The following is a 57671-nucleotide window of genomic DNA, read 5'->3' as shown; positions in this document are numbered from 1 at the left end:
ACTCGATCAATGGCAACGGAGGGACGCCTCCCGCCCGCTCCGGCGTAAACGGTGATATTTCCATGCGGTTGGAGCTATCGACAAGGCGACCGTTTACAAGAGCAGCAATCGAAAACCCGGCCCCAAGATGTGCCACGACGGTCTTCAAACTTGTGAAGGGTTTATCTATCTCGGATGAAAGCCGACGTCCGCAAGCGCGGATGTTGAGGGCATGGACGAAGCTGAAACGCGGTAGCTCGGCCACGCCCGAGACCCGAGCCTCGGGCATTAGCTCATCCACACTGACTGGATCAACCACGAAAGCAGGTACACCGTAGCCTTGCGCAATACGATAGGCCAGCGGCGCCCCCAGGTTGCTTGCGTGATGATAAACTGGGGTGTGGAGCGCAAAGTCGACAAGCGCATCGTTCACCTCGATCACACCCGACGGCACAGGTGTAAGCATGCCGCCGCGGCCGGCACATGCGATCAAACGGTAATGACCAAGATGTTCGCTCAGGAACTCCGAAACGTGTTCTGCGCGAAATTCAAGCTGGGCCGCGATAGAGGCAAACTCCGCCATGACTGCTTCGTCATGCTCGAGTGTCTTCTCAATGATTGGCGAAATTGCCGAAGCACCTGCATGAAACAATGCGCATCGCGTTGTCGTTGTGCCTGGATTAATCGAGAAGATGGCTGGTTCGGTCATGCTGTCACCCTGCAAACACGTATGACGTTTTGACCGACGTGTAGAACTCAACGGCGTAGCGGCCCTGTTCGCGTGATCCGTAGGAAGATCCTTTGCGCCCACCGAACGGAACGTGATAGTCAACTCCTGCGGTTGGCAGGTTGATCATGACCATCCCTGCCTGTGACCGTTTCTTGAATTCACGCGCAGATTTCAGGTTTGTCGTACAAATACCGGACGACAAACCGAATTCTGTGTCGTTGGCCAGTGCAACAGCTTCGTCAAAGTTGCCCGCACGGATGACGCTGGCACACGGGCCGAAGATCTCCTCCCGGCTGCTCCGCATGTCATTGGTCGCATCGGCAAAAATTGCTGGACGTTGAAAAAACCCCTCGGCGTCACCGTCAAACCTGCCTCCCCCGATGACCTCTGCTCCCTCTGAGCGGGCAAGGTCCACGTAGGAAAGATTGCTGAGCAATTGGCTTTCGGATGCAACCGGACCCATTTGCGTATCCGACTTGAGCGGATCTCCAACCTTTATGGTGTTTGCAGCGCTTGCCAGCTTCTCTACAAATTCATCGTAGACCCCGGCCTCAACAATCAGCCGCGATGATCCAGTACATCGCTGGCCGGTTGAAAAGAAAGCGCCATTCAGACAAGCTGAAACTGCCACTTCCAAATCCGCGTCGTTCATTACAACCATCGGGTTCTTACCACCCATTTCCAACTGAACTTTCTTCAAGCCCCCAGCGGCCTTGACGGCCAAGGCCCGTCCAACCGGCACCGACCCTGTAAAAGAAACCGCATCGACCTCAGGATGACCAACGATGGCGTCACCTACGACGGAACCACGTCCCATCGTCAGGTTGAAAACGCCTTCCGGGACGCCAACCTCGTGAATAATTTGAGCAAGTATATGTGCGCTGCCGGGCGTTAGATCAGCAGGTTTGAACACCACAGTGTTTCCGTAGGCCAGCGCCGGAGCAATCTTCCATGCGGGTATTGCGATTGGGAAGTTCCAAGGCGTTATCAAACCAACGACACCAACTGGTTCGCGCGTCACCTCGACATCGACATCGGCGCGCACAGAGGCAATCGCATCGCCAGCAACACGAACAGCTTCGGCTGCAAAGAACCGGAAGATCTGCGCGGCGCGAACCGTCTCGCCTAGGGCTTCGGCAAGGGTTTTGCCCTCTTCGCGCGCCAGAATCATTCCGATTTCGTCGCGCTTTTCCAGAATCTTCGCCCCTACGGCATCAAGCAGATCTGCGCGCACCTGCGGAGACGCATTTGCCCATCCGGCCAGGGCGTTCTTTGCGGCATCTACTGCCAACGCAACTTGTTCTGTGTCGGCTTGGGCGTAGCTCCCGATCAGGTCATCCAGATTCGCGGGACTACGATTCTCCGACAATCCGGCGCTAGCAACCCACGCACCGCCAATCAGGTTTTTGTTTTGATCCAAACTCATTCGAGCCTCCTGAATAGGAAAGGCACCTCCCGGGATTTCCGACAGCTAGCGCCAATTGTTGTTTATTGACCTTGGTTTAGAAGAACGCCTGTAAACCTGTCTGAGCACGGCCCAGAATGAGTGCATGCACATCGTGCGCGCCCTCATATGTGTTCACGGTTTCCAGATTGCACATGTGTCGCATGACCTGGAACTCTTCAGAAATCCCGTTGCCGCCATGCATGTCGCGCGCTATCCGGGCGATATCCAGAGACTTGCCGCAGTTGTTGCGCTTGATCAGGCTGATCATTTCGGGCGCAGCGTTGCCCTCATCCATCAAGCGCCCGACACGAAGACAGGCCTGCAAACCCAAGGTGATTTCGGTTTGCATATTTGCCAGCTTCAATTGGTGCAATTGGGTTTGGGCTAGGGGTCGTCCAAACTGATTTCGATCCAGCCCATATTGGCGGGATGCCTGCCAGCAAAACTCGGCGGCTCCCATCACTCCCCAGGCAATTCCATACCTAGCGCGGTTGAGACAGCCAAACGGCCCTGTCAGGCCCTCAACATCGGGAAGTAGTGCGTCTTCGCCAACCTCAACATCCTGTAGAACGATTTCACCTGTAATCGAGGCTCGAAGGCTGAGCTTACCTTCGATTTTTGGGGCTGAAAGCCCCTTCGTTCCTTTATCAAGCACAAACCCACGGATCTTACCCCCATGCGCCTCTGACTTGGCCCAAACGATGAAAACATCGGCGATGGGACTGTTGGATATCCACATCTTGGCGCCATTCAGTACATAGCCGCCCTCGGATTTTCGCGCGATGGTCTTCATCCCGCCAGGGTCCGATCCGGCATCAGGCTCGGTGAGCCCGAAACAGCCAATCCACTCACCGCTTGCCAGCATGGGCAGGTATTTTTTTCGCTGCTCCTCGGATCCGTATGCATAGATCGGGTACATCACGAGGCTGGATTGTACCGACATCATCGATCGGTATCCGCTATCGACCCGTTCTATTTCTCTTGCAACCAACCCGTACGCGACGTAGCCCGCCTCGATCCCGCCGTAGGCTTCCGGGATAGTGACACCGAGCAATCCCATTTCTCCCATTTCTCGAAAGATGTCAGGATCAGTGGATTCATTGCGATAAGCCTCGATCACACGTGGTTGGAGCTTTTCCTGTGCGTATGCATTCGAAGCATCCCGCAACATCCGCTCTTCTTCGGTCAACTGGGTGTCCAGAAGGAACGGATCGTCCCAGTTGAAACTGGACAGACCAGGCTTGCTCTGCGGGCTAAGGTTCTTTTCCATGCTCAATTCCTCAAACTGTGTTGGCTGTCTTGGAAACAGCGACTTCGATCGAGGCTTCCAGAATTTCGAGTGCTTCATCCACCTGGTCGATTGGGGTGGTCAGAGGCGGTAGGAGGCGAACGACATTGCTGCGTGTGCCGCAAGGAAGAATGATCAAGCCACGCGACTCGGCCTCAGCCACAATCGCTTGCGTCAGCGCAGAATCGGGAGCACGGCTTTGACGGTCGGTAACCAGCTCGAAAGCAATCATTGCGCCGAGCCCTCGGACATCGCCAATGACTTCCATACCCTGCCGATCAGCAATCGCCGTCAAGCGTTCCTTGATGCGGTTTCCAACTTCATCCGCACGAGTGCAGAGATCCTCATCTTCAATGACATCAAGCATTGCATTTGCAGCAGCAACCGCCAATGGATTGCCAGCATATGTGCCACCAATGCCGCCAACTGGAGCCGCATCGACTATTTCCGCACGCCCCGTCACAGCGGATAGCGGGAAACCGCCAGCCAAACCCTTAGCCATTGTTACGAGGTCGGCGGCTACGCCAGCATGTTCAAAAGCGAAAAGCTTGCCGGTACGCGCCATCCCCGCCTGCACCTCGTCAGCGATCAGGACAATTCCGTGTTTGTCAGCGATTTTCCGCAGTTGTTTCAGGAAATCGAACTCGGCAACGTTGAAACCACCCTCACCTTGAACCGGTTCGATGATCAGAGCGGCGACGCGTTCCGGATCAACGCTGGATACGAATAGGTTATCGAGCTGAGCAAGGCTCATCTCTGGTGTGATCCCGTGATAGGCATTTGGGAATGGGACGTGGAAGACCTCGGGCGGCATGGCTCCAAACCCTTTTTTGTAAGGCGCTACCTTGCCGCAAAGCGCCATGCCCATTAGCGTCCGACCATGAAATCCACCCGAAAACGCAATCACGCCGGACCGGCCTGTATAGGCCCGCGCCATTTTGACCGCATTTTCGACTGCTTCAGCGCCCGTCGTGACCAACATGGTCTTTTTTTCGAATTCGCCGGGCGTCGCTGCATTCAGACGCTCGGCAAGCCGAATGTAGTCCTCATACGGAGCAACGTGAAAGCATGTGTGGGTGAAGGCCTCAGCCTGACGTGCGACTGCCGCCATCAACTTCGGATGACGATGACCTGCATTGTTCACCGCAATCCCAGCAGCGAAGTCGATATAGCGCTTTCCGTCCGCATCCCAAAGCTCAGAGTTCTGGGCGCGCTTTGCGTAGATTGAGCGCGTCGCTACGCCTTTGGCGACAGCACGATCGCGCCGCGCTTTCAATTCTTCAGTTTTCTGCATGTGGCAGCCTCATTATTCCGGAAATTGCCCGCACCGATGACCACGACAACCTTTCGCGTCTGGCAGGGCAGGATAGTGGATGGCGGCACCCCGGACGGGACGCCGCCCGATTGATCACTGCAACAACACGTCCAGCGGAACAGGTTCGCTGATTGTGAAACTGCCAATAACACCGGGAACGCCATTCGTGATTTCAACAATCTGCATTTCAGCCGTGTTCTGATGGTGAATCTGGTCCGAGAAGCTACGCGGCCCAAAGGCTGTGGGCTCGCCATCCATCTTCTCAAGTTCGGCAGTAACGGCAGAAGCCTCTACAGCGCCAGCCCGCTCAACCGCCTTGGCCCAGAGGTCAATCAGAAGATAGCCGGGATAGACATATGTGCTGGAGGGACCCGCGCCAGTTGCGGCCTCATAGGCATCGCGGAATTCATTCACGGCCGGACGAGTGTCATCGCCATAGATCGAGCCTTGAACCGGAACAATGAAATTCGACAAATCAGGCGTTGCGTCCAACCAATAGGACCCATCAACAGCAGAACCGTTCAGGATGGTCGAGTTGATCCCTGCGGCGCGGATTTGGCGCACGGCAGAAGCCGCACCTGGAATATAGGAGCAGAGCATGATGACATCCGGCTCTTCTGTGAGGCCCTTGATACGTGTAATCTGGCTGGCAATCGATGCATCACCATTCAGGAACGTGTCACGGCCCACAATCTCGCCGCCCGCTTGGGGGAACATCCAGTCAAAGCCGGTGCAGATGCCCTTGTTGTACTCGATTGTCGTGTCAAGCAGAACATAGCCGGTCTTGGCTTCGCGCTCGTTGATGGACCATTCGGCTACTGTCGCGCCCTGAACCGCTGCGAGAACCGACGCGGAGAAGCTGTTTGGGCCAACTCCCTGAATGCCCGCCTTGATATCTTCGGCACACAGGAAGAACGAGTTCAGCCCTGCCCCTTCCGCCGCCAACGCCGCAGGGGCGCCAAAGTCGTAGTCACAGGACACGATCAGCATGTCCGCGCCCTCGTCTACCAGTTGGAGACCGGCGCTTGCGGACTGGGCCTGATCGCTCTTGGTGTCGGCTTCGATCCATGTGATCTGTCTGCCCAACAGGCCGCCGGCAGCGTTGATTTCATCGATGCGGATACGGGCGGCTTCCACCGCCGGTGCGTCGTAGGCTTGCAACCAGCCGGATTTCGCAATGGCGAATCCGATCGTGATATCATCGGCCATCGCTGCTGAGCTAAGACTCATAGCGAGTGTTGTAGCTGTCAAAAGGTGTTTCATTGATTGTCTCCTCTGATGAATTTTTTTTTGGGTTTTTCGGTCACCGCCTGCCGATGTGCAGGCGTAATTCACGCCCGCCAGACAGGCCGGCCGGACGTAGAATGAGAACGAGGATCATGACGATCCCGATGATGATTTCCTGCGCACCCGTTGGCAGTGCCAGTGTGGTTTCACCAATCTCCACACCGCGTTCCATACGCACCAGGCCTTCGATCATGATCGAAAGGACCAGCACGCCAGCCACCGCGCCAGTAAGGCTACCGATGCCACCGACGACCAGCATGGCTAATGTGATGAAGGTGACACCAAGGTAGAAACTGTTAGGGTTCAGTACACCCAAAGAGTGACCAAAGAGCGCGCCCGCAACCCCCGCGAAGAACGCAGAAAGAACCAGTGAGATAAGCCTGTGACGGTACATATTGATGCCACTAGCAGAGGCCGCGACTTCATCTTCGCGCGTTGCGCGCAGGGCCAAGCCAGAAGCAGAATTCGCATACCAGGCCGCAGCCAAAACGGCGATCGAAGCCCAACCGAATGTCACCCATTGATCTGAGTAGCGCGCAAGACCGACAACCGACGAGGTTGCCCCGGTCACCCCTTCCCAACTGGAATACACGGTGTAAATGATCGCGAGAAAAGCGAAAGTCGCGATCGAGGCTGCAATCCCTGTTAGGCGCAAGATGGCCGCTCCGGATATGAGCGCCACAATTGACGCGAGCAGGCCAGAGGCAATCGCCGCCGGAAAGACGTGCCATTCGGCATTTGCCAGGAATGGCCACAAATCAGGCAGGAAAAGCCCCTTCATCTGCGGTTTCAGCGTGAGCCAAGCCGAGCAATAGGCACCGATCGCCATGTATCCGGCATGCCCGAAGCTCACCACGCCCGAGTTGCCAACGAAGATCCAAAGACCCACCACAAAGGTGACTCGGATCAGGGTCTGGGCTGCCATGCGCGCAAGCGATTTGTCGCCCAGCACCGAAATCAGCAACGTAAACACCAGCAAGACGAGGATCAGTAGAACTGGCGTGGACCAGGCGCTCAGGCGCTTTTGTTTATGCGTTTGTGCCATTGGTTAAACCCTCGGTTTTGCCGAACGCGGCACGAACAGGCCTTGCGGCCGTAACAACAGGCTGAAAATCACAAGCGTGTAGAGGAACGCATCCCGGAAGGGACGAGCTTCAAGCGGCAGAAATCCCTGCAGGATCACCGATGCCGCACCGATCAAGAATCCAGCGGCGACAGCTCCCGGCAAGCTACCCAGACCGCCAATGACGGTTGCAATGAAGGCGACCAGCATAATCTGCCCGCCCATGCGAATGTCAGCGACGCCGGTTTGGGTGGCCATAATCATCGCCACAGCTGCAGCTAACGCACCAGAAAGGGCAAAGGCGCCAGTTATCACAACATTGGCCCGCACACCCAAAAGACGCGCCATCGTGAAATTCTCAGCCGCCGCCCTCATTTCCAGACCGATCTTGGTCTTCTTCAAGAGCAGCGCCAGCGCCACCACCACGACGAGCGTCGCGAGGATTACGATGATCTGCAACAGGGGTACGGAAGCCCCAATCACCGTGACCGGCGTGTTCAACTCCGGCCAAAGGCTGATCGCCTTGGGGCGGCTGCCGTATATGGCCAGCAGCGAATTCTGGATGACGAAACCCAAAGCAAAGGATGAGATCATCATCGCCACCGGCGTTGCGTTTCGCATGTGCCTGAAGACGAAGAACTCGGACGCGACCGCTACGGCTGCACCAATCGTCAGAAGCATTGGGATCAGCAGGAATGCGGGTGCCTTGCCTAGAAACATGACCGCTACGGCGTCGGTCGAAGGCACAATCAAAGCGAACACACAAAAGGCAATGTATTCACCGTGGGCGAAATTCACCAGATTCATCACACCGAAGATCAGCGCGATGCCCAAAGCAGCCATGGCGTATATGCCGCCAAGGCTCATCGCATCAAAAAAGAGCTGTGGGATTGCGTTCATGAGTTGCTCTCTTTCTTGTCTTGCCCAAAGTAGGCGTCCTTGAGCAGATCGCTTTCCGCGAACTCGGCGGCGTCCCCGTCACCGACGACAGAACCGCCCCGCAACAGCACCATGCGGCCGCCCACACGCGCTGCACGCGCCGAGCTTTGCTCAACTATGATCAGGGTAAGTCCGCGCTCATTTTGCAGGTTTACAAGCGTCTCGTAGACCTGATCGACGATGTTGGGTGCGAGACCGAGCGAAGGTTCATCAACCAGCATCAACTTTGGGTTGGTCATAAGACCGCGCCCAATCGCCAGCATCTGTTGCTGCCCACCTGACAGCGCACCCGCATTGGCATGGCGCCGCTCGCCCAGGATCGGGAAGTTCTGATAGACCTCTTCAATGTCGCTCTCGACGGCAGTCCTGTCCCGGCGAAGGCCGGTGCCAACCCGTAGGTTTTCCTCGACCGTCAAGGTGCCAAAGACCTCACGGCCCTCGGGCACCATGGTCAGACCGAAACGGGCAATTGCCTCTGGCGAACGCCCGGTCAGAAGATCGCCGTCTGCTTCGATCCGGCCGTGAGTGGTAGCAACCGCTCCACATATGGCATTTAGAAGCGACGACTTTCCAGCGCCATTCGGCCCTGAAATGAACACCCGCTCGCCTTCCTCGATTTGAAGCGTCACATCCGTAAGGGCCGGCACTTTGCCATAGCGCACGGAAACGTCGAAAACACCCAGTTTGGACATCACGCATCCTCCGTGTGTTCTGCGCCAAGATAGGCTTCGCGCACGGCTTGGCTGCCAAGGATGACGTCTTTGTCTCCCTCTTCGATTATCTGACCCGCATCCAGCACGTAGACATGGTGAGAGACGGACAAAACCAGCCCGACATTGTGTTCGATCAACAGGACCCCGCAACCGAGCTCGGCAGCGACGCGATGGATAATTGCCGAGAGGTCTTCTGCTTCGACCTCAGACATTCCGGCTGCGGGTTCGTCCAGCAGCAGAAAATCCGGTTCGAACATCAGCGCCCGTGCAATACCGACACGGCGTTCGTCAGTATACGGAAGACCTGCCGCGGGCAGTTCAGCAAGCTGCGGTGCGCCCATCCAGTCAAGCAGGCGCAAAGCCTCGGTTTCGGCACTGCGGCGGGAATGCCCCAGGCCCACGCCTGTCACCGCCAGGTTGTCCAGCACGTCAAGCCCAGTGAATAGCCGCCCTGCCTGAAAAGTGCGCGCGACGCCGCTGCGTCTCAGCGCATGGGGCGTCCCGTCTCCAACACTTTTTCCTTGCAGTTGAACGCTCCCGGTCGTGGGGGCCTGATATCCGGTCAGCACGTTGACCATCGTGGTCTTGCCCGCGCCATTCGGCCCGATCAGCCCATGTACGGCACCGGGTGTGACGTTGAGCGACACATCGGTCAGAGCTTTGAACCCGCCGAATGCCACCGTCACCCCGGACGCCGTCAGGGAGGTTGCCTTATGATCTGGAGCGAAGTTCACCGATCAGGCCTCGACCAGCTTCCTGGCTTTCTCAACCACACCTTCACCCGCTGCATCAGCGGTCAGCACATAGACACCGCTGTCATGCAGGGTCACGGTCCAACCGGGTTCGACAACGATGGTGGTCGTGACCTCTTCGATCACTGCGGGCCCGTGCAATTCGTCACCGGCCCCCATGGCAGACCCGTCATAGACAGGCGTGTCACGCGCGATGCCATCGTTGGAAAACACCATGGGCCGGGTACCTTTGAGCGCCGCGTCAGAGCCCTTGCCGGCACCAATGGTCATGCGGTCCGGCTTGTCGACATGGCCCGCGATCGTGCTTTCGACATTCACCACTTCGACGGGGCTGTGCGGCTCGTCGTAGGTGTAAAGTTCCTTGTGGCGGGCGTGGAATGCTGCCTTGATGTCGTCCAACCGGTCTTCGGTGACGTCGAACGGATCGATCTCGACCGTGCATTCATGGACCTGACCGACATAACGCATATCAAGGCTGCGCCGGATCGAGATCTTTTCTTCGGCGAACCCGTCACCGGCAAGGTCGTCACGCCCTTTTGACTCCAGGCCCTTGAATAGGCTGTCCAGCTTCGCCGCGGCCTCTGTACCTTCCACCCGGATCGGTGCAGGCGCCATGTAGTTGTATTTGACGTCGGAGATGATCTGACCGTATGCGCAGAGCCCTGACGCCAGTTTCGAAATCAGGACCTTGTTGACCCCCATTTCACGTGCGAGTGCGGTGATGTGGGCTCCTGTCGCCCCGCCAGCACCCATCAGTACGAAATCACGCGGATCATAGCCGCGCTCAACCGAGACGCGGCGAATGGCGTTGACCATGTTGTTGTTAACGATGGTGAACATACCGTAGGCGGCTTTTTCGACCGAAATACCCAATGGGTCGGCCAGTTTGGTCGCAATCGCGGCACGAGCCTTCTCCAGATCCAGCGGCAGCCGTCCACCAACAAGCCCGTCAGCATTGAGATAGCCCAGGACTAGGTTAGCATCCGTCGTGGTCGGGTTTTCACCGCCCTGACCATAGCAGGCGGGACCAGGTTCTGATCCGGCCGACTGCGGCCCCATCTGCATCAGGCCCATCGAGTCGATCCAGCCGATCGAACCACCACCGGCCCCCAGAGTTTCGACTTGGATCATTGGAATACCGATACGATAACGGAGGAAGTCGATGTTCTTGTTCACATTCGCCTGCCCGTCGCGGGTCAGCGTAATGTCGAAACTGGTGCCGCCCATGTCGCAGGTGATGATGTTCTTGTCGCCCCAGGGCGCGGCAACGTCGAGCGCCGCCTGCGGTGCCGAAGCCGGGCCGGAGTTGATCGCATAGACGGATTGGTCGGTGACGACCTTGCCAAGCGCTAGGCCACCATTGGACTGAAAATATCGCACCGGGTGCTGGCTGCCCAATTCGCGGAAATAGGCGTCGATTGCTTCAACATAGCGCTGCAGGATCGGCGCGAGGTAGGCATTCACAATCGCTGTCGATGTACGGGTGTATTCGCGCACCTGCGGGTAGAGGACGGACCCCACGGTCAGGCGCACATTGGGCATCATTTCACGCACGATCTCAGCGGCGCGCAATTCGTGATCCTGGTGCAGAACCGACCAGACAAAGCTGATGGCGACACTTTCGACGCCTTCCGCGATGAAGTAACGGCAGGCCTCGCGCACGTCTTCTTCGACCATGGTCGATTTGACTTCACCCGTCGAAATCACCCGTTCCGTTACCGGGCGCCGCAGGTGGCGCGGCACCAGCATGGTTGCGGGGGGATAGTCGGGGTCGTAGCGATAGCCGTCTTCCTTGTGTCCCAGACGGATTTCAATCGAATCCTGATGACCGCGCGTGGCGATCAGGCCGGTTTTCGCACCGGTATGGGTGATCAGCGCGTTCAGACCAACGGTAGTGCCGTTGATGCACAGGTCTGAATTTGAAACGATTTCCTCGGCAGACAGGCCGGTTTCTTCGGTGATCAGCGCGAGCCCGTTTTTGATGGCCTTGGTTGGCTCGGTCGGGGTCGAGAGCACCTTGAAAATCTGCAGCCCACCGGATTTGTCGGCCAGAATAAAGTCGGTGAATGTTCCGCCGGCATCAATGCCCAAACGATATTGAGTACGCATGTTTTAGTCCTTTCTATCGGGGGCTCAGGCCGCGCGGGCCTTGGCTGTGGCGGCCTCGTCGACAGCCAATGTTTCAGGATCAGAGATGACCACGCCGTAGTCGAGCCGCGCCCCTTCGACGCTCACCAGCCCATTGCGGACGTCTTCGACAACCTTCAGCGGGTCGCGTTCGAAAGGATCGCCGAAGCCACCGCCGCCGGGGTTCATGTTGGCGGCAATCTCGCCGGGTTTGATGGTTTCGATCACATTTTTTGTGATGACTTCTGTATCGCCATTGCGGGTGATCTCCAGCCGGCCGACTTTTTTGTCGATCATTGCGGATTTCGCTCCGGCAGCGCCCATAGCTGGGATGCGCCGACCTTCACCAAAGGTGACCATGGTCATGTCCGTATCCAGCGGCTCAACCGCCCAACGGGTGCCGGACCCGCCGCGGAATTTCCCAGCACCCCCGCTGTCTTCCATCAGCCCGTATTCGTGGATGATGATAGGGTAGGAATGCTCGAGCATTTCGATGTCGCCAGAGGTCAGCGCGCCAAAGCAGCACTCGGGCCCGCAGGCATGCCAGCCGTCCTGGCTATTCGTCGCACCCGCCCCCGAAATGATCGAGGCCAACACCATGGTGACGTATTCTTCATCGTGGCGGTTGTCCCATCCCGCGATGTTGCAACCGTTGGCATGCCCCCAAGAGGCTGAAACCTTATCGGGTGCGGCCTGCTCAAACGCGAGGCGCACAGCATCGGTCAAAGTTTCCATAGGCGTCGTGGTGCAGTTGGCATGGGGTGCCGGGCTTTGCGCGTTGCACAGCGAGCCCTTCTTACCCATGTCGACAGTCACGTTGCGATAAAGCCCCTCGTTGTAGGGCGGCGGCAATTGCGCAAACATCATCAGGCCGAGATAGACGCCGGAATAGGAATTGCCCTCGTAGGAATTGATGAAATAGGGAATCTGCGGTGGGCTCTCGATCTCGATATGGCAGCTATCGCCATTGATCGTGACGGTCGCAGTGATGTCAAAATCACCAAAGCCGTGGCCTGCATCTTCAAGGACAGCGGTACCGGAATACGTCCCGTCCGGCACATCGGCAATGAGGCTATTCATATGCTTGTTGGCCATGACAAGCAGCTCTTCGATACAAGCCTGCACCGTGTCCTTGCCATACTTGTCCATTAGCGCTGTCAGATTTCGGGCACCAACCTGGCAAGCCCCGATCAGCGCGTTGAAGTCGCCTTCCTGATCCCGGCGCGCGCGCATATTGGTCAGCAACATGTTAAGAATGTCGTCGCGCGGCACGCCTTTGTCCCACAACTTGATCGGCGGGATACGCAGGCCCTCGGCATAGATTTCTTTGGCATCCGGATTGTACCCGGCAGGCACCGGGCCACCGATATCGGTCAAGTGGCCCTTGCAGACAGTCCAAAACACCAGTTCGCCTTCGTAGAACACCGGGTAGTACATGCAGGTGTCGATGATGTGGCTGCCTCCATAGGCCGGATCGTTGTGCAGGATCAGATCGCCTTCGTTGATATCCCCATCAAAAAACCCGGCAACGGTCTTCATCGCCGGGATCAGCGAACCGAGGTGAATAGGAATATCCTGCCCCTGCAAAATCATCTCGGGCGTGTGGTTGAACAACGCCGTAGAGTAATCATGCGCCAGGTTGAACACCGAACTGCGTGCAGTTTGCTCCAGCGCCAATGTCATTTCGCGCTGCGTGGTCTCCAACACTCCACGCACTACTGAAAGCGTGATCGGGTCAACCTCTATCTTGGCCATTTTTAGTCCTCATTATTTGGGCGAACGTGCGATCATGATTCGGTTTCCGAGCTTGACAGCCGTCGCCGAACCGAGCGCAATTTCTCCAGATTGAATGTCTGGACCTGATAATTCATGCCACTCAGCCCGCAGTCTTGACGCTGAGTGCAGAACCATTTGACCTTCCGCGCAGGAAAGCGCCTTCCATTTGTTTATTGGTTGAAATGGTCTAATCTGCGGAGGCTAGTCCTTTTGGAGGAGGGATGCGGTGAACAGGCCAATACGATTCTCAACAGACCATCTGCCGCCTCAAGACCGGGCGGCGGGGTGGACATCTGTCATCGCAGAAGCCTATTTCCCGCTTCAGCTTCACTTCCGGGCGCCATTGGAATTCAACGGGCGGCTGATGCGCAAGGATATGGGCCATGTCAGTCTGTCGCGACTGACTTCGTCACCTGCAAACTATGAACGCAGGCAACGCCACATCCGCGAGGCTCGTGAAGAAGAATACCTGATCACCATTCCGAAAAGCACAGCCGTTGAATTTCGGCAACTGGGGCGTGACGTGCGTTGTGAACCCGGTGGTTTCATTATTGAACGCGGTGATGAGCCCTATCGGTTTATCTATGAACGCCCTAACGATTTGTTTGTCGCCAAGGTATCAAAAGCAGCACTATCCGAACGTGTGCGCCAGCCCGACCGTTTCTGTGCGCAGGTATTCGACGCAACGTCAGGCACTGCCAATCTGTTCGTCAACATGTTGCAGCAGAGCCATTCTCAGCTGAGCGGAGTGAACTCGTCGGCAAGCGAGATTGTGGGGCGGCAAATGCTGGAGCTGCTAGGCCTCGCTCTTGAGGACGAGAATGGTATCGCGGCCTCGAGCGCCTCATCGGTGCGGGCGGCACATCTACAAAGAGTTGATCAATTCATCCGTTCGAACCTGAAGAACCCGGATCTGTCACCTGACCTAATCGCGGAAGGTTGCGGCATTTCGAAACGCTACCTGCACGATCTGTTCAAGGACGTGAACGGCACAGTCAGCCAACAAATACGCGATCAACGACTTGTTGCCGCGCGTGACCGCCTAGGTAATTCCGGCGAAATCACTCTTGCCGAAGTGGCTTATCGCTTCGGTTTTGCCGATCAGGCGCAGTTCTCGCGACTGTTCAAGTCACGATTCGGCATGCCCCCGTCGGAATACCGCGCCAGTAAGGTCTGCTGATCCGACCCCTTCATTGCCGGTAATCCGGATAACCTCAAAGCGCGCACACTTAAGAGGTGCTGGTTGCGACGAGATTGCGGCTTCTCAAAGCTGCCGCTGGTGTAAATGCAGCGAAAGTCAGGAAAGTCTGCAGAGCTGCCGTTAGCCTCGTCGCCAAGCATCAAAAAGTTCACCAAACGTTCCCCCTGTTTTGTTAAGCTCACCGAATGTGCGGACGACTCGGCAGACCCGAAATGACATGGGCAGAGCTTTATGCTCTGCAGAACTGGATCGTGAACGGCGTTCCTATCCCAACTGAGCGCGATCCAAACGCCAAAGACCTGTCCATGAGCTGGAACGTTAAGCCAACTCAGATGTTGGATATGGCGTTCATCCATGACGACCGACTTATTAGCTCTACGGCGCGCTGGTGGCTTGTACCGCACTGGTTCAAGGAAGACGTGAAGCAGTGGAAGCCCACCACTTTCAATGCAAAGATAGAAACGGCACATAAACTGGGTTCGTTCCGGGGCGCATGGAAAAGCAGCAGGTGCATTATCCCGGCCAGTTTCTACTATGAATGGACAGGCCCTAAGGGGGCCAAACAGCCTTGGGTTATCAAGACAGATACCAATGACCCCTGCATGTATTTTGCAGGCCTCTACTCGCGCCTCTCATCGGGTTTGAACACCTGTACAATCCTCACCCGCCCTGCGTTGCATCAAATCGAACACATACATGCACGGTCACCTGTAATTCTAACGAACGAGAACCTGGTGCCGTGGATGTCAGGTGAGATTGACCATGACGAAGCGCAGAACTTGGGCACGGAATGGGATGGACGGATGCGCTATCACAAGGTCGCGCCGATTGGCCGCGATGATGACGGACCGGAGTTAATCGACGTTATCGACGCATAATGGCCACGCGTAGTAGATCCCCAAAGAAAGCAGCGGATGAGAAGTACTTTCCAATTAGAGTGCGGATTCAAGTTCCCGAAGAAGGGTTCGGCTACAAGCTTGGTGAGATACATTGCTGGCTAAATACTCATGCCGGACGGGGACGCTGGGGTTGGAATGCTGACAAAGTGCTTTCTCGCGGCGCTCGGGATGCGGTGTCTTTCTATCTTTTGGATGCGCGATTAATTGCGCCGTTCATTGAGGCGTTCGGCCTGGAACTTGCGCGAGGTGAAGCGAACCTATGCGGTGAAGGATCGTTCAAGCACACAAATTCCGTTGAGCTGATAACCCCGGCATAAAGGCGTCCTGTGTGTATTAGGCAGTATTACAAGTTGGGAGTGCCAATGTCCAAAATCGAGCGAGCACTATCAAGATAGAGCTTTTCTCTTTCTCATGACAAACAGCCCACCAAGACCCGCCAACAACATGAGTATGGCCGGAGGCAGCGGAATTGGCGCGATACCAAATGCATCCACCCCGCTCAAACCTTTGCCCTTCCATGAGAAAGTGTTGTCTTGAGAATTGCTCCTAATAAGGATGTAACGTGGGTCACCACTGCTCCATGCAAGATAGTACTGAGCCGATCCAGTCCAACCGCCCATTTCACCAAGCGTATTGTCCAGAATGTCGACGCCAAAGTTGTCACTTGATGCCGTTTGAAGGGTAAACGATGTATCTAGCACATTATTAACAAATTTCAATCTGTTAGCATTGCTATTGGAGTTGCCAATCCCGCCATATGCCCTATACAACCAATCACCTGCGGAGGAATTGAAACCATCTTCTGGCAACAATCCGACATCCCAAAAGTCACACGACCCGGAACAAGTGATGTCGACACTCTTTGATGCTGCGGAGATAGTTACTGCCGAAACAGGAGAAGCGATTACTGCAGATGTTAAAGCCGCTACAATGAACTTCTTCACGGTACCCTCACTGGGCGAGATTTGCCTAAACTAGTCACATACAAGGAGTATTATTAATCGGATTGATCGATTCTGTCAAAATACCGGATAGACATTAGGATTGATCGGTATACGACGGATGGGGCACGCCTTGAGGGGCGTTGGTTGCTCGACTTTTATAGTCAAGCAAGCTTGTGTATCAGATTCCGCGTTTCGTTATAGACAATCGGTACTTGAATAAGGTTCACCTACAATACTTGACCCGTCTGAGCCGTGATTTAGCCGCTGGTGTCTCTAGGTGCCTATAACGGCCGTCAGGGGTATTAACAGGCTTCGGGCGCTCGCGCAGGCTGTGGTTTGTTCCGACGCATTGGGTGTTGCCGCCAGCCAAGGCCCGAAAGTATCGCAACCGCGCTTAACATCATCAGTAAGGGCATCGGAACAGGTATGGGTGCAGGCGGCGTAACAGCGTACGAACCCGATTTCGTCACTGTGCCCGCAGATCCCATGACAAACGGGAATACAGCAAACTGCGGTGGGATGACGCCAGGGTCCACCGAGTCCTCCAATGACAAGATGCACTCCATTGCCATGCATCCCGGAGCAGCGGCTGAGTTGAAGATGAAGCCTTCCGTGCCTGGGTTTCCGCGAATGTCATTGCTAGCGGCGTTATAGACAGGTGCGGCGTTTCCTACGCCTAATGTGTCGAAGGTGACACCATCCAGCGTGATTGCGAAACTGGTAAGCAGGCCCCCAGTATCAGGGGCATCGAAAGTACCAATATTGCCGCTGATAGCAATCTCATAGGTCACAATTGCAGCGTTAGTTGAAGAAGTCGCGAAAATAGTAGTGGCAGTCGCTGCCAGGAGCGCATTTGCCATCCTTTTAATTGGGGCCGTAAACATTGGCTTTCCCCTACAATAATTAAATACAATACCAACAAAATACCAGAATTCCGCCTGCCTGTCGAATTCGAAGGGTGCTGTGGAGCGGCTAGGCAAGAAATTCGATGGGACGCATTCTCGCCAGCAAAACACCTCTCATGTGGATGCGACATTTACATTTTGAGACGTTAAGAGAGCGATTAGGGGCTTTGCGACAGTACTGTCTGACAGCCAAAGCAAAGAGGGCGCGCCTACCACAAACGCGCCCACCAACAGGGAGAAGAAATAAACTCGCGCTCTCAACACAACATGAGCGCCAACTCGTTAACTGCACTCAGATTGCATCATTCTAAGCAGGTGGTCAGTGAAGTGGGTTACACAGGTTGTGCAAAAAGAACCCAACCCAATGCGGGCCGGGCAAGTCTCCGAGGTAATTGGTCTAACTAGTCTGCTAATCTTTGAAATACAGTTTATCCATAGGCCGCGTATCCACAATGTTTGTAGTCAATTTGTTGGAGATCCAATGCTCAGATTTGCAGTAATTACGGCGTTCGCCGTCTTAGCCTTCATTATAACACCGCACGAACTAGAAGCGGAATCCATCACACGCGCAGTCAAGAGCGGACAGGCTCCAAAAGAAGTGGTTGGAAAAGGGTTCCGTAATTTGGTTCGCGAGAAGTGGACGCCAGCGAGGGCATACGGTGCTCAAATTGTTGCCAGTCCTCCGGGTAACTTCAATGGAAAAGCCGTCCGAATGGAACTTCGCTATGGGGACTGTGGACGTGAAAGAAAGTGGGACGATTGCTCTAAAAATAACGAAAGGGTCGAGTTTGCGAAGTACAGTGCATTCAAGAACGGGCAGCGAAAAAAATATGAGTGGTACGTTTATTTTGCTCCTGGATTTACCGACAGAGGTGCTCAGCAGATAATCGTAACCCAGTTTTCTATGATGGGCGCAAACTCACATCCGTTTCAGTTCGCCGTGCGTGGCAACAAACTCATTGCGCTAAAGCGTGTCGAAAGTACTGATTGGAACTACGAAAGCCTTGTTCGAACCATGATTCCAGCTGCGAGCCTAACAGGTCGCTGGCACAAGATAAACGTTGACGCAAAGTGGTCCACATCAGACGACGGGCACTTTATTGTATGGGTCAACGACGCTGTAGTTTACCAATGGAAAGGTCGCACACTCGGGACTGGCACCGTCGGTAAAATCAAGCTTGGTATGTACCGCCAGAAAGTAGGTCCAAGTGCACCACCCGCCATACTTTATCTCTCAGGCATCAAAGAGAAATAAGAGGTATCGGCGGTTGAGGGACGGAACTCTATAAAATCCATAGGGCAGTGACCACCCGCACCCGCAGCGGTTACTATTCAGAAGCCGCCCTCATGTCTTCTGAGGTGCCGAATTCATCTCTTTGTCGTAGAAAGAGGATCTCGTGTTTTGAGCTTCTCGGCCCAGATGTCAGCATGTTCCTGCAAAAGCTCTGAGCGCCTATCATAAAGCGCCGTGAGTTGACAGCCGGCCCACATTGCCATGCTCTTTTCCTGGTCATTGGCGGCCAGTTCGTACGCATGGACAACGACTGATTGGGCGGTTGCGGGGATAAACTTCATGTGGAGAACACCTTGTCACTCATTCACTGCACTCAAACACCATAGCTGTCCGCAGTAAGTGAAATTGGGCACTCAAGAGACGTTCTAGCGGCAAAATTATAAATTACGCCTGCGCCGGTTAGCAGGTTTAGCGGTTATAGTAGAAGTCAGGTCCAAATCTGAGTTTCTAGTTGTCCTTTCCCTACGGCACGTTCCAAAGCAACGTCGGTACCGTAACAGAGCTTTATCTTTTCTCCATAAGGTTGCATTCTTATATTTGAGCTATTGATTAGGTTGTATATCGAGGGATAGCGCTTTGGCTTTCATTACGATTCTTGAAATTGACAATGATCCGTTAAGCTTCACAGACGTCACCGTGCTTAACTCTTATCAGGTAGAGATTATTGATAATGATGATGCGCTTGAAGATCCTGATGCAGATGGAAGCCAGCAGCTCGACGTCTCGGGGGTACCTAGTTTCTTAGGTGACTCTACAAACTTTCAAACGTTTGAAACCTATAGCGGTGACATAGGTGGGCAACCTGTAACATTCACATTGGTTCAGTTTTCCAACCCCCAGTACATCATTGTTACATCTGGCGATGTGGATGTCGGTGACACGATAGAAAACACAAACAACAGCATCGTTACTGCACCTCCTTCAGATTACGACACTTTGCCATCCTTCGTATGCTTCACACTGGGGTCGATGGTTTTGACACCTCTGGGCTCACAACCAATTGAGACCTTGCAACCCGGCGACCTAGTGACAGTTTTCGATGGAACAGCAAAGCCTGTTCGCTGGATCGGAAAACGACGCCTCACCGTTGGCGACTTACAGCAAAGTCCGCAGCTCTGCCCGGTTCGTTTTCGTGCGGGTAGTTTCTCACGCAAATGCCCGACACGGGATCTGACGGTTTCGCCACAACATCGGATTGCTGTTACCTCGCCAGACATGCAGCTGTGTTTCGGCGAAAGCTTGATGCTAGCGCCTGCCAAGGGCTTACTGGATGGTGAAATGGTTTTCCAACTCCCACCCGACCAAGAAGTTCATTACATCCACGTTCTCTTTGACCAACATGAGCTAATTTGTGTTGAAGGCGTGTGGTCCGAGTCCTTTTTCCCCGGCGATACTTCTCTAGACGCGATGGACCGCGCAACTCTGCGCGAGGTTTTCGAATTATTTCCCGAGCTGCGTCAGAGAAGAGGACGATTTGCCGAAACCATCCTGCCCACACTGAAACCATTTGAGGCAATTTTACTGCGCGAAGGTCTCTATTCGCCCAATGAGATGCCATGCACTGTCAGACCTGAGAACAGGGGTCACCAGTTTAATCTATGAATACCAGGAAAAAAATGTTTCTGAACAGCGTGTGCTAGTTAGAATTCTGGTTGTTTAGTACTTCCTTTGAAATTGGTTTATCCAACCAAGCCGGGACGTCGTCAATGAACTCCAGGTGTTCTTTTCATCAGTCACATTTATTGACCAAAACCACTCCAACCCCATTGGCCGTATCACCTGCACCCAGGAATTGGATGCCTTGGGCTTCGTACCATGCTTTAAGCGCAGCAATTGTCGCGGCATTTGGTCCACGCGCGCTTTGAGGCGTCTGTGCTTCGGTTCGTGAACGCCGTGTAATGTGGGCCTTAGACTTGCCACAGGATTCAGCGCTAGGTAGCGCTCAACGTTTCGGCATATATCTTGTAAGTGATGCTATCGAACTATGAGATTTGTCCCCCAGCAACATTGACCGTTACAAGGTGAACAAGGTGGATGAAAGGGTGGATCAAAGAGCTACATGAACATGCAAATAATTGATAATATTAATTTTTCATACATTATATGGTGCCTCAAGAGGGACTCGAACCCCCGACCTTGTCCTTACGAAGGACCTGCTCTACCAGCTGAGCTATTGAGGCGATGCGGAAGCTCGTTTAACGGCAGCGCGCGGGTCATGCAAGCGTGGATTGCCGGGCCGTTGCGCGGTTGACCACTACGCATTCATCCCGCATCCTGACGCCAACATGATCCGCCCGGCGGGTTACGGTGGTTTATCAGATATTTGGCAAGGTCATTTGGATGTCCGGGAATTCGCAGAAGTCTTATGTTCTAGACACCCACCGGCTGCGCGACCCGGAAGAGACCCTGGCCATCGTCAAACCATTCCTCAAGCAGATGGGCATAACCCGGATCGCCAACCTGACGGGACTGGACCGGGTTGGATTGCCGACAGTGATGGTGACGCGGCCAAACTCGCGCTCGGTCGCGGTGTCGCTGGGCAAGGGGCTGTCGCTGAACGCAGCCCGGGCTTCGGGCGTGATGGAAGCGATTGAATCCTGGCACGCAGAGCGGATCGAACTGCCGCTACGGCTGTCCAGCTTTGCTGATCTGGCGGTGGAGTATGTGGTCGATGCCGACCGTCTGCCCAGCGTCACCGGCGGGCAGTTCGACCCTCATCAGGCGATACTGTGGGTGCTGGGGCGCGATCTGCCCTCGGGCCAGCCCTGCTGGGTGCCGTATGAGATGGTGGACACCGATTATACCACCTCGCCCGTGGCTGGGCAGCGGGCGTTTCCGCGAACGACAAACGGGCTGGCGTCCGGCAACAACCTGACCGAAGCCAGTTGCCACGCGATCTGCGAGTTGATCGAGCGTGACGCCACAACGCTGTGGCACCATCAGGGCGCAACCCCGCGTGTTAATCCCCGTACAGTGGACGACCCGCGTTGCCTTGAGGCGATGGAACAGATTTCTGCGGCGGGGCTTGATTTGGGAATCTGGGACACGACCTCGGACATAGGCATCGCCAGCTTTCGCTGCGCGATATGTGAGGGCGGAGGCACGACGGGCCATATCGGCATCGGCGACGGCTGCCACCCGGATCGCGCCATTGCCCTGCTGCGGGCGCTGACCGAGGCGGCGCAAACACGGTTGACCTATATCTCGGGCGCGCGGGATGATCTGGACCCGGAAGAGTTCTCGGACACTGCCCGGAACTGGCGCAGCGGATACATCCGCGAACTGATCGATGGCTCGGCGCCCATCGGTGATTTCACCGAATGCCCAACCTACGTGACCGGATCGTTCACGGATGACCTGTCTTTGTTGCTGGCGCGCCTGTCCGAGGCAGGCATTGATCAGGTGGTCACTGTTGATCTGTCGCGACCCGAAATTGACATCGCAGTGGTGCGCGCGGTGATACCGGGCTTGGAAGCGCCCCATGACGATCCCGACTTTGTCGCAGGCCCCCGTGCGCGAGCGGTGATGTCATGAGTGTGTTTGTTTTTGTCGGGCCGACGCTACGGGCCGAAGCCGTACGCGAACATCTGAACGCCACTATTCTACCCCCGGTTCAGCAGGGCGATGTGTATCGGGCAGTGCGGGAAAAGCCGCGTGCGATCGGGATTATAGACGGGTATTTCGACGGGGTGCCCTCGGTCTGGCACAAGGAAATCCTGTGGGCCTTGGAGCAAGGTATACCGGTCTTTGGCAGTGCCAGCATGGGTGCGCTGCGCGCGGCAGAGCTGGCGGATTTCGGGATGATCGGGATCGGCCAGATTTTTGAGGGTTACCTGAATGGTGCCATCGAAGATGATGACGAGGTGGCGGTGCTGCACGGCCCTGCCGAGCTTGGCTTTCCACCGCTGAGCGAGCCTATGGTCTCGATCCGCGCCACCATTGCGCAAGCCAAGACAGCGGGTGTGTTGTCGTCAGAGACGGGCGACGCGTTGCAGCAAAAGGCGAAAGACCTGCACTACCGTGACCGGGTTTGGGATCGCATCCTTGAGGGCGCTTCGGACCCGCAACCCTTTCAACGATGGTTGCCCGAGGGGCAGGTGGATGCGAAAGGGGATGACGCCCGCACGATGCTGGCTGAGATGGCCCGCTTTCTGAATGCTGGAACGAATGTGTCAGACGCACATCGCACCGAACGGACGCTGGTCTGGCGTGACCTCTGCGCCCGTGTGGATGGGGAAGCCGCACAACAGGATAGCGAGGCGCGGGCGCTAGTGGATGAGCTGCGGCTTGATCCGGTTCTCTACGCGCATCTACGTGATCGCGCAGCGTTAGGCTTGCTGTCCAAGGACGAGACCCGCCGACAGGGTTTGGAGCCGGATAAAAACGCCGTGGTCAAGCAAATGACCGAACATCGGCTGGAGGCCAGACTGCCCCGCCACGCGGATTTGCTTGAATGGCTGGAAGAAAATGACCTGACCCTTGTGCAGTACGAGGCGATGCTGGCCGACAAATCCCGTGTCGATATCGCAATCCAAACGCTGGCCGAGACAATGGATGCCGCTTTGCTGGCCGAGCTTCGACGCTCGGGCGACTACAGCGCGTTGCGCGACCGGGCCCAGCGCAAAGCGGCGTTGCCGCCGGACCAAAGCAACGCTGCAATTCGAACGCGCGCCTTGATCTGGTATTTTGAAACACGTCTTGACCAGAGGGTGCCGGATGATCTTGACTCCTACGCGATCGGGCTTGGCCTTGAGGGGCGCGATGCCTTGGTTGATTTGATTGCCGCCGAGTTCATGTTTTGCCAAGCTGGTGGCGATCCGGTTGACCAAGAGGCCGGATTGGCAGCCGGTCTGCACGCCGGCGGATAACGGGAGGGAAAATTGGCAATCTGGCCCGACTATTCAGAGAATGACCCCCCCGGCACGCGGTTCTTACTATATCCGCAATCGCCCTTTTTAGAGCCGAATTCCAAGCCCGAACTGGTCGAAATATCGGCCCCGCAAGGGACCATAGGCCCAGGCCCATCGGGCCCCCGCATGTATGCGATGTACCCGGTCGACAAAACGACCCCCTATGGCGCGATGATCGAGGGTGAAGACGGCCCCGAGATGTATCTGCCCGCCTGGGACGGCTATATCCTGCCGCCGCCCGAGCCCGATGAGTTTGGCAATTTCATCCATATCGATCCCGAGGACCCGGCCTTTGAAGCCGCCCATCTGTTCGGAGCGGCCCATTTCACCATGGATGTGTGGGAGGGCTATTTTAATCGCCCGATCCCCTGGCATTTCGCGCGTGATTTCGAGCGGCTTGAGCTATCGTTGCTGCCAAGTCTAGATAACGCGCATATCGGTTGGGGATTTCTGGAAACCGGTGGCACCCGCGATATCGGTGACGAATACCGCCCCTACAGCCTGAACTTCGATGTGGTCGCGCATGAGATCGGCCATGCCATCATCTACAGCGTGGTCGGCATGCCATCCGAAGAGGATGCGACCGGCGAATATTATGGGTTCCATGAATCGGCGGCCGATATGGTGGCGCTGTTGGCGTCGCTGCATTTCGGCTCGGTCGTGGATGAATTGCTGAAAAACACACGCGGCAACCTTTATACTTATAACCGGCTGAGCCGCTTTGCCGAGCTGTCGCAGAACTCGCAAATCCGGATCGCCGCCAATGACCGGACGCTTTCTGAATTCTCGCATGGATGGTCCAGCGAACACGCCCTGTCGGAACCACTGACCGGGGCGATGTTCGATATTCTGGTCGATATCTACCACGAACGACTGGTAGCACATGACGTGATCGACCCGGAGATGGAGGAGCTCTCGGACGAGTTGGAAGGGACCGACGAATACAATGCGATCATGCAGGACCTGTTCGACGAACATTACGCAGCCGACCCCGAAGGCTTTCGGGTTGCCCTGATCGAAGCGCGTGATTTGCTGGGGTCCTATCTTGCAGATGCGTGGGAGAAATTGGACCCCGATATGCTGAGCTACTTCGGCGTTGAACGCGCCTTGGTCATGGTCGATCACGAGGTCACCGGCGGCGCATTCCGGCAGATTATCGAAGGCAATTTCCGCATGCGCCACATCGGTTTGACAGCGCCCGGCCCCCGTTTGACCAAGCCCGACGGCACGAGCCATGCCGCGTCGGTTCGTACGCTGTCACCCGAGGTGAATGAACCTTAAAGTCTTTGTTTTTCCCCCGCTATTGTGGCAGGTTACGCGCACGGGGTGATAATAGTGACATTCAACGCGCACTGAATGCGCAAACCGGGACAGGCGAGGCAATCGGCAGCGTCGACCCCCGATAGGGAGAAAGTGATATGTCTGAGTCCTTACTCAGTTTTTCCGAGGTATTACTGTTTGGGCGAGAGTTAAGTGATTTAAAACTGAAACAACGCTCGGTCCGGTTGGCCGAAGAGGTTGAGGAAGACTACGACTTCAGTAAGAAATTCACCAAAATCGACGGCGTACATGTTCGGGAAGACGATCGTGTTCTGGTCCAGGTCGGGGATGCGGCAAACGAAAAGTCCGGCATCTACAAGGTCATCAAGGACGGCGACAAGTTCAAGTTCGACAAGCGGAAGAAGGTTCCGCACGACTCGTTTGTCTACATCCGTCGCGGACGTCAGTTCAAACATACCCACTGGCAGCAGATCGCGAACCGGCACTCGGAACAGCTGTTCATCGAACAGGATGGCCGCCGGAGGGGTCGCGGCGTCAATAATTTCATCGGGGACCAGTTCGGAGGCGATGCACGACTGGCCCGGATTTACGGCTTCGCCTATGACGGCACCTATTACGAGATGCCAGAACCCACGATCTTTCTGGTGCATGGCGAAGGCGAGAGCGCGACGGGTGGCAACCTGCCCCATGGCTTCAAGCTGCAGACCAGCAATGACGCTAACGCGCCGGACACCACACAACAGGCCGCACGCGCGCCGATGAACCCCTCGGTTTCGGGCGTCGCGGCAGCGGATTACCAGATGGCCAATGATATTCGCGTCTGGAACTACGATCAGGCCGATTACACCATCCGCATGGATATCGCAGCCGGTCAGATCGAAGACGTGCTGCTGGACGTCTATTTTGAGTATGACGCACCGATGATGTCCGGAGCCAAGGTCTCGGGCGCCAAGGTGAGCGGGGCCAAGGTCTCGGGCGCGAAGGTCAGCGGGGCCAAGGTGTCCGGTGCTAAGGTGTCAGGTGCCAAAGTCAGCGGCGCAAAGGCACGTGGTGAATAGGAAGGCTGAAATCATCCTGACCGATTGACGTTTGGTTTTATTCCAACGTCTGCTTTGGGTTGGCGGGCCATTTATGCCTGACCCGCCATCCCTTTCGAAGATCAGAACTTGCCGTTTTCGTGCGCCATTTCGGCTGGCGTAGGCGAAACGACGTCCCAATGTTCAACGATATTTCCATCTTCGACTCGCCATAGGTCGAAGAAGGCCCAAGGGTTCCCGCTGACGGTGGCATCTGAGGCGACAAAGACAAAGTTGCCTTCGGCCACCACAATCTGCGGCTCGAATTTGGTGATCACATTCCCCTGCTCTGCCCAGGCTTTGGTGCCCTCGATCAGGCCATCGATCCCATCGGCAAGCATTGGATTGTGCTGCATATAGACCTCGGAATACATCGGAGCTTTCTCGGGCGCGGCACCGCCCAGAACGTCACGCACAAACCCCAGAACCAGCGCCTTGTTTTCTTCTGTTTTCTCAAGATCGGTGATCTCGGTCGGCCCATCTGTCATGCCACGGCCCGACACTGTTGTTTCGGGAACGGGCTGCAAATTGTCCCAATGTTCAGCAACTTTGCCATTCTCGACGCGGAATATGTCAAAGGCGGCGAGGGTCGGTGCACCAAAAGCGTCCGCGTTGTCGAACGTGCTGTGCAATACAACCATATCGCCCTCGGTGATGACCCGGTGGGTAGTTGCAGTCATCCCGGATTGTTCGACCAAAGGGATCAGGCCGGCCAGGCCTTCGGCTCCGGTCGGGACTTGCGGGTTGTGCTGAATATAGTCCGGGGTAACGAGCTGTAGCGCTGCCTCCGGATCATGTTCAGCAAAGGCAGCCGTAAAAAGTGCGATTACAAGTTCTTTGGGGGACATGTTGATTTCCTGTGATTCGTATCTACTGGATACGTGGTAGCAAATCCATACTACATTTCAATTACGTACTTTAAAATGACCTGGTATGCTTGAGGCTACTGCCTGAATTTTCAGGGAGTTGTACCGAAGCTAAGGTGACGCTATTGTGCGATTAAGTTTCGAAACAATACCAGAGACTGAGATGCTACCAATTGGTGTTGCCAACAAGGCAGAAGCTTCCAACTGCTCAATCCGTTCCGTACTGTCCAATGTGACGGGCAAATGGCGGATGATCATCATCCTTGCGCTGGAGGATGAGCCGAAACGCTTTGGCGATCTCAAGCGCTGTATCGGAGACATCACACAAAGTGTGTTGACCGAAAACCTGCGCGGGTTGCAACGCGATGGTTATTTGACCCGCACCGTCGATCCCGGACCGCCAGTGGCAGTGTCTTATGAATTGACACCTTTGGGCAGAAGCTTGCTTGAAATGCTGAAACCGCTTGTCTTCTGGTCGCATGAGCAGATGGATGAAGTCAGGCGACTACGCATGCAGTTCGACCGCGAACAGGCGAGTTGATTTTTATAGGCAAGATCGGGCAGCAGCTCAGAACCCGGCCTTTTTGAGCCCCTCGACAAAATGCTGCGTGTCGTCGGACAGGCGGTCTGGCTGAACCTTGGCCCAGCGCGACAATGAGAAATTGGGATGCGCTGCGCGGTGTTTGTCTGCGATTTGGCGGGCCATTTCCAGCTCGCCCTTATGGGCATAGCTGGCAGCCAGCACGCGCTGCCCCTCGGTCGGGTTGTTCATCTTGTTCACGCATGAGATCACGTCGTCATAGCGTTTGAGATTGTAATAGGCCCCGCCCAGATGCCACAGGTACTGATCGGGGAAATAGGGGTTCAGGCGCATCGCCTGCTGCAGATGTTTGATGGCGGTTTCGTTGTCGCCCCAATGGGCCAGCGCATCGGCGTAGTCCGAATGCATGTCCGCATCGTTGGGGTTAAGCTGCAGGGCGCGTTTGTAGGATTCGATCGCCGAGTCATGCTCTTTACGATAAAGCTGCACATAGCCCAGCTCTCCAAACCCGCGCGCGTCTGTGGGGTCAAGCTCCACCGCGCGCTGAGCCAGCGACAGGGCCTTGTCCAGCGCGCTGTTTGGGTCTTCGGTCCATGAATAGCGCCAATCGATGTTGAGCGTGCGTGACAGCGCCGCCGCGGCCCGTGCATACCCGCCGTCGCGCTCAAGCGCGGATTCGTAGCAATGCTGCGCCTTGCGGTTGTCGTTGCGGGTGTATTTGAAAATATGGTGCTGCCCCTGCAGAACCGAACCATAAGCCCGCAGGTCTGACGGGATTGCCTGCACCATGCGCAGCTTTTCATGCGACTCGATCATGACTGCAGTGGCGGCAACGATGCACTCGGTCACCTCATCCAGGATGTCGAAGATATCATCGAGCTTACGGTCGAACCGTTCACCCCAGATGGTGCGTTCGGTGTTGGCGTCGATTAGCTCGGCCGTGATCCGGATACGACTGGACGAGCGGCGCACACTGCCGCGCGCGATATAGCGCACGTTCAGACGCCGAGCGGCCTCCTGCGGCGACATCGACTGGGTCTTGAAGAAGAACGAGGAATTCCGGGCAATGATGAACAGGTTCCGGAACTTGGACAGGTTCATGATGATGTCGTCGGTCAGCCCTTCGGCGACCCAGCTGTCATCTTCATCCCCGCCTTGGCTAGTAAAGGGCAGCACCGCAACCGACGGGTTATCGGGCCTTTCAAGCACTTCCAGCTGCATCTCAGGACGTAGGGTTGCGGCCATTGTTGCACCCTCGACCTCGGTTCGGACACAGTAGGTCGCGACCGGAGACATAATGTTCTTGAGCTGCTTGGGACCGAGGAATTCATAGCCATAGCGCAGGCGGTTACGGATCTGTTCATAGACGGCTGCGCTGACATAAACCCGTTCTGGCTCGGCAATCTCCTGCAGGCGGGCAGCGATATTGACGTTGTCACCGTGGATGCCGCGTTCGTCCATCAGAACTTCGCCCATGTGAACGCCAGCGCGAAATTTGATGTTGTGCTCGTCATCCCGCGCCTGATTATGTTCCGCAGCGATCCGATGCAGTTCGATGCTGAACTCTACCGCACTGGTCGCCGTGTCGAATAAGGCAAGAATGCCGTCACCGCGCACTTCGATGATTTTGCCCTGATACTTTGAGCAAGCCGATTCAAGCTGCGAAAGCAAAGACTTCAACGCGTTATACGTATCCATCTCGTTCTCGCTCATCAGGCGGGAATAGCCGACAACGTCGGCAAAAAGCACCGCGCCTAGTTTCTGTTTTATTGATGCGTCCGAACCGGTCGTGTTCACTGGCAATACTCAATTGTGTTGTCATGTCGAATCCGACAGGACTGTTTTAGCAAAAAATGACTCAGAATACGTAACATTTTAGGTATCTGCACCGGAATCGGGGGGCCAAGACCACCCAGAGGCATCAAAACTGACCACTGTTTGGGTGCCTAACTCCTGCGCGAGCACCTCTCGACGCGCGATCCAGTCCTGCTTCAACATGCCGACGACAACCATGTCATGGAACTGCCCATCCGCGAACCAGGCCTGACGCATCGTGCCCTCGATCTCACAGCCGATTCGCTGGATCAGATCACGGCTGCTGTGATTGTCGGCCCGGTAATACGAGGTGATACGGTTCAGCCCCAATTGCCGGAATGCGAAATCCAGCATCAGCGCAACCGAACGCACCGCCACGCCATGTCGACGGATGGATTTGTCGACAAAAACCGGAACCACCGCATCCCTGTTGACGCTGGAAATTGCTTCAAGCCCGGTCATCCCCACCAGATCACCACTGTCAGATTCGATTGCGAACCAGCATTTGCAGCAGTCCTTTGAGGTGTTTATCGCGTCTTCCCAATATTGTTCGGTCTGTACCAGGTTCTGAGGAATGCGCGACGTTCGGTCGAACAGTGCCAGGTCATGGATATCCTGAAACCAGCGCGCAACTGTTCCCAGATCCGCCTTTTCCAGAGGGCGCAATCTGAACAACCGGGGTGAGCTATCGGGCAAGAGAAAATATCCTCCGAGTACAATTCTGAAAATCTATTCGCGGGATACTAGCACGAAAATTTCAGAAACAATAAGAGGTTGTTCACACAACGCAGCCGTAGGCCGCTACCCGCTGAACGGGTGCAGCCGACAAACTTGTAATGGGTGGCAGGTCGTAAAGAAGCGTTACGATCAATCAGCGGTTTTCAGCGCGAATAAGGAAGATGTTGCGCAGGTAGATGGACAGGCCCATCGACTGACCCAGAATAAAGACCGGGTCACGGCGATAGATCGCATAGCTCAGCAGGATAAGCCCGCCGCCGATCGAAAGGTACCAGAACGCCATCGGGATGACGGATTTCTTGGCGCGCTCGGACGTGATCCATTGCACGATAAACCGGGCGCTGAACATCAGCTGACCGGCCAGACCGATAAAGACCCAGAGCGCCTCGGTCGGGCTGTCGACGTGCAGGATTTCCAGAATGGTTTCTTTCATGACCGGGACGCCTCGGTTGCGGAAACGGATTTGGCGCGGCGGGTCAGCCAGACGACGCCGAACAGATCCCAGATGCCGACCATGGCCCGCCCGAAATTGGTGTATTTGGATTCGCCCGACAAACGCTGCTGATGCGCCACATCCACCAGCGCGATATTCCAGCCATAGGCCTTAAACAGGGCGGGCAGATAACGGTGCATATGATTGAAAAAGGGCAGATCAAGGAAAGCCTGCCGTCGGAACGCTTTGAAACCGCAGCCGGTGTCACGTGTGCCGTCTTTCAGCATCCAGCCCCGCAGTGCATTGGCAAAGCGCGAGGCAAGTTTCTTTGACGCAGTGTCTTGCCGGCCAACCCGTTGCCCCGCTACCAGGCCAATCGAGGCATCACCACCCGACACCAGCGGCGCCCAAATCTTTGGCAGTTCTTCCGGCGGGTTCTGTCCGTCGCCATCCAGCGTGCAGCAGATATCCGCGCGTGCTTCCTTGACGCCGGAATGCACGGCAGCACTTTGGCCACCGGCCGTTTTGTGCTGCAGGATGCGCAGTTGCGGACAGTCTTTCTGCATCTGTTGCAGCGCCGCAAAAGTGCCATCGGTCGATCCATCATCAACCGCGACAATCTCGAACGCGGGCAATTCGGCCGCAGCAGCGCAGATGCCCTGGATAAGACCAGGAACAGCCCCCTGTTCGTTATGCATGGGAATCACGATCGACACAGTGGGTCGATTGTCAGCGTTGGCATCATGATCAGCATGCATAGTGGATAGCTTTACTTGTTTCAGTCTCAGGGCTTTTGCGGGATCAACGGCGAAAATTCAAGTGGCCACCGCATCGCAGGCCAACATCTGCGCAACTTGTTGGGGCATTGTTCAGCGATGGGGCGGATTGCACCGTGTCTCCTATTCAGGGGCGGGCGTGACACCGGTTGCTGACCAATAGACCAAACCGTCAACCGCAGTTGGCTGCGTCTCGAGCCCGATCAGGTCAGGTGCCAGCTCAGACAACTCACCCTCCGAACAGAGCCCTCGCAGCGGGCCGGTGGTATAGCCGAACCTGTCGAGGTATTTGTGCAGCTCCAGCCGTCTGAGATAGACAAAGCGCCTACCGTTGGAAGCAAAGACCGATGCGGCCCCGGGCGGTACGCGCAACTTGCGGTCATAGGCGCAGAGCAGCAGGGTTTCATCCGGTTGCAGCATTGCACCCAAAGGGGTCAGAATCTCGGCCTCGGGCACGCCCAAACGCACGCGACCCTTGCCCAGATCGGTGGCATCGCGGTCATAGAACAGGCCGCCTGCAACAAAGACCAGACCCAGCGCGGCCACCATCCCGGCCCAGCGCAGGCGCTCGACCGAAAACAACAAACCGGTTGCCGCGACCATCAGCATCGGCAGGATCAGCAGGGTGTAGCGTGCATAAACCTTGCCGGCTGCGGCCCACATCATGATGACGAAGAACGCGGCTATCCCTGTTGCAGCAAGAAGTCTGGGCCGCTTTTGCAGAAATGGCAGAGCGCAGATGCCGACAAAACCCAGCAGCCGCAACCACGGCTCGCCCGAGATGATCAGATCATAGAGCTTCCCGAAGCCGCGATCGCTGAGCGATGGGCGAAAACGATCCAGCATCTCGCCTTTGATGTTGCCATCAAGCGAGTCGCCAAAGAGGAACCGAAGCTCTTGCAGGATCGGCCAGGCGAAGGCCAGCGGGATCGCAATCTTGAGTGTCCGGCGAAACGTTCTGTTCTGCCAGATCTCGCTGAACGGTTCCGTCTGCCATCTGTTGGTCAACTTCAGCGTCAGTAGTGCCAGCGCTAGAAAGGCCAGCGGGGTTGGGCTTTTCTGCAAGGCGGCCAACACCAGAGTTGCGCCGAAATAAGGCCAGTATTTCGGCTTTTCCAACGCTGCCAACAGGGCTGCAATTCCAAGGGTCGAAAAGAAAACCGCACCGGTATCAAGCATCGCGGATGTGGCGTGTTGCCAGAACTGAAGCGACGTGGCCACCAGCAGGACCGAAGGCAGCATGGCCCAGGGGCTGTCCGGGATCATCACCCGCGCCAGTACGGCCGTTGCCATCAGCGCGCCCAGCGCAAAGATCATCGACGGCAGGCGCAAGGCCAGAATATCAGATACGCCAAACTCCATCAGCAGCGCAGACATCCAATACTGCATGGGCGGTTTTTTCAGGCTGGGTTCGTTGTTGGAATAAACCGCCAGCCAGTCCCCATTGCGCGCAAAGCCTGTACTACGGTCATAAGTGTAGAATTCATCGTAGTGATAGATGTTCCCAACACCCAGATCAGTCAGATACCAGGACCAGACCAGGACCATCACCAATGCGGTGACGAAGTAAGGAAGCAGTCTTAGCCAATTTGGGGAGGTACCGGTCATGCTTTCCGTGGTCCTATCGCGTCATAGAAATATGTGGTGTTGATCCCGCCGGGCCTTGTTTGAAACTGCCGCGCGTCGCGCTCCCATTATTGCGTCGCCCGTCCAAGAGCAAGAAGTTTAGAAGGGCGACCGCGCTTGTCAGACTGCAGGCTCGGCCTCGTCGGGCAACATCAGACTCAGCTCACCCTCTTTGAAGCCATCGAAGGACAAGTCCCAGCTGGCACCGGGCCAAAGCAGTTGCAACTGCTTCTTCGCAGGCCGATAGACCGCAGTATAGAGCGTGCCGAAACCTGATCTGAAAGCCGTTGAATAAAGCGGCGGACGCAGGAACGCATCGATAAACCGCTTCTCGCTTTCCGGGTGCTGGTTGAGACGGTTGAGCAAGAACCTTTCGCGTTCCACGGTGGCCGTAAAGCGCGCATGGGTGGACCATTCGACATGGCCCTGATGGTTTGTCGCGACCGGCTGGTCCGAGATTTGCGGGTGCCGGTCCGGGGCAAGGTACACCGTGCTGTGATTGTGTTTCGCATCCAGAACGGTGACGTTATAGCTCATATGACAAGGGATGCGGCACAGGCAGTCAACCGCTTGCGCAGTGGTCTCGCAGGTTTGAAGGACATAGCGCAGGATCAGCGGCACGCCAAAGCCGTCGCCGACCTCGCGCCGCCCGCCAAAGGTGAGCGAGACCGTCAGACCGGCATCGTTGATGCCATCAAGCAGACCCAGAACGCCGTCGCTCATCCCGATGATCCCGCGCCCGTCCCAGCGGGTTTTCAGCAGAGCGGCGTCAAAGGTTTTTGGATGGTAGTCGTAATTGCGCACCAGAAACGGTGTCTTGCCACGCCAAATCGCCTGGCTGCAGCCCGAAAGATATTTCGGCGGGCAGTAAAAGCTGAGAAACCGCGCCTGGCTGTCGCTGCCGCCGACCAATTCGACGATCTCTTCATAAAGCGGCAGAATCTCGGGCATGTGCTTTTGCAAGGCGCGGAGGCATTCGCGATAGGTGGGGCGGGCCGAATATCCCTCTTGCGCCCACCATTTGCGGTAGGCGGGCCAGTATTCGGCAAACAGCCCGGCCAGCTTGGGACCGGGCTGTTCCTCGTCGATTGAGCGAAAAACAAGCGCCATGGGGCTTTCTACATAATTTTGAACGCGGGGTCTTCCATCGGCTGTGCCGCGGGCAGCGGTTCAGCCGTATAAGCCGAAGTGATCCCATGAATCCACTTCTTCGATTTGTCCGTCAGTTTGAAGCCCTTGGTCATCGACCGCCCGCGAGTCACGAGGATACCCAAATCAGCGCCCTCATAGCGGTAATCACCGACATTCGAGATACGCAGGAAGAACGCTTCGTTCTCGCCCACCGCGCGGCGGTGATAGTCGAACCGGTCGAACACGACGCGGCCATCTTCCAGCATCTTGTAGATGCCCGACTGTGGGGCCTGCGTGATCCGGTCGACACTGTCATCGGTGTGTTTGATTACCATTTGCGACCAGCTGTCGATCATGTCCGGATCCGCCCAGCGGGCATTCAGTTCCTCGACATCCAGCTCGAAGGGCTTCTTTGAAAACTCAAGTAGATGGAACAGAAACAGTGGCGCATCAGCGTGCGCAAAGGCCGCGTGGTTCGTCATCGAGCTGGCGCCAGTGATACGGGGGTTCAATTCGCCCAACCACAGTTCGTCGGTTTTCTTATCGATCAGGAAGTCGAGTTCGAAATAGCCGCGATAGCCTGATTTGCGCAGCTCTTCCCCGAATTGGAAGGTCAATTGCCGCGCCTGTTCACGTGCTTTCGGTGGAAAGGCGGTTGAGAAAATCTCATTCCCGCACCAGCCGCCGCGATAGGGGGTAAGTTCCTTGAAGCCCACAAGCTCAGTCATCAGCGGGCCAACGATGGTACCCTCCGAGGTCGCACAGGCCTCGATCGCCGCCCCGCGACAGTCGATCCGCTTCATGATCTTGATCTCGCCTTCGCCGATGATCTCGTCTTTGTGCTTGTTGAAATCGGCCTCGGACTTGATGAAAAACGTCGTATGGCCACTGTCGCCGAAGGCGGATTGTAGCACCAGATCATTCCCCAATCCGGCCTTTTCGCAGATCTTTTTCAGGTGATCATAGCTTTTGACAACGCTCAGCGTGTTGGGCACCGAAGGCACACCCGCCTTATTGCCGATACGGACAGTTTCGATCTTGTTGTCACATTTGGTGCGCAGCTTGGCTTTGGGGAACCACAGCTGACCGCCCAGCTCCTTGACCAGCTTCTCAGTCGTCTCGTCGAACATCAGGAAGACAAACTTGGGCTTGCCACCGCGCCGCTTGACCAGGTCGATGACCTCTTTGTGCTGCAGCAGATAATTGTTGATGTCTTCGATGGACTGAAACTCATCATGCGGCATTTCCGAAGGCACAAACACGTTCGGATGTCGCCCGTCAAAGCAATCCATGTAGCAGATATAGGTGAAGTTCATCACCCATTCATCCAGCCCCAACAGGTTGAAATTGGTTGCCGATACGAAATAGATCGGGTCCTTGTTGGTATGGAAATACCGGCGGATTTCCGAGATGTTTTTCAGCACCTTCTTTGGCATGATTGTTGTCCTCCCTGACCCCTTAGGGGTTCTTTACTGATTTCAAAGCGTCTTCGGTAAAAATGCGCAGGCCCAGATCGGCACGGAATCCGTGGATCTCTGACACGTCCAGTTCCTGCATGAATTTGAGAATTTCAGGGCTGATCACCTGCCCCGGTACCAAAATGGGAAAACCCGGCGGATAGGGAATCACGAAGGTGGCCGAGACCATCTCTTCCCCGGCTTCGAGCCGTTCCAACATCTCCTTGTCGGGCTCGACGTAGTCGCAATTGTCTTCGTCATAGGACAGAAAAAACGCCGTACGGATGTCACCGGCTTCGGTACCTGCTTCACAGCGGAACGCATCGTGGAACCGACTAAAATCAGGCAGAGGTGGGACGTGTTCGCTCAGGTTGCTGACGCGCTTTTCAAAGGCCCGTTTTTCCATCTTCGAGGCATCGTCCATCAGATCGTCTAACTCCTTGGCGATCTCGACCAGAACCTCGATCAGATAAGCGACCGAGCTGCGTGTGGTGCCGATATTGGTCATGAACAACACGGTATTGCGTGAGGTCTTGTTGATCTGGATGCCGTATTTATCCATCAGGATCTTGGTCTTGAACGTATCGCCGTCCCAGCCCGTGGCGCCCACATGCAGCGTGATGCGGGTGGCATCCAGAACAAACTCGTCCTTGGCCCAGCAATCCCAAACATCGGCCCAGCCCTGATCGGGATCGAAATAGCTGGTCATCCCGCTTTCGCGGTATTGTTCGGGGATCATGTCGCCCGCCGTGACCAGCTTGAAATACTTCCTGAGCAGCGGATGCGTTGTCACCGCCCGGCGGATTGCCATCGCGCTTTCGACCTGCCGCTGGACGAACTCGTACCCTTCGATCTCGACCTGTCTGCGGCCTACATCCAATGAGGCGATGATCTGGTAATTGGGAGAGGTCGAGGTGTGGGTCATATAGGCCTCGTGAAACGCCTCTTCGACCGCACCTTTGAACTGCTGGTCATTGACGTGGATCATCGAACCCTGCCGCAGCGCAGTCAGCGTTTTATGCGTTGATTGTGTGGCATAGACCCTAACGCGTGCATCGGGCGGAGCGATTAGGCGGGTGTTCAGAAGGGTTTCATCATCCGCGCCCTTCAGTTCCTCCTGCTGGTTGGCATAAGCCTCGGCATGTTCTGGGGTGCGGAATTGTTCGCGCAGGATATTGGCCGATCGCATCGCGGTACGTACGCGCGAATTCGGGGCAAAGCGCGCGTAACCGAACCACGCCTCATCCCACAGGAATACAAGGTCCTTTTTGATCGCCAGACATTCCTGCATCACCCGCTGCACGTTGTAGACGATGCCGTCGAATGTGCAGTTGGTCAGCAGCACCATACGAACCTGATCCAGCTTGCCTTCGGCCTTCAGGGTCAAAAGCTTGTGCTTGATCTCTCGGATCGGCACCGCGCCATACATCGAGTAATCGTGCAGCGGATAGCTGTCCATATAGACCACGCTCGCTCCCGCCAGCACCATGCCGTAGTGGTGCGATTTGTGGCAGTCGCGGTCGATCAGCACGATGTCTCCGGGCCGGACCAGAGCTTGCACCACGATCTTGTTGCAGGTCGAGGTGCCATTCGTGGCAAAAAACGTCTGTTTAGAGCCGAATGCGCGTGCGGCAGCTTCCTGCGCCTCTTTGATCGGGCCCTTCGGCTCCAGCAGCGAATCCAGCCCGCCAGACGTGGCCGAAGTTTCCGCCATGAAGATATTTGATCCGTAGAACGCCCCCATGTCCTGAATCCAGTGGCTGCGACTAATCGATTTACCCCGGCTGATCGGCATCGCGTGGAACACGCCCGTGGGCTGTTTTGAGTATTCCTTGAGCGCCGTGAAGAACGGTGTCTTATAGCGCCGCTGCACCCCGCGCAGGATGTTCAGGTGTAATTCCAGAAAGTCTTCCTGATTGTAGAAGACCCGCCGGCACAGGCCCAGATCGAGACCGGCAATATCTTCCGCCGAACGGTCGGTGATTAGATAAGCGTCCAGCTCGGGGCGCAGCATGCCGATCCTGCGGCAGGTTTCAGGGCCGTATTCCGAAGGGGACAGCGCATCAAGATCGGCGCCCTCGCCATAGAGGCTGATATAGCGGCCCAAAACATTGGTTTCGTTCTTGGACTTCAGGCTAAGGCCCGGGCGAACAATGACCGCCTGTACATTCTGGTTGAACAGAACCCCGATCAGCGCATCCTCGACACTGGGAACGACAACGGTTTCATAAATAAACGGATCTTCGCTGCGGCGCATCCGTTGCAGGCTGGTTTGCAGGAACCGTTCCTGATGTTCGTTGACCTTGTCAACGATCATCACCTCGAAATATGGGCGGCCCAGCGCGCGGGCTTCATGGCTTTGGGTGGACTCGTCCTCAAACTCATCAACCTCGGTCTCATCCGCGATCAACGGGATCGAGCGGCGACGATAGGCCCCTGAGGTCAGCGCCCGCGACACCCGGCGCACGGCGGTAGAGAAATCGCCAAAGTTACCATGGTCCAGCAAACGACGCAGATAGTCGAACGCCGATCCGCCCGGAAAAGCGAAATACATCTCGATCGGGGCCAGCGCCTGCAGCAACTGCCGTGCCCGGTCCCGATCTTTTTCGTTACCGCCCTGATCCAGGGACTCGGCCGTTTCCCGCAGCGCGCTCCATCGGTCTGCCCTCAGTTGCGAGGCGCTGTAGTAGTCCGAGATGGTGTGGAGCTTTTCGCTATCGGAAATGCCGTGCATGAAATTTTTCCTTTCTGCCGATACCGAAAAGCTGGGCCGGTATCAGTCTGTGCCAGAGCGTCCTTTGTAGAGATACAGATTGTCGGGCTTGGTCGCGGCGTCTTCAGTATATCCCAGCGCCGTTCTGGGGTCGGATGCAGCGACGCCCGCAACGTCGCCTTTCTGCGGAATGCGCAGCGGGCCGAGCGTGTGCAGATAGGCATCCGCCCCGCTGGAACGGTCATAGACCGGGAACTCCGCCTCGCGGTCGCGGAAGCTTTTGAGAACCTGCCCCAGACCTTTCAGTCCGACCTCGCGTTGGCGGCGGACCTGATCAAGATCGATCTCGATAGGGAAGATATCCTCCTGTCCCGCAGACTGGTGCAGCACGGTGGCCGAGGGATCAACGACCAGTGAGCGGCCCACGCCCCCGGCGGCCAGCCCGTTCACGTCGAACACGTAGCATTGGAACTGCGCGGCGGTCGCCTTGGCGATCGACAGCTCGGCCTCGCGGTCGGTTGTGCCGGTCAGAACCGGGTGCAGCAGAACCTCGACCCCTTGGCTGGTCAGGTGGCGGGTGGTTTCGGGGAACCAGATGTCGTAGCAGATCGACAGGCCAAACCGGCCCACATCCGGCACATCAAAGATGCAGAATTCGGTACCCGAGGCGATGTTCTCTTCATAAGGTTTGAACGGGAACATCTTGGAGTATTTTGAGACGATCTCACCTTCGGGGTTGATCACCACCGAGGTGTTGAAAATCCGTCCATCTTCGTGTTTTTCGAACATCGAACCGGGGATCAGCCAAATCCCATAACGCCGAGCGGCATCCTGAAAGCGCGACAGGTCGTCATTGGGAAAGGGCTGGGCAAACCGGTCGAGCGGACCATGAGGCGCCAGTTCGCTGAACAGGGCCATCTGGGTCCAGGGGAACCGTGCCATCATAATGTCGATCCGGTGCAGCATCGCGTCGACATTCGACTGCAACGCACCGACATGCATCTGGATTCCGGTTATCGCAAAAGGGGTCATTTTTCGTTTCTTCTCATTTTCTTGCCGATTGCGACCGCCGATTTGATCCGGCGTTCTTCATCGGAACATAAAACCGTGTGGTCACGCAAGCCTGCTGTCCTCAGGCTATGGTTTTCCGAGGCGACTGCCCTCATACTGCGGCTTCCTCGGCGGTATCTTCTGCCTGCGGTTCCACAAAATCGATGTCGTTGCGAACCCAGAAGAACCGGAATCCGCAACTGCGCAGCCATTTCTCGAGCCGATCAAGGCTGGACCACTCCCGCCGCAGCCCGCGCGTGGATTCGACCAGCGCCCATTGGCCATCGACCAGAAAGTATACAGTCCAGGTATTGGGATGCGCCGAGTGGTTGGCAAAGCCGCCGCTGATCACCTCACGCGCCGTGCGAACGGCGACCGGATAGTCGCCGATGCGACCCTCAGCCGCGAGAATGGCCAGATCGTTTTGACGGATCGTGAATGTGGGAAGGGGGGCGTCGTTCATGCAGCCTCGATCTGCGCCGCGTCCAGCAGCGCTTTGCGCCGTTCACTGATATCCGCTGGCTTCAGGTTTTCGACGCGGGTCGCCAACGTCCAGACATGACCGAACGGATCGGCAATCGTGGCGCAGCGTTCACCCCAATAGGTGTCCGCCGCCTCAGCGATCAGGCTGGCACCGCTTTCCAACGCGGCTGCAAGGGCAGTGTCCACATCTTCGACATACATATGATGCCCAATCGGAGTGACTGTGCCCGGAATGGCGGGGCCGTGCGCACCCCATCCGGCGGTGACAAACAGCATCGAGTTGCCGATCTTGATGGAGGCAAAGCCGGGGGCCTCATCCGCATCATAGGCCTGTATCTTCGCATCAAAGGCGCTTTCGTAGAAAGTTAGCGCGGCATCGACGTCGACGACGGCAAGCGATGCGGTGCAGGTGCGATAGCCACGTGGCAGAGTGGCAGGTTTCTTTTTCATTCCGGTACTCTCTGAATTGGGCGGCGGACACCCTGGATTATCTGCAGGAATTTCCCGCACTATGCATCATACTGTGGATCAAACCAGGAGATACTGCAACACTATGATGCATAGTGCTGAAATTTCTGCCGTGATGCTTAGAATGTAGGCGGAGTACAGGCGCTGATGACCCGGCAAACTTCGGGGCCGACCTGCCTGAACCGGTGCGGGGTGCGACTGTCGAAATAATAAGCATCGCCTGGTCCCAGTACCTTGCGCTTATCGCCCACGGTCACCTCCACCCGACCCGAGATGACAATACCGCCCTCTTCCGCCTCATGCCCGTACATCACGCGACCGGTGTCAGCCCCTAACTCGTAAGTTTCCTGCAAGATCATCATCGCGCGACCACGCAGGTTTGATCCTACCTGCCGCAGAGACAGCCCACCCTTTCCGATCTCAGTAAGTTCTTCTGAGGCGTAAAACACGGTCTGCTCAGGTTCGATTTCGAAGGAAAAGAAATCGGACATGCCAATCGGTATGCCTTGCAGAATACGCCGTAACGCACCAACCGATGGATTCATCTTGCCCGACTCGATCAGTGAGATGGTTGAGTTCGGCACATCCGACTTCTTGGCCAGCGCCCGCTGAGATAAACCTGCACGCTCTCGCAAGGTTCGCAGGCGCAATCCGAGGGTCAAATCCTCTTGGCTGGTGTTCTTCATGTTCAGTATCCGCAACACTTGATCCTGCCGGGACGGTAAATCAATGGCTTATGAATCACAAGAAACAGGCTTTCGCTTGCAGGCGCAGATACTACAGTCGCGCAGTCAAACATACGGGCACCGCGCCCGGAAACGGGAAAGGACGCAAGATGCTGAACGCTCAGATTGCTGAACGCCGGAATACCTCGATCGCGCAGGGCGTGGGGATGCAAACGCAAGTCTATGTGGACCGTGCCGTGAATTCCGAGGTCTGGGATGTCGAAGGCAAACGCTATATCGATTTCGCCGCAGGCATCGCCGTTGTGAACACCGGGCATTGCCACCCCAAGGTGATGGAGGCTGTTCAGAAACAGGCCGCAAACTTCACCCATACCTGCCATCAGGTTCTGCCTTATGAGAATTACATCCGTCTGGCCGAGCGCCTGAACGAGAAAGTGCCCGGCGACTTCACTAAGAAAACCGTCTTTGTCACTACAGGTGCCGAGGCGGTCGAGAATGCCGTCAAGATCGCGCGTGCTGCCACTGGCCGCCCGGCTGTAGTGGCCTTTGGCGGCGCTTTTCACGGCCGTACGTTCATGGGCATGTCACTGACCGGCAAGGTTCAGCCATATAAAGCGGGCTTCGGCGCGATGATGCCCGATACCTATCACGTCCCGTTCCCGATCGATCTGCATGGCACCTCGACCGAAGATTCGCTGGGTGCTTTGACTAAACTGTTCAAGGCCGATCTTGATCCGGGCCGGGTGGCCGCGATCATCATCGAACCGGTTCAGGGCGAAGGTGGCTTCTACCCCGCTCCGGCTGAGTTGATGCGTGGTCTGCGCGCGCTTTGCGACGAACATGGCATCGTTCTGATTGCCGATGAGGTACAGACCGGCTTTGCCCGCACTGGCAACCTGTTCGCGATGGACGCTTATGACGTCTCTGCTGATATCACCACTATGGCCAAAGGTCTGGCCGGTGGTCTGCCGCTGGCCGCCGTCACCGGTCGTGCCGAGCTGATGGACGCCGCGCACCCGGGTGGTTTGGGCGGAACCTATGGCGGCAACCCGCTGGGGATCGCCGCCGCCCATGCTGTGATGGATGTGATCGAGGAAGAAGACCTGTGCACGCGCGCCAATGAGCTGGGCTCGCGCTTGAAACAGCGTCTGGAATCGATCCGTTCCCGCACGCCCGAGATCGTAGATATTCGTGGTCCGGGCCTTATGGTTGCGGCCGAGTTCAACACGACCGACGGCAGCGCCCCGAATCCCGATATGGCAAACGCCATACGGGTCGAGGCATTGAAGCGTGGATTGATCCTGCTGACATGTGGCGTATATGGGAACGTAATTCGTTTCCTCGCGCCGTTGACGGTGCAGGACGAAATCTTCGCCGAGGCCATGGATATCCTCGAAGCCTCGATCGACGCTGCCAAAGGAGCCTGAACATGCTGGATACCAAAGTGACCAAGCTGGAGCTGAAAGATCCCAGCCTTCTGGAACCCCGCGCCTATATCAACGGTGAATGGGTCGAAGGTGAGGCAACGTTCCCTGTCTACAACCCTGCAACTGGTGATCTGATCGCCAATGTGACAGATGTCAGCATCGAAGGCACAACACAGACCATCGATGCAGCTTACGCTGCGAAAAAGGAATGGGCTGCTCAGACTGGCAAGGAACGCGCCGCCATTCTGCGCAAATGGTTCGACCTGATGGTCGAAAACGCAGACGATCTGGCGACCATCCTGACCGCCGAGATGGGAAAACCCTGGCCCGAGGCGCGCGGTGAAATCCTATATGGCGCGTCCTTTATCGAGTGGTTCTCGGAAGAGGCCAAGCGTGTATACGGCGACGTCATCCCCGGCCACCAGCGCGACAAGCGCATCGTGGTGCTGAAGCAGCCCGTGGGCGTAGTGGGATCAATCACGCCTTGGAATTTCCCGAACGCAATGATCGCGCGCAAAGTTGGCCCAGCGCTGGCCGTGGGCTGTACCTTTGTGGCGCGCCCAGCGACGCTGACGCCGCTGTCGGCGACGGCGATGGCGGTTTTGGGTGAACGTGCGGGTATACCAGCGGGCGTGTTCAACGTGATCCCGGGCACCGACAGCTCGGGCGTCGGTAATGAGCTTTGCACTAATGACAAGGTCGCCAAGATCACCTTCACCGGCTCGACCCGTGTAGGACAGATCCTGATGCGTCAGGCGGCGGGCACCATCAAGAAGATGTCGCTGGAACTGGGCGGTAACGCACCATTCATCGTCTTTGACGATGCCGACGTGGATGCCGCCGTGGATGGCGCGATGATCGCGAAGTTCCGCAACAATGGCCAGACCTGCGTCTGTGCCAACCGCATCTATGTGCAGGCGGGCGTCTATGACGAGTTTGCTGCCAAGCTGGCCGAGAAGACAAAATCTTTGAATGTCGGCGACGGCTTTGGCGACGGCATCACCACAGGTCCCCTGATCAATCAGGCGGCAGTCGACAAAGTTGAAGAACATATATCGGACGCGGTTTCCAAAGGGGCGACTGTAACGCTGGGCGGCAAACGCTCGGATCTGGGTGGGACATTCTTTGAACCCACCGTTCTGACTGGCGTAACCCGCGACATGGTTGTGGCAAAGGACGAAACCTTCGGCCCCGTCGCACCGCTGTTCAAATTCGAGGAAGAAGACGACGTCGTCAGCATGGCCAATGACAGCGAGTTCGGCCTGGCCTCGTATTTCTACAGCCGCGATCTGGCGCGCGTCTGGCGTGTGGCCGAGGCGCTGGAATCGGGCATGGTGGGCATCAACACTGGCCTGATCTCGACCGAAGTCGCCCCGTTCGGCGGTGTCAAACAATCCGGTCTAGGCCGTGAGGGCTCGAAATACGGGATCGAGGATTTCCTTGAGATGAAATATCTCTGCATGGGTGAAATTCAGTAAGCGCCTCGTGCCTTGAAAATTCAACGCACTCGCAGTCCGCTGCGGGTGCGTTTTTCGTTTCAGACCGATGCGTGCCCGCGCAGACGGAACACCAACGGCATCATCACCAAGACCAGAGCCGCCGAGAAAAAGAACGGTGCGCCGGGCAGATAAGTGCCTTCGCCATCGACCGACGCCTGAAAGATGCCGGTCATCACCAAAGGCGACAGAACCGCAGCGACAGAAGACAGTGACGCGATGACTCCCTGCACCACGCCCTGCCGGTCTTCGTCCGCCTGGTTCGAGGCCATAGCCGTGATCAAGGCAGGCACGAGGTCGGACAGCGCGGCAAGCAGAATAAAGATGACAAGGGCCGTAACCGTTACGGTAAACCCAAAGCCGATCATTCCGACCAATGCCGATACCATCCCCAGCAGCAGGGTTCGGTAATCGCCGATCCAGCGAATGAAGACCGGCATCAGTCCGGCTTGGACGAAGGCCAACAGCACGCCGTATGCGGCCAGCGACAGGCCGATATACAGCGTGGACCAGCCAAACACCTCTCGTATCCAGAAGGCCCAGAGGGTGGGGTAGACCATGTTGGCAAATTCAAAGATGAAAATGCACAGCAGCGGCACTGCCAGCCCCGGAAAGCGGAAGGCGTCAAAGATCGATTTGAACGGGTTCAGGTCGCGCTTGCCAAAGGGGCGGCGCTTTTCTGGTTTCAGGCTCTCGGGCAGGACGAAGACTCCGAACAGGGCGTTGGCGGCGGACAAAACCGCGGCAATCCAGAACGGCGCAGTAATGCTGATCCCGGCAGCGATGCCGCCGATGGCTGGGCCAAGCACAAACCCAATCCCGAAGGCCGCCCCGATCAGACCGAAATTCGCCGCCTTCTCGGTCGGTGAGGATATGTCAGCGATGTAAGCCGTTGCGGTAATATAGGTCGCCCCCGCAAGCCCCGCGAGCGTTCGCCCCAGAAGAAGCAGCCAGAATGTTTCGGCCAGCGCCATGATCACATAATCCAGCGCCAACATGGTCAGCGCTGCGATCAGGATCGGCCTGCGGCCAACCGCATCCGAAATGCTACCCACGATAGGTCCGCACAGGAACAGCGCCCCGGCATAGGCTGCCATCAGCAGCCCGCCCCAAAAGGCCCCTTGTCCGGTATTGCCCGCACCGACGCGATCCATCAGGTCGGGCATGATCGGGAACACGATGCCAATACCGATGGCATCGATCATCAGTGTGATCAGAATGAAGGTTATTGCGCGGCTTTTGAACATACCGCCCTATCGGACGAGTACGCTGTTAAAGCAAGAGAAAAGGGCTGTGTGGTACAATTGTCCAGCAGCCCTTTTCCAGTTCATGTTTATTGGCCCAATGCCACGCCTTCGCGACGAGGATCAGCAGCGCCGATCAACTGCCCGTCCTTGATCAGGATGGCATGCAACCCGCTGTTGAGATCGACTTCTTTCACCTCATGACCTTTGGCGGTCAGAGCATCTGCGAACTCGGCAGCGGATGTTCCCTGCTCCAGATCCATTGAAGACCCGTTGCGGTGCACGAAATGCCCCGTTTCGATGGCATCCTGCGGGTCCATCTCCCAGTCCACGATCGCGATGATCGTTTTGGCCACATAGTTGATGATGCGGCTGCCGCCGGGGGAACCGATCAGCAGATAGGGCGCGCCATCCTTCATCACGATGGTTGGTGACATCGAACTGCGGGGGCGTTTGCCGCCTTCGACACGGTTGGCGACCAGGCGATCTCCGTCCATCGGCGCGCGGTCAAAGTCGGTGAGTTCGTTGTTCAGCAGGAAGCCCCGCACGAAAACCCGACTGCCAAAGGCGGTCTCGATGGTGGTCGTCATTGACAGCGCGTTGCCGTATTGGTCACGGATCACGATATGGCTGGTGCCGGGGCGGCCCGGGTTTTGCGAGGGCGCAAACAAGGCGGTGTGATCACGCGGCGGCTCACCTGCCTGACGCTTTTCACTTGCCGCAGCCGGGTCGATCATCTCGGAGCGCAGCTTTAGGTAATCCGTGTCCAGCAGGCCCTTGACCGGTACATCGATAAAATCGCTGTCGGCCATGTAAAGCGCGCGGTCGGCATAGGCCAGCTTGGCGGCCTCGGCATAGAGATGCGCCATCTCGGCATTCCAACCGGTGCCTTCGAGATCGAAGTTGCTGAGTATCCCCAGAATCTGCCCGACGGTCAGGCCGCCGGAGGTTGGTGGGCCCATTCCGCAGACATCGTAACCGCGATAATCGGCGCAGACGGCAGGGCGGATTTTGACGCGGTAGTCGGCCAGATCCTCAAGCGTGATGTTGTTTTCCACCTTGGATGTGGCATCCACTGCAGCCACGATATCTTCGGCGATGGGACCGCTATAGAAGGCCCCTGCGCCCTGATCGGCCAGAATGCGCAGAGTTTCGGCAAATTCGGGGTTCCGTAGCAAGGTTCCGGCCTGCAGCGGCGTGCCATCTTCGTTGAAGAAATACGCTTTGCCCGCCGGGAACACACCGACAGAACGCTCACGTTCAATCGTGCTTTGGATCGAGTTTGCCATACGGGGCGAAACCTCGAACCCCTGCTCGGCCTGATCGATGGTGGACTGGAACAACGAGGCCCAGTCTTTCTTGCCATAGAGGTTATGGGTCACTTCCATCAGGCGCAGGATGCCCGGCACGCCAACGGATTGGCCGCCAACAACAGCTTCGGGCCACGGCATCTTTTCCCCATCGGGCAGCAAAAACCGTTCAGGCGTGGCCTTGGCCGGAGCCTTTTCGCGTGCGTCAAATGTGGTCAGAGTATTAGCCGATGCATCCCAATACAGCATGAACGCCCCACCGCCGATGCCCGAAGATTGAGGCTCGACCAGATTGAGCATCAACTGCACGGCGATCATCGCATCTGCGGCCGTGCCACCTGCGGCCAGAACGTCATATCCGGCCTTGGCGGCGATGGGATTGGCGGCAGAGACCATAAATTCGGAGCCGGTCACCGAATTCTTATCCTCCCAGCCATAGCCGTATTCTGGTGCGGGGTCCTGTGCATAGGCCGCGCACGCAACTAGCGCCAGCGCCAAGGCGGCGCTGGTTCTCATGACAGTCTTCATCATAAAAATCTCCCGGTAAGGATCTGCGTGATTAACTACTGAGTACCGAAATTCAAATGGCAGATTCGTACCTTAGGTCGCTTCCATTCAACGCACAACATATACCGAGGTCTGCGAATGACGCACGACCCGGGCTGCGTTTGGACCAAGCAGATAGTCTTTGAAATCAGGCTTGTGCGCACCGATCACGATCAGATCCGAACCCGCGCTTTCCGCTGTTTTGAGGATCTCCTGATAGGCGCTGCCGGTCGCCACCACGTGGCGAACATTGACGTTACGCGCGTCGCCCAGCGCGGCGGCGCAGAGGGCGACCAGCTTTTCATGAGCCTCTTCAACCATCTTTTCGTGGTGGTGGGGCTCGAAAAAACTGCTGACGAAACCTTCGCCATAATCCGGTGTCACGGTCACCACGTCCAGCCGCGCGCCATCCAATTCAGCCAGCGCGGCGGCGCGTTCAAGGACTGCGACATCCAGATCGCCATTGCTGATATCCACGGCGCACAGAATAGCTTTGGTCATGCGGGTTCTCCCTGTTTTGCGGCACGGCCGCGCTGGAGGAAGGCGACAAGACCCAACAGGATCAGCGCCGGGATAAAGATCAGCTCTTTCGCGGGCTGGCTTTGCGGGGCCTGAATGCTGGTGATGCGAACGGCATCGTCAGCATAATAGTCGAACATGTCCAGCTCATCCGCGACCGGCGTACCGAACATCGGCTCGTCGAGCTTGACCAGACCATCCTCTTCCAGCGTCATCAGCCCTAGGGCGTCGACACGCGCTGTGCCGTCGGCCCCTTCCGGAATGTCCAGAACCACGGTGGTTTCGGTCATATTGCCGGTGTCAAAGTCCGGGCCTGCGACCTCGATCCGCATGGTGCTGCCCGGTGCGGCCTCACCCACGGCCTGCGTCAGCTGTGCCGGTTCGATCTGCGCAAAGGGCGGTGCGATGCGGTTCATGAAGAAATCCGGACGGAACAGCGCAAAGGCGATCAGAATCAGCGCCACGCTTTCATAGATGCGGTTCTTGGTCAGGAACCAGCCCATGGTGCCGGCAGTGAAGATCAGGATCGCGATGGTCGCAGAGACGGCCACCAAGATTCCCTGTACCCAGCCCACATCGATCAGCAACAGGTCAGTGTTGAAGATGAACACGAAAGGCAGTGCCACGGTGCGCAAGCTGTAGAAGAAGGCGGTAAAGCCCGTCTTGATCGCGTCCCCGCCCGAAACGGCGGCGGCGGCAAAGCTCGCCAGACCAACCGGCGGTGTCACATCAGCCATGATACCGAAGTAGAACACGAACAGGTGCACCGCGATCAGCGGCACGATCAGCCCATCCTGCGCGCCCAATTCCACGACCACACCCGCCATCAGCGAGCTGACCACGATATAGTTCGCCGTGGTCGGCAATCCCATCCCGAGGATCAGGCTGAGCAGACCCACCAACGCCAGCATGGCGATCAGGTTACCGCCTGACAGGAACTCGACCAGATCGGCCATCACTTGGCCCACGCCGGTCAGCGTCACGGTGCCCACGATCACACCCGCAGTGGCGGTGGCCAGCGCGATACCAATCATGTTGCGCGCGCCGTCGATCAGCCCGTTCCACAGGTCGACGACACCGGCCTTGAAGGCATTCGCTGTGTCACTTTCACCCCGGAAGATCGACTTGAGCGGTTTCTGCGTCAGCAGGATCACGAACAACAGCGAAGTCGCCCAGAAGGCTGATAGGCCCGGTGATTTCTGTTCGATCATCAGGAAATAGACCAACACGATGATCGGTAGCAGGTAATGCAGACCGGCCTTGTAGATTTCGGCAATTACCGGCAGTTCAACCTCTTTGGCATTAGGATCGTCAGGCACCAAGTCCTCTACTCCGGAAGCCAGCCAAAGCAGGATCAGATAGGCCAAAACGATCAGCGCCGACAGGACCAGACCCGACGCATCGGGCATGAGCGCGACAATCGCTTTGATCGGGTACTGGATGCCATAGCACAGCCCGGCAAAGCCCACGAAGAACAGCGCCATTCCACCGATTGTGCGCCCCATCGAAACGACGCGGTCGCCCAGCGTCGGCATGTTCCGCTTAACCGCTTCAAGGTGTACGATGTAGACGAGCGCGATGTAAGAAATCGCGGCGGGCAGGAAGGCGTGGGTGATCACCTCAACGTATGAGATGCCTACATATTCCACCATCAGGAAGGCAGCAGCGCCCATCACCGGTGGCATGATCTGGCCGTTAACGGATGAGGCGACCTCAACCGAGCCCGCTTGTTCGCTGGAAAAGCCCACACGCTTCATCAGTGGGATAGTGAAGGTGCCGGTCGTGACAACGTTCGCAATGGACGAGCCCGAGATCAGGCCGGTCGCCGCAGAACCAACTACAGCCGCTTTGGCCGGGCCACCGCGCAGGTGCCCCAGCGCGCCAAAGGCCATCTTGATGAAGTAATTGCCCGCGCCCGCCTTATCCAAAAGCGCGCCGAACAGCACGAACAGGAAGACGAACTTGGTCGACACGCCCAGCGCGATGCCAAAGACACCTTCGGACGTGATCCACATATGGCTCATCGCCTTTTGCAGGCTGGCACCTTTCCAGCGGATCACCTCGGGCACCCACTCGGAGGAACCAAAGAAGACGTAGGCCAGAAAGATCGTGGCGATGATCGCCATTGCCGGGCCAAGCGCGCGACGCGCGGCCTCGAACAACAGCAGCAGGCCAACAAGGGCAAACCACTTGTCCGTATCGTCTGCCAGCCCCCCGGCATCGACGATCTTTTGATAGAAGAAATAACCATAAAGCGCCAGAAATGCGCCCACGATCCCCATGATCCAATCCTGAATCGGGATGTAGTTCCGCGGGCTGGATTTCAGTGCCGGATAGGCCGAAAAGGCCAGGAACATCGCAAAGGCCAGATGAATCTGGCGTGAGTTGTTCACTACACTGCCCGGCAGCAGATAATTCGATAGGGGAGAGGCCAGAACGACCTGGAACACCGACCACAAAACCGCAACGATCGCCAGAAACAGCCCGACATTTCCCGCCGGATCACGCGCGCCTGCATCTGATGAGGCAACCAGTTCCTGAAGCTCTTCTTCGGAAAGAGGGCGATTGCCCTGTGTGTCGGAACTCATGTTGGTATCTCCCTGTCCTTCGGCCTTGGTTTTTACGGCCGTCTTGTCTCCGGTTTAGCCCGGATATGAATCGGGGCGCCCCGAAAGGCGCCCCGTGTCAGGTCTGGTTACTGAATCCAGCCTTTTTCTTTGTAGTACTTCTCAGCACCCGGATGCAGCGGTGCCGACAGGCCGTCCGCAATCATCTCTTCTGGTTTCAGGTTGGCAAATGCCGGGTGCAGCTTTTTGAAGTCATCGAAGTTCTCGAAGACCGAGCTGACAACCGCATAAACCGCGTCTTCCGACACGTCAGCCGAAGTCACGAAGGTTGCACCAACACCAAATGTCGAGGTGTCACCATCCGAACCTCGATACATGCCACCTGGGATGGTTGCGGTACGGTAGAAGGAGTTGTCACCAACCAGCTTGTCAACCGCGTCGCCGCTGACGTTCACCAGAACCGAGTCACAGGCGGTGGTTGCTTCCTGGATCGAACCCGATGGGTGACCAACGGTGTAAACCATCGCATCGATCTGGTTGTCGCACAGGGCAGCGGACTGTTCAGCCGCCTTCAGCTCGGTCGCCAGTTCGAAATCGTCGGTGGTCCAACCCATTTCGCCCAGCAGCACTTCCATGGTGCCACGCTGACCGGAACCGGGATTGCCGATATTGACGCGCTTGCCCTTCAGGTCTTCGAAATTCGAGATACCCGCGTCGGCACGCGCCACAACCGTGAACGGCTCTGGGTGTACCGAGAACACGGCACGCAGGTTCTCAAACGGGCCGGCTTCTTCGAATTTCGAGCTGCCGTTGAATGCGTGGTACTGCCAGTCCGACTGTGCCACCCCAAACTCAAGCTCGCCTTCGCGAATGGTGTTGATGTTGTAAACCGACCCCCCAGTCGACTCCACCGAACACCGGACCCCGTGCTCTTTCCGGCCCTTGTTGACCAGACGGCAGATCGCGCCACCCGTCGGGTAATAGACACCCGTAACGCCGCCAGTTCCGATCGTGATAAATTCTTCAGCATATGCCGCTGGTGCCATCAGGGCCGCCGCGGCAAATGCGGTGATTGAGGTTTTCTTGAACACTTTGACACTCCTGTTGTCAGTCTTTTTTGATCTGTGGGGTGCCTGAAACCTTTCAGAACACAACAGAAAAAATCGCACTGGAATCAGGCCCCCCGATGATAAAGAGGAAAGCGAAACCAAACAGCAGGTGTCTATACGGTAGATTACGTATAGGCTTGGATTCAGATATAGGGGAAAGAGGGTAACTGATCACATTCTGTGACTGTGATACCGACCCGTGCAGAAGGTCGTTTGGACAAGAATTGAACTACGCAGGGCAACAAGAAATACGCCAGGACCACACTGAGCCAGCCCGCAGGCGAAGATCGCTGCGCGCCACGCTTGCGCTGTGTTTGGGTGGGCTGCAGTTCATCGCCATCCTTTCGGTGATCCTGTCGACCTTTGTCAGCTCGGAGAACGCGCTGTTGCGGCAATCCCGAACATCGCTAAACGAAGTCAGTGTCAATGTCATCGGCCAAGTCAAAAGTTTTCTGAACCCCGCCCGGCAGGCCTTGGATGCAACTCGGCGACTTGCTGAAAATGACGTACTGGATATCAGCGATCCTGGCGTATTGGAAAGCCATTTTTTTCAGCAGCTACAGGTCGCGCCTCAACTCGCAGGGATGTATCTGGCCGATGCGACGGGCAGGTTTGTCTATGTCATGCGCGCGGAAGAGCCCGGACGCTATCGCACCAAGTTCGTTCCGCCATTCCTGCCCGGCACCGCGGAACATCCCGCCGATTTCCAATGGCGCAACGATCAGTTCACATTGCTGGAAACGGCCACTACCCAGACTGACACCTATGAGGCGCGCACCCGGCCCTGGTTCAGAATGGTGACCGAAGCCAAAGCACCGATCTGGACAGAGCCTTATATCTTCTTCACCACGCGCCAGCCGGGGATCACTTATAGTGTCCCCATATTGGACGATACCGGAGCTATCCGTGCCATTTTGGGTGTCGATATCCAGATCGACGCCCTGTCGGGGTTCCTGCTGGACATCTGGTCGGAACGACGCGGTGCCGCGCTGGTTCTGAACGAAAATGGCGCGGTGCTGGCGCATCCAACGCTAGTGCTGATCCGGCAGGAAGCACATATGGAAGCGCCCGAGCTGACGCGTGTGGACCAAATCGCAGACCCCATCGCGCAAAAGGCGTTCGGAGATGTCGTGCAAACCGGTCTGAGCGACACGGAAGGACCGGTTCATACCGATTTCCAGCTGAACGGTCAGGACTATGTGGCGATGCTGATCGAGGTGTCCGAGCCGGGGCTGCGTTGGTTGATCGGGCTTTATGCGGCCGAGGACAACTTTATTGGCGAGATCAAGAAGAACCGGACGCAAGGCGTCTGGATCGCGCTTGCCATTGCCATTCTGACGGGCGCAATTGGTTTGGCCATGGCCGACCGGATCTATGCCCCTGTGCGCACCTTTGCCAGCCAGAGCCAGCAATTGCGCAGCGGAGAGATCACCACCGAAGAAGGCCTGCACAGCCCCTATCGCGAGCTGGAAGATACCGGCGCGGCTCTGACACAGGAAGTTCGACAACGGCAACGGTTCGAAACCGCCTATGGCCGCACCTTCGATCTGGCCTCGCGCGGGATGGCGCAGATCTCGCCCGAAACGGGGCGTTTTCTGCGGACCAACGAACAGCTGTGCGATATCATGGGATATCAGCCGGATGAATTGGAGAGGATGACGCTGGCCGACATCCTGCCGGAAGACGAACAGCAGATCGCAGTCAAGTTTCGCGAAACCCTGCTGCAGGATTCCGAGTTCATCGCCGAAAACCAGTTTATCCGAAAAGACGGATCCCCCATCTGGTTGCGGGTCAATGCCATTCTGATCCGCGATGAAAGCGGGACCCCTGATCATGCGGTTGCCATTATCGACAACGTCAGCGATCGGAAGCAGGCCGAGGATGAAGTAAGCCGCCTCAGCCGCGATCTGTCCCATGTGGCACGGGTCAACCTGATGGGCGAGATGGCCTCGGGGCTGGCGCATGAGCTGAACCAACCGCTAAGCGCGATTTCCTATAATGTCGACGCCGCGAAGATCACGCTGGATGAAATCGGCGATCCCGATCCTGAGTTGATAGAAATCCTTTCGGATATCGACCGCCAGTCGCGCCGTGCGGGCGACATCATCCGCGCCCTGCGTGATGTGGTGCGCAAGGATCGCGGACGTCAGACTCCGTTTGAACTGAACGGGTTGATCCGGCAAACCGTCAGCCTGATGGACGCCGAGGCGAAGTTACACGAGATCAAGCTGCTTTATGAAGAAACCGACCTTCCTCTTGTCATCGGAAACCGGACGCAGATCGCTCAGGTTCTGGTTAACCTGTTGCGCAACGCGATCGACGCCTTGGCCCTGGATCCGGATGGCAAGGGTAAAATCACCATCACTACAAAGACTAGCGATGAACTGGTCGAGGTGCGGGTTGAGGATAACGGGCCCGGGATTAGCGATGGTGTCACCTTGTTCAACTCGTTTGACACCCAGAAGACCGACGGGATGGGGCTGGGCCTGTCCATTTGTCGGACCATCGTCAAAGCCAATGACGGAGCCATTTGGTACGAGCCTACTGAGACGTCCGGGGCGCGCTTCTGTTTCACCCTGCAGCGCCGCGATCAGCCCAAGGAGGATCACGCATGACCTTTGAGCCGCTGGTCGTCTATATCGTCGATGACGATGAAGATGTGCGCGTCGCCTTATCACGTTCGCTCAGCAAACGCGGACTAAGGGTCGAGCATTTTGCCGATGCGCAGACATTTCTGAATCAGGTGCATGAGGACGCAAAAGGTTGCCTGATCCTGGACTATGGCATGCCCGGCATGGACGGGCTGGAATTGCAGGAACATCTGAACCGGCGCGAGTCGACCATACCGGTCATTTTCATCTCGGGTCATGGCGGCATTCCGGAATCCGTGCGGGCCACCAAGGCGGGTGCAATTGATTTTCTGGAAAAACCCTTTGACCTGCAGGTGCTGATCGAACGGATACAGGCCGCGTTTGAAATAGGCGACCGTCTGCGCGCCGAGAAATCGCGACGTCAGATGCTTGCGGACAAGCGCAGACTTTTGACCGACCGCGAGGAGCAGGTCTTGCAACATATTCTGACCCACCCCGCGCGCACGTCGAGCAAAGAGATCGCAACTGCCTTGGGTATCAGCCCCCGCACAGTAGAAATTCATCGCGGGCGCATACAGCAAAAGGTCGGCGTGAAAACCACGATAGAGCTGTATGAACTGTTCGGGCAGATGCAATGATCGCAAGCCTGATGATGTATGCCCGCCCTCAGCTTGATGAGGCACATCTGCGATACTGGAACCTCATCCGTGACAATCTGAACCGCGCCGGGATCGAGAGCCCTGAGCATCTGTCGCAGGACGCCGAGGAATTTTCGGTCTGGCAGCACCCGGAACTGGTGCTGAGCCAGACTTGCGGCATGCCGTACCGGACATGGCTGCACGATAAGGTCGCGTTGGTTGGCACGCCAGACTATGGTCTCGACGGGTGCCCGCCCGGCTATTACCGCAGTGCTCTGGTCGTGCGCGCCGATGATCCACGCACAAATCTGATGGCGTTTCGGGAAGCGGAGTTCGCTTACAACCAGACATTTTCGCAATCTGGCTACGCCGCGCCTTATTGGCATCTTGAGCCGCATGGCTTCTGGTTCAAGCACCGTGTGCAAACCGAAGGTCACCTGAAGTCGGCGCAGTCCGTTGCGGAAGGTCACGCAGATATCGCCGCCCTTGATGCGGTTTCTTGGCGATTGATGGCTGAGTATGAAGAGTTTGCCGCATCTCTGCGGGTGTTAGAGTGGACGGACCCGACGCCTAGCCTGCCTTTGATCACTGCGGAGGGTAACGATCAGCAAGCGATTTTTACAGCGGTTGAACGGGCAATTGCGCAGTTGGATGATGCGGATCGTACTGCCTTGGGGATCAAAGGTCTCGTGAGGATTCCGGCCGAACGTTATCTGGACGCGCAAAACCCGCCGGGATCGGTTTAGTCGTCTTGTGTGCCGGTGTCGCCTACGACAGCCGATAGCACATAATGGCTTTGGTCGCCCTTGATCAAAATCGGTGGGCCGGGCTGTTTAAGCTGCGGAACGACGCTTTCAACGCCGAGACCGCGCGTTAGGTCTGTCGCGCGACTTCCTCCGTGACCGGCCTGGCCTTTCCCTCGATCATGTCCTCTTCGACCGGCTCTTCAAGTGACTCTTCAGCACTTTCTTCAGGTTCCTCTGCCTCTTCAGCCTCTGATTGATCCTCAAGCGCGCCAATGATCAGAGGCAGCATGTGCACACCCGTCACACTAGCAATCTCGGGCGTCTGAGGCGTCTGCCAACTGAGCGTATCGAAGCTGCCGCAGTTCTGGCACACCGGTCCCCATTCAGGCTGAATGTCGTGGCAATTGGTGCAGACCCATTGCGGCCCGCGCGGTGCGTTCAACGCCTTGGCCAGCCAACCCTGAACCACCGCGTCCGAGGCGCCCTCGCCCCGTTCAATCGCAGCCATCAGCGTGTAGGCCCGTGCATCCCCCTGCTTTTCGACAACATCACCCAGCGCTCGACGGGCTTCGGGGAAGTCTTCGGCTACGATGTTCAGCTCGGCCAAAATCAGGCGTGTTTCCATATTCTCTGAATGAATGCGGGTCAAAGCGGTGAACCGCTTGATCCGCTGTTCAGGTGTTTCGTCTGGCGCAATCTCGGCAAAGGCATGGGCCAGATCGGGGTGAGGTTGTACTTCCCACGCCTTTTTCAGAATCTTGGTGGCTGCACGCGGTTTGCCCTTTTCGATATAGGCGCGCGCGGCCATGGCGGCTGCCGGGACAAGATCGGGTGAAAGGCGGTTTGCCTCAATCGCATGTTCCTGCTGTTCGACCGTCGCCGTGTCGTCCAGCAGCACTTTGGCCTCGGACAAAGCCAGGACTGCGTCTCGCCGTTTGAACACGTCGCGCGGCAAGTACCCGGCCTTCAGCTTCGAGGTCAACGTGGACCGAGCACCGGCCCAATCCTGCGCTTTGGTCTGCAGGTTCAACAGCACATCCTGCGTTTCTTCATGCCGGGGTTTGAGGGCCAGAGCCTTCTCGGCCAGCTTGCGCGCGGTTTCATCATCGCCTTCGGCCAGCTTTTGCTTCATGATCCCGCGCACACCGACAAATCGCGTGGCGTTGTTGGTGACCAGCTTCTTGTAAGTCTCGGACGCTTTCTTGGTATCACCGGTCATCTCGGCTGCCTGCGCCACCAGCAAATTGGTCAGTTCCGGATTGTTCAGCAGCTTCTCGGCCTTATTGGCCTTGGTCATCGCCACGCGCCCTTCACCCGAGGCCAGCGCCATCAACCCGTCCGCCAGCGCCTGATATCCCCGCTTTTCCCGACTGCGATCGAAATAACGTGAAAGGGCGGTTTCATCACCGTTTAGGAATTTCAGCGTGGCGATCAGCAGCGTAAGCAGCTTGAAGAACAACCAGACCGCAAACACCAGCACGCCCAGCGCGATCACTGATTGCAGCGGGCCCAGTGTGTATTCGGTGCCTGCGACGGTGATCTGCACGCCGCCGGATGATTCCAGCAAGAACCCAGCACCCATGGCCAGCAGGCCGATAATCGCAACAAAAACAAGGATCTTTAACAATGACCACAGCATGGCAGGTCCTTCAGTTCGAGTTCAGGCTTGAAGCAAGCGTGTTTGCGGCCTCGACGGCAGAGGCCCGTGTCTGCGCCGCCTGCTCCCAATCCGCCAATGCGGTTTGTGCCGCTTCGGGCAGGGATTTCAATTCGGTCAGCGCCTTTGAGACATCACCATCTGCCAACGCTGCCTGAGCACGCGACAGGACCGCGTCCGGATCGTCGCCCTCTTGCGGGGTCACCGACCGCGCGCCTGTCTGGCGCTGCAAGAAAGCAACCAAGCCTGTGCCTTTATCGGCATCACGGGCATCCGCCAGTGCGGCGCGGGCTGCGGGGGCAAACGAGCTGCGCAGCGCCGAAAGCGTCTCAACTCCGTCCTTCGAAGATGCAGCCAAAGCATCGGGCACATCGACACCACCGGCTTTCAGTTCAGAGACCAAATCTTCATAGGGTTGACCGGCATCCAATTGACCATGCAAACGCGACAGGATGGCAGCGTTGGTCGCCGCGCGCGCCTCGGCCGAAGCCTTAGCCTCTAAAGCCTGCGCGTCTGAGACCATCTTTTCCACTTCGCTACGCTGAGCGGCCAGAGAATCCTGTAGTTTCTTCAATTCTGCCTCGAACGCGGCTGTGGCCTCGGGCGAGACATTTGCTTCAAGCGGCTGCTTCTCAAGCGCGGTCAGGCGTTCCTCAAGCGGGTCGACCTTACCGGTCAGGCCATCAACACTGCTCTTCACGGCAGTCAGATCGCTTTCGACCGGAGCAAGCTTATCCGACAACGCCTTGATCTGATCTGACAAGCCCGAGACATCGGGGCCTTCAGCAAGAGATTTTGTCAGTTGGGCAATCTGATCGGATTGTTCCGCCAGCTTCGACTCGAGCGCGGAAATTGCGTCCGAGCTATCTGCTCCTTGAGACAATAACCCGCTGTTGCCTGCAGCAAATCCGAGGCCTGCAGCAATAACCCCGCCCAACAAAGCCGGAACAAACCCACCGCGTTTTTCGACTGTGCGTTCGATCACCTTTTCTTCGGTCGGCTCGGCCCTGTTCGGGGCTTCGGCTTCGGCTTCGGCTTCGGCTTCGGCTTCGGCTTCGGCTTCGGCTTCGGCTTCGGCTTCGGCTTCGGCTTCGGCTTCGGCTTCGGCTTCG

Annotated in this window: 49 protein-coding genes and 1 tRNA gene (1 of these 50 running past the window's edge); 15 read left to right on the top strand and 35 right to left on the bottom strand. The window is 56.9% G+C overall.

Going from position 1 to position 57671, the window contains the following annotated elements:
- The 11 genes from buk to capB form a co-directional block, all read right to left on the bottom strand.
- On the bottom strand, positions 1–688 hold the 5' portion of the coding sequence (gene buk, locus ACRZ96_RS19880) for a butyrate kinase (protein ID WP_480814983.1). The gene continues 428 nt to the left of window position 1, outside the view; only the first 688 of its 1116 coding nucleotides appear in the window; its start codon is at positions 686–688; its stop codon lies beyond the left edge, outside the window.
- Positions 689–692: 4 nt separating this feature from the next.
- The gene (locus tag ACRZ96_RS19875) at positions 693–2135 is read right to left on the bottom strand and encodes an aldehyde dehydrogenase family protein (protein WP_480814982.1); all 1443 of its coding nucleotides are present in this window, start codon (positions 2133–2135) and stop codon (positions 693–695) included.
- 76 nt (positions 2136–2211) lie between these two features.
- Positions 2212–3426, bottom strand: coding sequence for an acyl-CoA dehydrogenase (locus ACRZ96_RS19870; RefSeq protein ID WP_480814981.1), 1215 nt, complete (start codon positions 3424–3426; stop codon positions 2212–2214).
- Between the two features lie 10 nt (positions 3427–3436).
- Positions 3437–4738 (bottom strand): 4-aminobutyrate--2-oxoglutarate transaminase, encoded by a 1302-nt coding sequence (gene gabT, locus ACRZ96_RS19865; protein WP_480814980.1) that lies wholly within the window; start codon positions 4736–4738, stop codon positions 3437–3439.
- A gap of 114 nt (positions 4739–4852) precedes the next feature.
- On the bottom strand, positions 4853–6022 hold the full coding sequence (locus tag ACRZ96_RS19860; protein WP_480814979.1) for an ABC transporter substrate-binding protein: 1170 nt from the start codon (positions 6020–6022) through the stop codon (positions 4853–4855).
- A 40-nt stretch (positions 6023–6062) separates the two neighbouring features.
- Positions 6063–7091 (bottom strand): branched-chain amino acid ABC transporter permease, encoded by a 1029-nt coding sequence (locus ACRZ96_RS19855; protein WP_480814978.1) that lies wholly within the window; start codon positions 7089–7091, stop codon positions 6063–6065.
- 3 nt (positions 7092–7094) lie between these two features.
- A complete protein-coding gene (locus tag ACRZ96_RS19850) occupies positions 7095–8009 on the bottom strand; it encodes a branched-chain amino acid ABC transporter permease (protein ID WP_480814977.1) in 915 nt (304 codons plus the stop codon).
- Entirely contained in the window at positions 8006–8740 is a 735-nt protein-coding gene (locus ACRZ96_RS19845) for an ABC transporter ATP-binding protein (RefSeq protein WP_480814976.1), read from the bottom strand. The genes ACRZ96_RS19850 and ACRZ96_RS19845 overlap by 4 nt, the downstream gene beginning before the upstream one ends.
- On the bottom strand, positions 8740–9495 hold the full coding sequence (locus ACRZ96_RS19840) for an ABC transporter ATP-binding protein (RefSeq protein WP_480814975.1): 756 nt from the start codon (positions 9493–9495) through the stop codon (positions 8740–8742). The genes ACRZ96_RS19845 and ACRZ96_RS19840 overlap by 1 nt, the downstream gene beginning before the upstream one ends.
- A gap of 3 nt (positions 9496–9498) precedes the next feature.
- Positions 9499–11622: a caprolactamase subunit alpha gene (capA, locus tag ACRZ96_RS19835; protein ID WP_480814974.1), complete on the bottom strand. Its 2124-nt coding sequence runs from the start codon at positions 11620–11622 to the stop codon at positions 9499–9501.
- Positions 11623–11646: 24 nt separating this feature from the next.
- On the bottom strand, positions 11647–13395 hold the full coding sequence (capB, locus tag ACRZ96_RS19830; protein ID WP_480814973.1) for a caprolactamase subunit beta: 1749 nt from the start codon (positions 13393–13395) through the stop codon (positions 11647–11649).
- Positions 13396–13642: 247 nt separating this feature from the next.
- On the opposite strand from capB, the gene ACRZ96_RS19825 reads away from it, so the two are divergent.
- From ACRZ96_RS19825 to ACRZ96_RS19815, 3 genes are all read left to right on the top strand, one after another.
- The gene (locus ACRZ96_RS19825; RefSeq protein WP_480814972.1) at positions 13643–14596 is read left to right on the top strand and encodes an AraC-like ligand-binding domain-containing protein; all 954 of its coding nucleotides are present in this window, start codon (positions 13643–13645) and stop codon (positions 14594–14596) included.
- Between the two features lie 206 nt (positions 14597–14802).
- The gene (locus ACRZ96_RS19820) at positions 14803–15495 is read left to right on the top strand and encodes an SOS response-associated peptidase (RefSeq protein ID WP_170648270.1); all 693 of its coding nucleotides are present in this window, start codon (positions 14803–14805) and stop codon (positions 15493–15495) included.
- A gap of 59 nt (positions 15496–15554) precedes the next feature.
- On the top strand, positions 15555–15833 hold the full coding sequence (locus ACRZ96_RS19815) for a hypothetical protein (protein WP_480791458.1): 279 nt from the start codon (positions 15555–15557) through the stop codon (positions 15831–15833).
- Positions 15834–15902: 69 nt separating this feature from the next.
- On the opposite strand, the gene ACRZ96_RS19810 is transcribed toward ACRZ96_RS19815, so the two are convergent.
- Entirely contained in the window at positions 15903–16460 is a 558-nt protein-coding gene (locus ACRZ96_RS19810; RefSeq protein ID WP_480772164.1) for a hypothetical protein, read from the bottom strand.
- A gap of 302 nt (positions 16461–16762) precedes the next feature.
- The gene (locus tag ACRZ96_RS19805) at positions 16763–17251 is read right to left on the bottom strand and encodes a hypothetical protein (RefSeq protein WP_480772165.1); all 489 of its coding nucleotides are present in this window, start codon (positions 17249–17251) and stop codon (positions 16763–16765) included.
- 595 nt (positions 17252–17846) lie between these two features.
- On the opposite strand from ACRZ96_RS19805, the gene ACRZ96_RS19800 reads away from it, so the two are divergent.
- On the top strand, positions 17847–18620 hold the full coding sequence (locus ACRZ96_RS19800) for a heparin lyase I family protein (RefSeq protein ID WP_480772166.1): 774 nt from the start codon (positions 17847–17849) through the stop codon (positions 18618–18620).
- A 113-nt stretch (positions 18621–18733) separates the two neighbouring features.
- On the opposite strand, the gene ACRZ96_RS19795 is transcribed toward ACRZ96_RS19800, so the two are convergent.
- Positions 18734–18940, bottom strand: a complete 207-nt coding sequence (locus tag ACRZ96_RS19795; RefSeq protein WP_170648244.1) for a hypothetical protein — start codon at positions 18938–18940, stop codon at positions 18734–18736.
- Positions 18941–19235: 295 nt separating this feature from the next.
- Here ACRZ96_RS19795 and ACRZ96_RS19790 point away from each other — a divergent pair, with 295 nt between their 5' ends.
- Positions 19236–20261: a Hint domain-containing protein gene (locus ACRZ96_RS19790; protein ID WP_480772168.1), complete on the top strand. Its 1026-nt coding sequence runs from the start codon at positions 19236–19238 to the stop codon at positions 20259–20261.
- A 502-nt stretch (positions 20262–20763) separates the two neighbouring features.
- On the opposite strand, the gene ACRZ96_RS19785 is transcribed toward ACRZ96_RS19790, so the two are convergent.
- Positions 20764–20839 (bottom strand) — tRNA-Thr (locus ACRZ96_RS19785).
- A 160-nt stretch (positions 20840–20999) separates the two neighbouring features.
- On the opposite strand from ACRZ96_RS19785, the gene ACRZ96_RS19780 reads away from it, so the two are divergent.
- The 4 genes from ACRZ96_RS19780 to ACRZ96_RS19765 all read left to right on the top strand — a co-directional run bounded on the left by ACRZ96_RS19780 (position 21000) and on the right by ACRZ96_RS19765 (position 25908).
- Positions 21000–22193 carry a YcaO-like family protein gene (locus tag ACRZ96_RS19780; RefSeq protein WP_480707457.1) on the top strand — a complete coding sequence of 398 codons (1194 nt, stop codon included), beginning with the start codon at positions 21000–21002 and terminating at the stop codon, positions 22191–22193.
- Entirely contained in the window at positions 22190–23527 is a 1338-nt protein-coding gene (locus ACRZ96_RS19775; RefSeq protein WP_480814971.1) for a TfuA-like protein, read from the top strand. The genes ACRZ96_RS19780 and ACRZ96_RS19775 overlap by 4 nt, the downstream gene beginning before the upstream one ends.
- 12 nt (positions 23528–23539) lie before the next feature.
- A complete protein-coding gene (locus ACRZ96_RS19770; RefSeq protein ID WP_170397993.1) occupies positions 23540–24850 on the top strand; it encodes a gluzincin family metallopeptidase in 1311 nt (436 codons plus the stop codon).
- 137 nt (positions 24851–24987) lie between these two features.
- Positions 24988–25908, top strand: a complete 921-nt coding sequence (locus tag ACRZ96_RS19765) for a pentapeptide repeat-containing protein (protein WP_170397991.1) — start codon at positions 24988–24990, stop codon at positions 25906–25908.
- Between the two features lie 101 nt (positions 25909–26009).
- Here ACRZ96_RS19765 and ACRZ96_RS19760 read toward each other — a convergent pair whose 3' ends face one another.
- Positions 26010–26774 (bottom strand): nuclear transport factor 2 family protein, encoded by a 765-nt coding sequence (locus ACRZ96_RS19760; RefSeq protein ID WP_480814970.1) that lies wholly within the window; start codon positions 26772–26774, stop codon positions 26010–26012.
- A 181-nt stretch (positions 26775–26955) separates the two neighbouring features.
- Here ACRZ96_RS19760 and ACRZ96_RS19755 point away from each other — a divergent pair, with 181 nt between their 5' ends.
- Positions 26956–27333: a winged helix-turn-helix transcriptional regulator gene (locus tag ACRZ96_RS19755; RefSeq protein ID WP_170397987.1), complete on the top strand. Its 378-nt coding sequence runs from the start codon at positions 26956–26958 to the stop codon at positions 27331–27333.
- Between the two features lie 27 nt (positions 27334–27360).
- Here ACRZ96_RS19755 and ACRZ96_RS19750 read toward each other — a convergent pair whose 3' ends face one another.
- The 12 genes from ACRZ96_RS19750 to ACRZ96_RS19695 form a co-directional block, all read right to left on the bottom strand.
- The gene (locus ACRZ96_RS19750; protein WP_480454420.1) at positions 27361–29082 is read right to left on the bottom strand and encodes an adenylate/guanylate cyclase domain-containing protein; all 1722 of its coding nucleotides are present in this window, start codon (positions 29080–29082) and stop codon (positions 27361–27363) included.
- A 126-nt stretch (positions 29083–29208) separates the two neighbouring features.
- Positions 29209–29844: a GNAT family N-acetyltransferase gene (locus tag ACRZ96_RS19745; RefSeq protein ID WP_170425435.1), complete on the bottom strand. Its 636-nt coding sequence runs from the start codon at positions 29842–29844 to the stop codon at positions 29209–29211.
- Between the two features lie 175 nt (positions 29845–30019).
- A complete protein-coding gene (locus ACRZ96_RS19740) occupies positions 30020–30319 on the bottom strand; it encodes a lipid-A-disaccharide synthase N-terminal domain-containing protein (RefSeq protein WP_039542759.1) in 300 nt (99 codons plus the stop codon).
- On the bottom strand, positions 30316–31077 hold the full coding sequence (locus ACRZ96_RS19735) for a glycosyltransferase family 2 protein (RefSeq protein ID WP_170514273.1): 762 nt from the start codon (positions 31075–31077) through the stop codon (positions 30316–30318). Before ACRZ96_RS19735 ends, ACRZ96_RS19740 begins: the two co-directional genes overlap by 4 nt.
- Before the next feature lie 141 nt (positions 31078–31218).
- A complete protein-coding gene (locus ACRZ96_RS19730; protein WP_480707461.1) occupies positions 31219–32703 on the bottom strand; it encodes an ArnT family glycosyltransferase in 1485 nt (494 codons plus the stop codon).
- 138 nt (positions 32704–32841) lie between these two features.
- A complete protein-coding gene (locus tag ACRZ96_RS19725; protein ID WP_170425427.1) occupies positions 32842–33831 on the bottom strand; it encodes a C45 family autoproteolytic acyltransferase/hydrolase in 990 nt (329 codons plus the stop codon).
- An 8-nt stretch (positions 33832–33839) separates the two neighbouring features.
- Entirely contained in the window at positions 33840–35288 is a 1449-nt protein-coding gene (locus ACRZ96_RS19720; protein WP_170407976.1) for a biotin carboxylase, read from the bottom strand.
- A 22-nt stretch (positions 35289–35310) separates the two neighbouring features.
- Positions 35311–38043, bottom strand: coding sequence for an aminotransferase class I/II-fold pyridoxal phosphate-dependent enzyme (locus ACRZ96_RS19715; protein ID WP_170636619.1), 2733 nt, complete (start codon positions 38041–38043; stop codon positions 35311–35313).
- 42 nt (positions 38044–38085) lie between these two features.
- Positions 38086–39054, bottom strand: coding sequence for a carbon-nitrogen hydrolase family protein (locus ACRZ96_RS19710; RefSeq protein WP_480707462.1), 969 nt, complete (start codon positions 39052–39054; stop codon positions 38086–38088).
- Positions 39055–39184: 130 nt separating this feature from the next.
- Positions 39185–39535, bottom strand: a complete 351-nt coding sequence (locus tag ACRZ96_RS19705) for a hypothetical protein (protein WP_170397963.1) — start codon at positions 39533–39535, stop codon at positions 39185–39187.
- Positions 39532–40005 carry a VOC family protein gene (locus ACRZ96_RS19700; RefSeq protein ID WP_480707463.1) on the bottom strand — a complete coding sequence of 158 codons (474 nt, stop codon included), beginning with the start codon at positions 40003–40005 and terminating at the stop codon, positions 39532–39534. Before ACRZ96_RS19700 ends, ACRZ96_RS19705 begins: the two co-directional genes overlap by 4 nt.
- A 137-nt stretch (positions 40006–40142) precedes the next feature.
- Entirely contained in the window at positions 40143–40709 is a 567-nt protein-coding gene (locus ACRZ96_RS19695; protein WP_480707464.1) for a cupin domain-containing protein, read from the bottom strand.
- Positions 40710–40858: 149 nt separating this feature from the next.
- Here ACRZ96_RS19695 and ACRZ96_RS19690 point away from each other — a divergent pair, with 149 nt between their 5' ends.
- The gene (locus ACRZ96_RS19690) at positions 40859–42136 is read left to right on the top strand and encodes a 4-aminobutyrate--2-oxoglutarate transaminase (RefSeq protein ID WP_170397954.1); all 1278 of its coding nucleotides are present in this window, start codon (positions 40859–40861) and stop codon (positions 42134–42136) included.
- Between the two features lie 2 nt (positions 42137–42138).
- Positions 42139–43614, top strand: coding sequence for an NAD-dependent succinate-semialdehyde dehydrogenase (locus tag ACRZ96_RS19685; protein WP_170609187.1), 1476 nt, complete (start codon positions 42139–42141; stop codon positions 43612–43614).
- A 59-nt stretch (positions 43615–43673) separates the two neighbouring features.
- Here the strand turns inward: ACRZ96_RS19685 and ACRZ96_RS19680 are convergent, their stop codons facing one another.
- The 5 genes from ACRZ96_RS19680 to ACRZ96_RS19660 all read right to left on the bottom strand — a co-directional run bounded on the left by ACRZ96_RS19680 (position 43674) and on the right by ACRZ96_RS19660 (position 50909).
- Positions 43674–44879 (bottom strand): MFS transporter, encoded by a 1206-nt coding sequence (locus ACRZ96_RS19680; RefSeq protein ID WP_170407966.1) that lies wholly within the window; start codon positions 44877–44879, stop codon positions 43674–43676.
- An 86-nt stretch (positions 44880–44965) separates the two neighbouring features.
- Entirely contained in the window at positions 44966–46717 is a 1752-nt protein-coding gene (gene ggt / locus ACRZ96_RS19675) for a gamma-glutamyltransferase (RefSeq protein WP_480707468.1), read from the bottom strand.
- A gap of 84 nt (positions 46718–46801) precedes the next feature.
- Positions 46802–47233, bottom strand: coding sequence for a universal stress protein (locus tag ACRZ96_RS19670; protein WP_480707469.1), 432 nt, complete (start codon positions 47231–47233; stop codon positions 46802–46804).
- Positions 47230–49839 carry a TRAP transporter permease gene (locus tag ACRZ96_RS19665; RefSeq protein ID WP_170397940.1) on the bottom strand — a complete coding sequence of 870 codons (2610 nt, stop codon included), beginning with the start codon at positions 49837–49839 and terminating at the stop codon, positions 47230–47232. Before ACRZ96_RS19665 ends, ACRZ96_RS19670 begins: the two co-directional genes overlap by 4 nt.
- A 107-nt stretch (positions 49840–49946) precedes the next feature.
- Positions 49947–50909, bottom strand: a complete 963-nt coding sequence (locus tag ACRZ96_RS19660; protein WP_170397937.1) for a TAXI family TRAP transporter solute-binding subunit — start codon at positions 50907–50909, stop codon at positions 49947–49949.
- 242 nt (positions 50910–51151) lie between these two features.
- Between ACRZ96_RS19660 and ACRZ96_RS19655 the strand changes: the two genes are divergently transcribed.
- Genes ACRZ96_RS19655 through ACRZ96_RS19645 form a run of 3 tightly spaced genes read left to right on the top strand, consistent with a single transcriptional unit; the run spans position 51152 to position 54902 of the window.
- Positions 51152–53542 carry an ATP-binding protein gene (locus ACRZ96_RS19655; RefSeq protein ID WP_480814969.1) on the top strand — a complete coding sequence of 797 codons (2391 nt, stop codon included), beginning with the start codon at positions 51152–51154 and terminating at the stop codon, positions 53540–53542.
- Positions 53539–54156, top strand: coding sequence for a response regulator transcription factor (locus ACRZ96_RS19650; RefSeq protein ID WP_170397932.1), 618 nt, complete (start codon positions 53539–53541; stop codon positions 54154–54156). Before ACRZ96_RS19655 ends, ACRZ96_RS19650 begins: the two co-directional genes overlap by 4 nt.
- Positions 54153–54902, top strand: coding sequence for a phosphate/phosphite/phosphonate ABC transporter substrate-binding protein (locus ACRZ96_RS19645; RefSeq protein WP_480814968.1), 750 nt, complete (start codon positions 54153–54155; stop codon positions 54900–54902). Before ACRZ96_RS19650 ends, ACRZ96_RS19645 begins: the two co-directional genes overlap by 4 nt.
- A gap of 127 nt (positions 54903–55029) precedes the next feature.
- On the opposite strand, the gene ACRZ96_RS19640 is transcribed toward ACRZ96_RS19645, so the two are convergent.
- Positions 55030–56541 (bottom strand): heme biosynthesis HemY N-terminal domain-containing protein, encoded by a 1512-nt coding sequence (locus tag ACRZ96_RS19640; protein WP_480814967.1) that lies wholly within the window; start codon positions 56539–56541, stop codon positions 55030–55032.
- 10 nt (positions 56542–56551) lie between these two features.
- Positions 56552–57671: COG4223 family protein (locus ACRZ96_RS19635; protein ID WP_480791456.1), on the bottom strand; the 1120-nt coding region annotated here is incomplete at its 5' end.

This window comes from Ruegeria sp. CF1 (assembly GCF_056537445.1).
Note: the sequence above shows the minus strand (reverse complement) of the source record. Positions and strands in the feature narration are given on the sequence as shown.

What these genes read in the sequence shown, in the direction of transcription:
- ACRZ96_RS19700 (WP_480707463.1), bottom strand. Translation starts at nt 40,005, where the DNA reads ATGAAAAAGAAACCTGCCACTCTGCCACGTGGCTATCGCACCTGCACC.
- ACRZ96_RS19765 (WP_170397991.1), top strand. Translation starts at nt 24,988, where the DNA reads ATGTCTGAGTCCTTACTCAGTTTTTCCGAGGTATTACTGTTTGGGCGA.
- ACRZ96_RS19870 (WP_480814981.1), bottom strand. Translation starts at nt 3,426, where the DNA reads ATGGAAAAGAACCTTAGCCCGCAGAGCAAGCCTGGTCTGTCCAGTTTC.
- ACRZ96_RS19720 (WP_170407976.1), bottom strand. Translation starts at nt 35,288, where the DNA reads ATGCCAAAGAAGGTGCTGAAAAACATCTCGGAAATCCGCCGGTATTTC.
- ACRZ96_RS19740 (WP_039542759.1), bottom strand. Translation starts at nt 30,319, where the DNA reads ATGAAAGAAACCATTCTGGAAATCCTGCACGTCGACAGCCCGACCGAG.
- capB (WP_480814973.1), bottom strand. Translation starts at nt 13,395, where the DNA reads ATGGCCAAGATAGAGGTTGACCCGATCACGCTTTCAGTAGTGCGTGGA.
- ACRZ96_RS19640 (WP_480814967.1), bottom strand. Translation starts at nt 56,541, where the DNA reads ATGCTGTGGTCATTGTTAAAGATCCTTGTTTTTGTTGCGATTATCGGC.
- ACRZ96_RS19650 (WP_170397932.1), top strand. Translation starts at nt 53,539, where the DNA reads ATGACCTTTGAGCCGCTGGTCGTCTATATCGTCGATGACGATGAAGAT.
- ACRZ96_RS19855 (WP_480814978.1), bottom strand. Translation starts at nt 7,091, where the DNA reads ATGGCACAAACGCATAAACAAAAGCGCCTGAGCGCCTGGTCCACGCCA.
- ACRZ96_RS19760 (WP_480814970.1), bottom strand. Translation starts at nt 26,774, where the DNA reads ATGTCCCCCAAAGAACTTGTAATCGCACTTTTTACGGCTGCCTTTGCT.
- ACRZ96_RS19755 (WP_170397987.1), top strand. Translation starts at nt 26,956, where the DNA reads ATGCTACCAATTGGTGTTGCCAACAAGGCAGAAGCTTCCAACTGCTCA.
- ACRZ96_RS19670 (WP_480707469.1), bottom strand. Translation starts at nt 47,233, where the DNA reads ATGACCAAAGCTATTCTGTGCGCCGTGGATATCAGCAATGGCGATCTG.
- ACRZ96_RS19775 (WP_480814971.1), top strand. Translation starts at nt 22,190, where the DNA reads ATGAGTGTGTTTGTTTTTGTCGGGCCGACGCTACGGGCCGAAGCCGTA.
- ACRZ96_RS19695 (WP_480707464.1), bottom strand. Translation starts at nt 40,709, where the DNA reads ATGAAGAACACCAGCCAAGAGGATTTGACCCTCGGATTGCGCCTGCGA.
- ACRZ96_RS19845 (WP_480814976.1), bottom strand. Translation starts at nt 8,740, where the DNA reads ATGTCCAAACTGGGTGTTTTCGACGTTTCCGTGCGCTATGGCAAAGTG.
- ACRZ96_RS19850 (WP_480814977.1), bottom strand. Translation starts at nt 8,009, where the DNA reads ATGAACGCAATCCCACAGCTCTTTTTTGATGCGATGAGCCTTGGCGGC.
- ACRZ96_RS19685 (WP_170609187.1), top strand. Translation starts at nt 42,139, where the DNA reads ATGCTGGATACCAAAGTGACCAAGCTGGAGCTGAAAGATCCCAGCCTT.
- capA (WP_480814974.1), bottom strand. Translation starts at nt 11,622, where the DNA reads ATGCGTACTCAATATCGTTTGGGCATTGATGCCGGCGGAACATTCACC.
- ACRZ96_RS19780 (WP_480707457.1), top strand. Translation starts at nt 21,000, where the DNA reads ATGTCCGGGAATTCGCAGAAGTCTTATGTTCTAGACACCCACCGGCTG.
- ACRZ96_RS19730 (WP_480707461.1), bottom strand. Translation starts at nt 32,703, where the DNA reads ATGACCGGTACCTCCCCAAATTGGCTAAGACTGCTTCCTTACTTCGTC.
- ACRZ96_RS19735 (WP_170514273.1), bottom strand. Translation starts at nt 31,077, where the DNA reads ATGCATGCTGATCATGATGCCAACGCTGACAATCGACCCACTGTGTCG.
- ACRZ96_RS19715 (WP_170636619.1), bottom strand. Translation starts at nt 38,043, where the DNA reads ATGCACGGCATTTCCGATAGCGAAAAGCTCCACACCATCTCGGACTAC.
- ACRZ96_RS19710 (WP_480707462.1), bottom strand. Translation starts at nt 39,054, where the DNA reads ATGACCCCTTTTGCGATAACCGGAATCCAGATGCATGTCGGTGCGTTG.
- ACRZ96_RS19820 (WP_170648270.1), top strand. Translation starts at nt 14,803, where the DNA reads ATGTGCGGACGACTCGGCAGACCCGAAATGACATGGGCAGAGCTTTAT.
- ACRZ96_RS19875 (WP_480814982.1), bottom strand. Translation starts at nt 2,135, where the DNA reads ATGAGTTTGGATCAAAACAAAAACCTGATTGGCGGTGCGTGGGTTGCT.
- ACRZ96_RS19680 (WP_170407966.1), bottom strand. Translation starts at nt 44,879, where the DNA reads ATGTTCAAAAGCCGCGCAATAACCTTCATTCTGATCACACTGATGATC.
- ACRZ96_RS19795 (WP_170648244.1), bottom strand. Translation starts at nt 18,940, where the DNA reads ATGAAGTTTATCCCCGCAACCGCCCAATCAGTCGTTGTCCATGCGTAC.
- ACRZ96_RS19665 (WP_170397940.1), bottom strand. Translation starts at nt 49,839, where the DNA reads ATGAGTTCCGACACACAGGGCAATCGCCCTCTTTCCGAAGAAGAGCTT.
- gabT (WP_480814980.1), bottom strand. Translation starts at nt 4,738, where the DNA reads ATGCAGAAAACTGAAGAATTGAAAGCGCGGCGCGATCGTGCTGTCGCC.
- ACRZ96_RS19705 (WP_170397963.1), bottom strand. Translation starts at nt 39,535, where the DNA reads ATGAACGACGCCCCCCTTCCCACATTCACGATCCGTCAAAACGATCTG.
- ACRZ96_RS19725 (WP_170425427.1), bottom strand. Translation starts at nt 33,831, where the DNA reads ATGGCGCTTGTTTTTCGCTCAATCGACGAGGAACAGCCCGGTCCCAAG.
- ACRZ96_RS19860 (WP_480814979.1), bottom strand. Translation starts at nt 6,022, where the DNA reads ATGAAACACCTTTTGACAGCTACAACACTCGCTATGAGTCTTAGCTCA.
- ACRZ96_RS19690 (WP_170397954.1), top strand. Translation starts at nt 40,859, where the DNA reads ATGCTGAACGCTCAGATTGCTGAACGCCGGAATACCTCGATCGCGCAG.
- ggt (WP_480707468.1), bottom strand. Translation starts at nt 46,717, where the DNA reads ATGATGAAGACTGTCATGAGAACCAGCGCCGCCTTGGCGCTGGCGCTA.
- ACRZ96_RS19800 (WP_480772166.1), top strand. Translation starts at nt 17,847, where the DNA reads ATGCTCAGATTTGCAGTAATTACGGCGTTCGCCGTCTTAGCCTTCATT.
- ACRZ96_RS19645 (WP_480814968.1), top strand. Translation starts at nt 54,153, where the DNA reads ATGATCGCAAGCCTGATGATGTATGCCCGCCCTCAGCTTGATGAGGCA.